The 51265-nt window shown below is 70.1% G+C and carries 47 protein-coding genes; 19 read left to right on the top strand and 28 right to left on the bottom strand.

Translation table 11 applies throughout. From position 1 onward, the window contains the following. Positions 1-59: 59 nt before the first annotated feature. Positions 60-848: a WecB/TagA/CpsF family glycosyltransferase gene (locus AB0F81_RS25205; RefSeq protein ID WP_360201013.1), complete on the bottom strand. Its 789-nt coding sequence runs from the start codon at positions 846-848 to the stop codon at positions 60-62. A 62-nt stretch (positions 849-910) separates the two neighbouring features. On the opposite strand from AB0F81_RS25205, the gene AB0F81_RS25200 reads away from it, so the two are divergent. From AB0F81_RS25200 to galT, 4 genes are all read left to right on the top strand, one after another. After that, positions 911-1840 (top strand): sulfotransferase, encoded by a 930-nt coding sequence (locus AB0F81_RS25200; RefSeq protein WP_360201011.1) that lies wholly within the window; start codon positions 911-913, stop codon positions 1838-1840. Beyond that, the gene (locus AB0F81_RS25195; RefSeq protein WP_360201009.1) at positions 1837-2751 is read left to right on the top strand and encodes a glycosyltransferase family A protein; all 915 of its coding nucleotides are present in this window, start codon (positions 1837-1839) and stop codon (positions 2749-2751) included. The genes AB0F81_RS25200 and AB0F81_RS25195 overlap by 4 nt, the downstream gene beginning before the upstream one ends. An 84-nt stretch (positions 2752-2835) precedes the next feature. Further along, the gene (locus AB0F81_RS25190; protein WP_360201007.1) at positions 2836-3612 is read left to right on the top strand and encodes a DeoR/GlpR family DNA-binding transcription regulator; all 777 of its coding nucleotides are present in this window, start codon (positions 2836-2838) and stop codon (positions 3610-3612) included. Continuing rightward, entirely contained in the window at positions 3609-4700 is a 1092-nt protein-coding gene (gene galT / locus AB0F81_RS25185; RefSeq protein ID WP_360201005.1) for a galactose-1-phosphate uridylyltransferase, read from the top strand. The genes AB0F81_RS25190 and galT overlap by 4 nt, the downstream gene beginning before the upstream one ends. A 202-nt stretch (positions 4701-4902) precedes the next feature. Here the strand turns inward: galT and AB0F81_RS25180 are convergent, their stop codons facing one another. Beyond that, complete coding sequence (locus AB0F81_RS25180) at positions 4903-6117, bottom strand: NADP-dependent isocitrate dehydrogenase (RefSeq protein ID WP_360201003.1); 1215 nt, start codon at positions 6115-6117, stop codon at positions 4903-4905. A 112-nt stretch (positions 6118-6229) separates the two neighbouring features. Between AB0F81_RS25180 and AB0F81_RS25175 the strand changes: the two genes are divergently transcribed. Then, on the top strand, positions 6230-6820 hold the full coding sequence (locus AB0F81_RS25175) for a hypothetical protein (RefSeq protein WP_360201002.1): 591 nt from the start codon (positions 6230-6232) through the stop codon (positions 6818-6820). A 3-nt stretch (positions 6821-6823) separates the two neighbouring features. On the opposite strand, the gene AB0F81_RS25170 is transcribed toward AB0F81_RS25175, so the two are convergent. After that, entirely contained in the window at positions 6824-6991 is a 168-nt protein-coding gene (locus AB0F81_RS25170; RefSeq protein WP_360201001.1) for a hypothetical protein, read from the bottom strand. Between the two features lie 110 nt (positions 6992-7101). On the opposite strand from AB0F81_RS25170, the gene AB0F81_RS25165 reads away from it, so the two are divergent. Next, positions 7102-7728: a hypothetical protein gene (locus tag AB0F81_RS25165; RefSeq protein WP_360200999.1), complete on the top strand. Its 627-nt coding sequence runs from the start codon at positions 7102-7104 to the stop codon at positions 7726-7728. 83 nt (positions 7729-7811) lie between these two features. On the opposite strand, the gene mdh is transcribed toward AB0F81_RS25165, so the two are convergent. Further along, positions 7812-8762 carry a malate dehydrogenase gene (gene mdh, locus AB0F81_RS25160; RefSeq protein ID WP_360200998.1) on the bottom strand — a complete coding sequence of 317 codons (951 nt, stop codon included), beginning with the start codon at positions 8760-8762 and terminating at the stop codon, positions 7812-7814. A 452-nt stretch (positions 8763-9214) separates the two neighbouring features. On the opposite strand from mdh, the gene AB0F81_RS25155 reads away from it, so the two are divergent. After that, positions 9215-9571, top strand: coding sequence for a DUF559 domain-containing protein (locus tag AB0F81_RS25155; RefSeq protein WP_360200997.1), 357 nt, complete (start codon positions 9215-9217; stop codon positions 9569-9571). A 73-nt stretch (positions 9572-9644) separates the two neighbouring features. Here AB0F81_RS25155 and purH read toward each other — a convergent pair whose 3' ends face one another. Continuing rightward, positions 9645-11207 (bottom strand): bifunctional phosphoribosylaminoimidazolecarboxamide formyltransferase/IMP cyclohydrolase, encoded by a 1563-nt coding sequence (gene purH / locus AB0F81_RS25150; RefSeq protein WP_360200995.1) that lies wholly within the window; start codon positions 11205-11207, stop codon positions 9645-9647. Next, a complete protein-coding gene (gene purN / locus AB0F81_RS25145) occupies positions 11204-11821 on the bottom strand; it encodes a phosphoribosylglycinamide formyltransferase (protein WP_360200993.1) in 618 nt (205 codons plus the stop codon). The genes purH and purN overlap by 4 nt, the downstream gene beginning before the upstream one ends. Positions 11822-11966: 145 nt before the next feature. Here purN and AB0F81_RS25140 point away from each other — a divergent pair, with 145 nt between their 5' ends. Then, positions 11967-12314, top strand: a complete 348-nt coding sequence (locus tag AB0F81_RS25140) for a DUF4190 domain-containing protein (RefSeq protein ID WP_360200992.1) — start codon at positions 11967-11969, stop codon at positions 12312-12314. A 98-nt stretch (positions 12315-12412) separates the two neighbouring features. Here the strand turns inward: AB0F81_RS25140 and AB0F81_RS25135 are convergent, their stop codons facing one another. The 4 genes from AB0F81_RS25135 to AB0F81_RS25120 all read right to left on the bottom strand — a co-directional run bounded on the left by AB0F81_RS25135 (position 12413) and on the right by AB0F81_RS25120 (position 17023). Beyond that, a complete protein-coding gene (locus tag AB0F81_RS25135; protein ID WP_360200990.1) occupies positions 12413-13837 on the bottom strand; it encodes a DUF6350 family protein in 1425 nt (474 codons plus the stop codon). 112 nt (positions 13838-13949) lie between these two features. Further along, entirely contained in the window at positions 13950-14831 is an 882-nt protein-coding gene (gene sucD, locus AB0F81_RS25130; RefSeq protein WP_360200988.1) for a succinate--CoA ligase subunit alpha, read from the bottom strand. A gap of 4 nt (positions 14832-14835) precedes the next feature. Further along, a complete protein-coding gene (gene sucC, locus AB0F81_RS25125; protein WP_360200987.1) occupies positions 14836-16014 on the bottom strand; it encodes an ADP-forming succinate--CoA ligase subunit beta in 1179 nt (392 codons plus the stop codon). Between the two features lie 604 nt (positions 16015-16618). Beyond that, the gene (locus AB0F81_RS25120; protein ID WP_360200985.1) at positions 16619-17023 is read right to left on the bottom strand and encodes a cobalamin B12-binding domain-containing protein; all 405 of its coding nucleotides are present in this window, start codon (positions 17021-17023) and stop codon (positions 16619-16621) included. A gap of 403 nt (positions 17024-17426) precedes the next feature. Here AB0F81_RS25120 and AB0F81_RS25115 point away from each other — a divergent pair, with 403 nt between their 5' ends. Together AB0F81_RS25115 and AB0F81_RS25110 are read left to right on the top strand one after the other, a co-directional pair. Further along, positions 17427-18179 (top strand): M23 family metallopeptidase, encoded by a 753-nt coding sequence (locus AB0F81_RS25115; RefSeq protein WP_360200983.1) that lies wholly within the window; start codon positions 17427-17429, stop codon positions 18177-18179. Between the two features lie 137 nt (positions 18180-18316). Continuing rightward, entirely contained in the window at positions 18317-19114 is a 798-nt protein-coding gene (locus AB0F81_RS25110) for a M23 family metallopeptidase (protein ID WP_360200982.1), read from the top strand. Here AB0F81_RS25110 and pcrA read toward each other — a convergent pair whose 3' ends face one another. Next, entirely contained in the window at positions 19115-21556 is a 2442-nt protein-coding gene (gene pcrA, locus AB0F81_RS25105) for a DNA helicase PcrA (RefSeq protein WP_360200980.1), read from the bottom strand. It abuts the gene before it with no gap. A 132-nt stretch (positions 21557-21688) separates the two neighbouring features. Between pcrA and AB0F81_RS25100 the strand changes: the two genes are divergently transcribed. Together AB0F81_RS25100 and AB0F81_RS25095 are read left to right on the top strand one after the other, a co-directional pair. Beyond that, entirely contained in the window at positions 21689-23530 is a 1842-nt protein-coding gene (locus AB0F81_RS25100) for a bifunctional metallophosphatase/5'-nucleotidase (protein WP_360200978.1), read from the top strand. Between the two features lie 242 nt (positions 23531-23772). Further along, positions 23773-24063 (top strand): chorismate mutase, encoded by a 291-nt coding sequence (locus tag AB0F81_RS25095; protein WP_360200976.1) that lies wholly within the window; start codon positions 23773-23775, stop codon positions 24061-24063. A 71-nt stretch (positions 24064-24134) separates the two neighbouring features. Here AB0F81_RS25095 and AB0F81_RS25090 read toward each other — a convergent pair whose 3' ends face one another. The 8 genes from AB0F81_RS25090 to AB0F81_RS25055 form a co-directional block, all read right to left on the bottom strand. Beyond that, on the bottom strand, positions 24135-24545 hold the full coding sequence (locus AB0F81_RS25090) for a hypothetical protein (protein ID WP_360200974.1): 411 nt from the start codon (positions 24543-24545) through the stop codon (positions 24135-24137). A gap of 257 nt (positions 24546-24802) precedes the next feature. Then, on the bottom strand, positions 24803-25810 hold the full coding sequence (locus tag AB0F81_RS25085) for a dipeptide ABC transporter ATP-binding protein (RefSeq protein ID WP_360200972.1): 1008 nt from the start codon (positions 25808-25810) through the stop codon (positions 24803-24805). Beyond that, entirely contained in the window at positions 25803-26813 is a 1011-nt protein-coding gene (locus AB0F81_RS25080) for an ABC transporter ATP-binding protein (protein WP_360200970.1), read from the bottom strand. The genes AB0F81_RS25085 and AB0F81_RS25080 overlap by 8 nt, the downstream gene beginning before the upstream one ends. A gap of 116 nt (positions 26814-26929) precedes the next feature. Beyond that, the gene (locus tag AB0F81_RS25075) at positions 26930-27871 is read right to left on the bottom strand and encodes an ABC transporter permease (RefSeq protein WP_360200968.1); all 942 of its coding nucleotides are present in this window, start codon (positions 27869-27871) and stop codon (positions 26930-26932) included. Beyond that, positions 27864-28790, bottom strand: a complete 927-nt coding sequence (locus AB0F81_RS25070; RefSeq protein ID WP_360200966.1) for an ABC transporter permease — start codon at positions 28788-28790, stop codon at positions 27864-27866. The genes AB0F81_RS25075 and AB0F81_RS25070 overlap by 8 nt, the downstream gene beginning before the upstream one ends. Before the next feature lie 130 nt (positions 28791-28920). Then, entirely contained in the window at positions 28921-30558 is a 1638-nt protein-coding gene (locus AB0F81_RS25065) for an ABC transporter substrate-binding protein (protein ID WP_360200965.1), read from the bottom strand. Positions 30559-30800: 242 nt separating this feature from the next. Next, positions 30801-31469: a response regulator transcription factor gene (locus tag AB0F81_RS25060; RefSeq protein ID WP_360200964.1), complete on the bottom strand. Its 669-nt coding sequence runs from the start codon at positions 31467-31469 to the stop codon at positions 30801-30803. Further along, on the bottom strand, positions 31466-32728 hold the full coding sequence (locus AB0F81_RS25055; protein ID WP_360200962.1) for a PspC domain-containing protein: 1263 nt from the start codon (positions 32726-32728) through the stop codon (positions 31466-31468). Before AB0F81_RS25055 ends, AB0F81_RS25060 begins: the two co-directional genes overlap by 4 nt. 132 nt (positions 32729-32860) lie before the next feature. Between AB0F81_RS25055 and AB0F81_RS25050 the strand changes: the two genes are divergently transcribed. The 3 genes from AB0F81_RS25050 to AB0F81_RS25040 all read left to right on the top strand — a co-directional run bounded on the left by AB0F81_RS25050 (position 32861) and on the right by AB0F81_RS25040 (position 35950). Continuing rightward, positions 32861-34297 carry a PspC domain-containing protein gene (locus AB0F81_RS25050; protein WP_360200960.1) on the top strand — a complete coding sequence of 479 codons (1437 nt, stop codon included), beginning with the start codon at positions 32861-32863 and terminating at the stop codon, positions 34295-34297. After that, positions 34294-34641 (top strand): hypothetical protein, encoded by a 348-nt coding sequence (locus AB0F81_RS25045; RefSeq protein WP_360200959.1) that lies wholly within the window; start codon positions 34294-34296, stop codon positions 34639-34641. The genes AB0F81_RS25050 and AB0F81_RS25045 overlap by 4 nt, the downstream gene beginning before the upstream one ends. Positions 34642-34702: 61 nt before the next feature. After that, on the top strand, positions 34703-35950 hold the full coding sequence (locus AB0F81_RS25040; RefSeq protein WP_360200957.1) for a phosphatidylserine decarboxylase: 1248 nt from the start codon (positions 34703-34705) through the stop codon (positions 35948-35950). Positions 35951-36246: 296 nt separating this feature from the next. Here AB0F81_RS25040 and AB0F81_RS25035 read toward each other — a convergent pair whose 3' ends face one another. The 5 genes from AB0F81_RS25035 to AB0F81_RS25015 all read right to left on the bottom strand — a co-directional run bounded on the left by AB0F81_RS25035 (position 36247) and on the right by AB0F81_RS25015 (position 42802). Continuing rightward, on the bottom strand, positions 36247-37131 hold the full coding sequence (locus AB0F81_RS25035) for a CDP-alcohol phosphatidyltransferase family protein (protein WP_360201015.1): 885 nt from the start codon (positions 37129-37131) through the stop codon (positions 36247-36249). Positions 37132-37398: 267 nt separating this feature from the next. After that, on the bottom strand, positions 37399-38301 hold the full coding sequence (locus tag AB0F81_RS25030) for an NUDIX domain-containing protein (protein ID WP_360200955.1): 903 nt from the start codon (positions 38299-38301) through the stop codon (positions 37399-37401). Positions 38302-38306: 5 nt separating this feature from the next. Then, positions 38307-39254, bottom strand: coding sequence for an NUDIX domain-containing protein (locus AB0F81_RS25025; protein WP_360200954.1), 948 nt, complete (start codon positions 39252-39254; stop codon positions 38307-38309). A 130-nt stretch (positions 39255-39384) separates the two neighbouring features. Continuing rightward, a complete protein-coding gene (gene guaA, locus AB0F81_RS25020; RefSeq protein ID WP_360200953.1) occupies positions 39385-40932 on the bottom strand; it encodes a glutamine-hydrolyzing GMP synthase in 1548 nt (515 codons plus the stop codon). Positions 40933-40993: 61 nt separating this feature from the next. Then, positions 40994-42802, bottom strand: coding sequence for a S8 family serine peptidase (locus tag AB0F81_RS25015; RefSeq protein WP_360200952.1), 1809 nt, complete (start codon positions 42800-42802; stop codon positions 40994-40996). 150 nt (positions 42803-42952) lie between these two features. Here AB0F81_RS25015 and AB0F81_RS25010 point away from each other — a divergent pair, with 150 nt between their 5' ends. Then, complete coding sequence (locus AB0F81_RS25010; RefSeq protein WP_360200951.1) at positions 42953-44065, top strand: LCP family protein; 1113 nt, start codon at positions 42953-42955, stop codon at positions 44063-44065. Positions 44066-44083: 18 nt separating this feature from the next. After that, a complete protein-coding gene (locus AB0F81_RS25005; protein WP_360200950.1) occupies positions 44084-45493 on the top strand; it encodes a M1 family metallopeptidase in 1410 nt (469 codons plus the stop codon). 9 nt (positions 45494-45502) lie between these two features. Here AB0F81_RS25005 and AB0F81_RS25000 read toward each other — a convergent pair whose 3' ends face one another. Both AB0F81_RS25000 and guaB read right to left on the bottom strand, forming a co-directional pair. After that, positions 45503-46624, bottom strand: coding sequence for a GuaB3 family IMP dehydrogenase-related protein (locus AB0F81_RS25000; RefSeq protein WP_360200948.1), 1122 nt, complete (start codon positions 46622-46624; stop codon positions 45503-45505). Positions 46625-46641: 17 nt separating this feature from the next. After that, entirely contained in the window at positions 46642-48129 is a 1488-nt protein-coding gene (guaB, locus tag AB0F81_RS24995) for an IMP dehydrogenase (protein WP_360200946.1), read from the bottom strand. 119 nt (positions 48130-48248) lie between these two features. On the opposite strand from guaB, the gene AB0F81_RS24990 reads away from it, so the two are divergent. Next, a complete protein-coding gene (locus AB0F81_RS24990; RefSeq protein WP_360200945.1) occupies positions 48249-48647 on the top strand; it encodes a DUF5319 domain-containing protein in 399 nt (132 codons plus the stop codon). Between the two features lie 46 nt (positions 48648-48693). Here the strand turns inward: AB0F81_RS24990 and AB0F81_RS24985 are convergent, their stop codons facing one another. Beyond that, entirely contained in the window at positions 48694-49545 is an 852-nt protein-coding gene (locus AB0F81_RS24985) for a helix-turn-helix transcriptional regulator (RefSeq protein ID WP_360200944.1), read from the bottom strand. A gap of 231 nt (positions 49546-49776) precedes the next feature. Between AB0F81_RS24985 and AB0F81_RS24980 the strand changes: the two genes are divergently transcribed. Then, positions 49777-50163: a WhiB family transcriptional regulator gene (locus AB0F81_RS24980; protein WP_360200942.1), complete on the top strand. Its 387-nt coding sequence runs from the start codon at positions 49777-49779 to the stop codon at positions 50161-50163. Positions 50164-50322: 159 nt separating this feature from the next. Here AB0F81_RS24980 and AB0F81_RS24975 read toward each other — a convergent pair. Beyond that, positions 50323-51265 (bottom strand): molybdopterin-dependent oxidoreductase (locus AB0F81_RS24975; protein WP_360200941.1); only part of this gene is annotated, 943 nt, incomplete at its 5' end.

Here is a 51265-nt window from a genome sequence, read left to right as displayed (position 1 = left end):
CTGATCGGTGACCGGAGCCGTGCACCCACCGGCCAGGTGCCGAAGGTAGGCCGGCAGGGTCAGGAACTCCGGGCAGGTCCGCTCGGTGAGCAGGATGCCGCCGCGCCGCCCGGCGCGGACTTCACCGCCACGGCGCCGCCGAACTCCGGCTGCCGCCCCCCGCCTCCGACCTTCGCAACGACCGCAACGCCTGACGCGGACTGAAGAGCTGCCCCACCGCCAACCTTCGCAACCACCGCACCGCCGGGAGCGGCCTTACTACCGGCCTTTGCCGCCAGCGCACCGCCGGACGCGCACTGAAGGGATGCCTCACCGTCAACGCTCGCAACCACCGCACCGCCGGGAGCCGCCTTTTTACCGGCCTTTGCCGCCACCGCACCGCCAAGAGCTGCCCCACTACCGGCCTTAGCAGCCGCCGCGCCGCTGGGCGCGGGGTGCGGCGCCGACGTGCTTTCGGGAGCGGGCTCTGCGCCCACCGCGCCGGGGGTGGGCTGGGGCGCCGGGGCGCCGCCGGCGATGTAGATGGAGCGGCCGTCGCGGCCCAGGCCGGCGGAGAGGGACCAGATCAGGCTGCTGCCGGCCACCCGCTCCGGCAGCGGGGCGCCGTTCAGGCGGCTCGCCCAGACCAGCGGCATGCCGTCGGCGACGATCAGGTCAGCGTCGTCCAGGTGGCGGCGGACCTCCGGGTCGGCGGACGCCCGGCGCAGGATGTCGACGTTCGGGGTGATGATGCGACCGCCCCGGCCGGCCGCCAGCGCGTCCCGCACCACGGCCACGACCTCGTCCTCGGTGATCCGGTCAATGCCGGTGCCGTCCAGGTGGACGCGGTCGAAAGCCTCGATAGTCACCTAACGCCTCCTTTTGCTTGCTTCACTCGTTACCAGAGCGAAACGAGCGAAGGTGAGCCAAAGTGGCACAGGTGCTTTTTCTGGGCGGATTGGGGCGAAGCGGGACCACGCTCGTCGAACGTCTGCTCGGCGAACTTCCCGGGATGTGCGCTCTGGGCGAGGTCGTTCACCTGTGGCAGCGCGACCTGCGCGACAACGAGCGCTGCGGCTGCGGTTCCCGCTTCTCCGGCTGCACGTTCTGGCGCCGCGTCGGCGATCTCGCCTTCAACGGCTGGGCGAACGTCGACGTGGACCGGGTGCACGCCCTGCGCGACGCGGTCGAGCGCACCCGGCACATCCCGCGCCTCGCCTCGGCCGGCGCCGCGAGCCCGGAGGTCCGGGAGTACGCGTCGTACTACGCCCGCGTCTACGCCGCCGCGGCCACCGTCTCCGGCTCGCCGGTCGTGATCGACTCCTCCAAGCACTCCGCCCTGGCCCACGTGCTGCGCTGGGCCGACGACGTCGACCTGCGCGTGGTGCACGTGGTCCGCGACGCACGCGGGGTGGCGTACTCCTGGACCAAGAAGGTCACCCGCCCGGAGACCGACGGCACGGACGAGATGACCCGCTACTCCCCCGGCCGTTCGGCGCTGCTCTGGAACGCGCACAACGCCGCGTTCGGCCTGCTCGCCCGCTGCGGGGTGCCGGTGCGCCGGATCCGGTACGAGGAGTTCCTCGCCGAGCCGCGCACCGCGCTGCTGCGCCTGGCCGATTTCGCCGGCATCAAGCTGCACCCCACCGACCTGGACTTTCTCCGGCCGACCCACGCGGATCTGAAGGTCGGGCACAGCGCGGCCGGCAATCCGATGCGTTTCACCGTCGGCCGTCTCCCGCTGCGCCGGGACGACGCCTGGAAGCGCGCCCTGCCCAGCTCCCAGCGCCGCCTCGTGGGTGCGGTGTGCGGGCCGATGCTGCGGGCATACGGCTATCCGATCAACGTGGAGGCACGATGAACTGGCCGTCCGTCGGGGTCGTCATCCCCACCCGCAACCGCCCGGAGCTGGTCCGGCGTTCGATCGCCGCGGTGCGGGAGCAGCGCTACCCCGGCGAGATCAAGATCGTCGTGGTGTACGACCAGACCGAACCCGACTATCTGCTCGCCTCCACCGAGGGCGTACCGGTCCTGGTGTTGACGAATTGGCGCTCGCCGGGCCTGGCCGGCGCGCGCAACACCGGTCTGCTGGCGCTCGACACCGAGCTGGTGGCGTTCTGTGACGACGACGACCGCTGGCTGCCGGACAAGCTGCGCCGCCAGGTGGCCGCGCTGCTCGCCGAGTCGGACGCCGAGTTCGCCACCTGCGCGATCGAGGTCGAGTACGAGGGCCGCGCCACCCCCCGACTGGCCCACCGCAGCCGGGTCACCGTCGACGACCTGGCCCGCTCGCGGATGGCCATGCTGCACTCGTCGTCGTTCCTGATCCGCCGGGAGGCGCTGGCCGAGGACGCCATCGGCCTGGTCGCCGAGGACGCCCCGGGCAGCCAGAACGAGGACTGGGACCTGCTGCTGCGGGCGGCCCGCCGGGCGCCGATCGTGCACCTGGACGAGCCGCTGGTGCAGGTGCTCTGGGGCCGCACCTCGCACTACGCCTACGAGTACGCCACCAAGATCTCGTCGCTGCGCTGGATGATGCAACGGCATCCGGAGATCAGCGGCTGCCGTCCCGGCGCGGCCCGCGTCTACGGCCAGCTGGCCTGCTGGTCGGCGGCGACCGGGAACCGCAGTCAGGCGTGGCGGTACAGCAAGGAGGCGGTCCGCGCGAACTGGAAGGAACCGCGGACCGCGATCGCTCTGGCGGCGATGACCGGGGCGGTCAAGGTGGAGAACGTGCTGTCGGCTCTGCACAAGCGCGGCCGAGGTATCTGAACTCACCCTTCCGCACAGAGTTCACACACGGTACTGTTCGAGTGTGTTCGAAATAGTGCGGTTGTGGAAGGTGCGGGTCCGCGGATGTTAGCCCAGCAGCGTCAGGCCGCGATCCTCGATCGCGTTCGCGCCACCGGCGGCGTGCGAGTCAGCGAGCTCGCCACGGAATATGGCGTCTCCGACATGACGATCCGCCGGGACCTCGAGGCGCTGGCCGATCGCGGCCTGCTGGCGAAGGTACATGGCGGGGCGACCACCGTCAGCCCTGGCTCGGCGCACGAGCCCGGCTTCGCCGCCAAATCCGACCGGCAGCGCGACGAGAAGACGGCGATCGCGGTCCGGGCCGCCACCCTGGTCTCCCCCGGCGACGCCATCGCGCTCTCCGCCGGCACCACCACCGCCGAGCTGGCCCAGCGTCTCGTCGACGTGCCGGCTCTGACCGTGGTGACCAACTCGATCCCGGTCGCCGACGTGTTCTACCGGGGCGGCCGGCCGGACCAGACCGTGGTGCTGACCGGCGGGACGCGGACCCCGTCCGACGCCCTGGTCGGGCCGGTGGCGGTGGCCGCGGTCGGCACCCTGCACCTGGACATGCTCTTCCTCGGCGTGCACGGGATGAGCGAGCGCGCCGGATACACCACGCCGAACCTGATGGAGGCGGATGTCAACCGCGCCCTGGTGGAGGCGGCCGAGCGCCTGGTGGTGCTCGCCGACCACACCAAGTGGGGCACCGTCGGCATCTCCTCGATCGTGCCCCTCAGCCGCGCGGACGTGCTGATCACCGACGGTGGTCTGGACGAGAGCGCCCGCACCGTCCTCGCGGAATCCGTTACTGAACTCGTGGTGGTGAACCCCCAGTGAGCCCGACCAAGTCGGTCGTCCACCTCTCGGACGGCCGCGAGCTTATCTATTTCGACGAGGCTCCGAACTCCGGTCGCGCCGGATACCCGGACACCCGCGAGCTGCCGCCGCCCCCGCCGGCCTCGCAGCTGCGCTACGACCCGCTGGTCGACGAGTGGGTCGCGATCGCCGCGCACCGTCAGACGCGGACGTTCCTGCCGCCGTCGGACGCCTGCCCGCTCTGCCCGACCACCGACCGGTTCGCCAGCGAGATCCCGGCGCCGAGCTACGACGTGGTGGTCTTCGAGAACCAGTTCCCCTCGTTCAGCGACCGGATCGTGCCCGAAGAGATCACTGAGCTGACCGAGATGGTGCCGGTCCGCCCGGGGCTCGGCCGCTGCGAGGTGGTCTGCTTCACCAGCGACCACAACAGCGCTTTCGGGTCGCTGCCGGCCTCGCGCGTGCGTACCGTCGTCGAAGCGCTTGCGGACCGCACCGCCGAGCTGTCCGGGCTGCCCGGCGTGGCGCAGGTCTTCCCGTTCGAGAACCGGGGCGTCGAGATCGGCGTGACGCTGCACCACCCGCACGGGCAGATCTATGCGTACCCCACGGTGCCGCCGCGGACGGCGGCGATGCTGCGCGCCGCCGCTCGGCACGCCGAGCGGACCGGCGGCCGCAACCTCTATGCCGATGTGCTCGCCGCCGAGCAGGCAGCGAAGGTACGGGTGGTGGCCGCCAACGAGCACTGGACGGCGTACGTGCCGGCCGCCGCCCGCTGGCCGTTCGAGGTGCAGCTCGCACCGCACCGCCAGGTGCCCGACCTGCCCGCGCTCACCGACGCCGAGCGGGACGCGTTCGGCCCGCTCTACCTGGACGTGCTGCGCCGTTTCGACGCGCTCTTCGGCAAGCCGATGCCCTACATCTCGGCGTGGCACCAGGCGGTCGTCGGCGAGGGCCGCGAGCTGGGCTATCTGCACCTGCAGCTGTTCAGCATCCGCCGGGCCGCGGACAAGCTGAAGTACCTGGCCGGTTCGGAGTCGGCGATGGGCGCCTTCGTGAACGACATCGTGCCCGAGAACGCGGCGCAGCTGCTGCGCGACGCCGCCTGACCGGCGGCGGGACAACCGGGGGGCCCGGGACAAGACCCCCCGGTCGCAAAGGGGACAGCGGGCGGAACCGTCCGCTCCACTGAGAAGAACGACGCGCGTACCCCATAGTTACGCGCCCAAACATGCAAGTTGTCGCATAGCTACAGCAAGCAAGAAGCCCGCCGGCGGCTGCCGGCGGGCTTCGATGCTTTTCGGTACGAGATCAGGCGAGCTTGCGCGCGAGGTTCTCGTCGAGCGCGTTCATGAACTCGTCGGTGGAGAGCCACGGGGCGTCGCGGCCGATGAGCAGCGCGAGGTCCTTGGTCATCTGGCCGCCCTCGACGGTCTCGATGCAGACCCGCTCCAGCTTCTCGGCGAACTCGGTCACCTCGGGGGTGCCGTCCAGCTTGCCGCGGTGCTTGAGGCCGCCGGTCCAGGCGAAGATCGAGGCGATCGGGTTGGTCGAGGTCTTCTCGCCCTTCTGCCACTGCCGGTAGTGCCGGGTGACCGTACCGTGCGCGGCCTCGGCCTCGACGGTCTGGCCGTCCGGGGTCATCAGCACCGAGGTCATCAGGCCCAGCGAGCCGAAGCCCTGCGCCACGGTGTCGGACTGCACGTCACCGTCGTAGTTCTTGCAGGCCCAGACGTAGCCGCCCTCCCACTTGAGCGCGGCGGCGACCATGTCGTCGATCAGCCGGTGCTCATAGGTGATGCCGGCTTCCTTGAACTGCTCGGCGAACTCGGTCTCGAAGATCTCGGCGAACAGGTCCTTGAACCGCCCGTCGTACGCCTTCATGATCGTGTTCTTGGTCGACAGGTAGACCGGGTAGTTACGGGCCAGGCCGTACCGGAACGAGGCGCGCGCGAAGTCGCGGATCGACTCGTCGAAGTTGTACATGGCCATGCCGACGCCACCGGCCGGGAAGTCCGCGACGTGGAACTCCAGCGGCTCGGAGCCGTCCTCCGGCGTGAAGGTGACGGTGAACTTGCCGGCCTTCGGCGCGACGAAGTCGGTCGCCTTGTACTGGTCGCCGTGGGCGTGACGGCCGATGATGATCGGCTTGGTCCAGCCCGGTACCAGCCGGGGAACGTTCTTCATGATGATCGGCTCGCGGAAGACGACGCCGCCGAGGATGTTGCGGATGGTGCCGTTCGGCGACCGCCACATCTTCTTCAGGCCGAACTCCTGCACCCGCGCCTCGTCCGGCGTGATCGTGGCGCACTTGACGCCCACGCCGTGCCGCTTGATGGCGTTGGCCGAGTCGATCGTGACCTGGTCGTCGGTCTCGTCCCGGTACTGGATCGACAGGTCGTAGTACTCGAGGTTCACGTCGAGGTACGGCAGGATCAGCTGCTCACGGATCTGCTTCCAGATGATCCGGGTCATCTCGTCGCCGTCGATCTCCACGACCGGGTTCTTGACCTTGATTTTCGCCATCGGCCGGCGCTCCTCTCCCGAAACACATGCTTAGCAGTACGAGCGTACTGCCCGCCCGTCGTAGATCGCCGGGCGGCCCCGATCTGGCGGTCCTCCTCTACCATCCCAGGCGATGAAGATCCGGCGCGCCGATAAGCGCTATCAGGCTCGCCATGGCGGTACGAGGGCCGACGACGTGCTGCACCAGGCGACCGAGATCGGCAAAGCCGTGGTGCTGCTCGCCGCGTTCGCTGTGGTAGGCGTCACCGGATACTTTCTCCACGATGACGTGACTGACACCGCTCGCGCCGTAACCGGTGGAAATCCGGCCGGGATGGCAGCCGCGGGCTGGCTCATCGTGCTCGCGTCCGCCGGAACCACCGCCGGCTGTTTTCTCGCCGCGAACCGGCACGGGCTACGCAGCCCGGTCATCCTGTGGGGCCTGGTGGTGTGCGGCGCGGCAGCCGCCTTCCCGGCGCTGTGGCTCTTCCCCCGCCGGCGCGACAAGGACCCCTTCGGCTGGGCCTCGGACGCCCTGGTCCACGGATCCCAGTGCGCCTACGTCCTGATCTTCTTCACCGTGGCCGCGGTCTTCGTATCCGGCGCGCTCCAGAGCTGGCTGCGGGTGGACCCGCTGTGGAACCGCAAGTGGCTGCTGGGCACCGCCGGCGTCGTCACCGCGGTCGCCGCCCTCACCCTGGCCGTCGCCGTCGCCTACGCGTGACCTTCAGATCTCGCCGGTGGGGCGCACCCGCACCGCGCCGAGCGCCCGCAGCCGGCCCGCAACCTGCGGTTCGCGATCACCAGCTGCCAGGACTACCAGGCCGGAACGCTGGCTGGTGCACGGGCTGCGCACCAGCGGGGTTCGCTGGAACCTACTGGCCGACCAGGTCATACGGACGTTCAGCCGGGCCGACGGGCCGGTCTTCGACGTCCACGACGATCAGGACAGCCACCCGCTCCGCCGGTGAACCAGCCCTGGCCGGGGAGATCTAACCTCAAAAGATGATCTCCGATACGCGGCGCCGCCGCCGGTCCCGGCGGCGTGCGCCGCTGCGCCCGGCGCGACCGCCCGAGCCGGTCGCGTGGCAGGAGCAGCGCGGGCGGGACCGGCTGCGGGCCGGAGCCGGGTACGCCTACCTGCTGTGCTGGTTCGGCCTCTTCGTGACCGGCCACCACGTCGCGGGCGCCTACGTCGACCTGGCCCGCCGGCTCACCGGCGGGCGGTCGTGGGGCATGGCGATCAGCGGCTGGCTGATCTTCGTGGTCCCGGTCGTCGCGCTCGGCGTGCTCGCCCTGATCAGCGACCGGGAATCCGGCAAGCGATGGCGGTTGCCGCTGATCGGGCTGGCCGTCGCGATGGTCCCGGTGCTGCTGAACCTGATCCCCACCGGCGCGGACTTCGACCTGGCCGACCTGGTCAGCGGCGCCGGCGGAGCGGACTTCATCCTCGGGCTGCGCAACGGCGCCCTGGCCGCCGTCGTCCCGCTCGTGGTCGTGCCGTTCGTCGCCTTCAACGAGCGGCTGCGCGACCGGCTCGACGGGACGACCCGGCGGCTGGTCATCGGGCCGCCGGCCGTGACCTTCCTGGTCGCCACGCTCGTCGCCGTAGTCGTGCTGGCGCAACGGTGAGGTGCTTTACCCGTACGCCGCAAAAGGGTGAAGGCCGGGGCGTGCTGCCCCGGCCTCTCCCGCAGTGATCTCGTGCGCTGAGGTCAGAGACCCGCGACGTCCGCCTGCTTGGCGCGGACCGCCTCGGCGGCCTCCTTGAGGCCGGCGACCTCGGCGTCGGTGAGCTTGTCCTCGACGACCTTCTTGATGCCCTGCGCGCCCAGCTCGGCCTCGACGCCCAGGTAGACGCCGGAGATGCCGTATTCGCCCTCGACCCAGGCGCAGACCGGCATGACCACACCGGAGTCCTCGGCGACGGCCTTCGCCATGCGGGCCGCGGCGGCCGACGGGGCGTAGTAGGCCGAACCGGTCTTCAGCAGCGCGACCACCTCGGCGCCACCGTTACGGGTCCGGACCACCAGCTCCTCGATCTTGTCGGCCGGGAGCAGCTCGGAGAGTGGCTTGCCGTCCACCGTGCAGCGCGACGGGACCGGGACCATGGTGTCGCCGTGCGAACCGAGGGTGAGCGCCTTGACGCTGCCCACCGGAACCTTCAGCTCCTCGGCGATGAAGTTCGTGAAGCGGGCGGTGTCGAGCACGCCGGCCTGGCCGAAGACGCGGTTCTTCGGGAACTGGGTGGCGATCTGGGCGAGCGCGGTCATCTCGTCGACCGGGTTCGAGACCACGATGACGACGGCGTTCGGGGCGTACTTCGCGATGTTCTCCGCGACCTGACGCACGATCTTCGCGTTGACCTCGAGCAGGTCCATCCGGCTCATGCCCGGCTTGCGCGGCAGGCCGGCGGTCACGACGACCACGTCGGAGCCCTCGATCGCCTCGTAGCCCTCACCGTTCGGGCCGGTGCTGACGCCGATGACCTTGGTCTCGAAGCCCTCGATCGCGCGGGACTGGTTGATGTCGAGCGCCAGGCCGGCGGGCTTGCCCTCGATGATGTCGGTGAGAACCACCGTCTCGAAGATGTCGTACTCGGCGAGACGCTGCGCGGTCGTGGACCCGTAGAAACCGGCGCCTACGACGGTTACCTTCTTGCCCATAGCTCTGCTCTCCCAGTGTCCGGGCGATATTTTCGCGACCGTATCAGCCGGTAAACGGCGCATTACGAGCCGGTCGGGTTAACGCGAGGTAAGCCACTCGGCACCCTCCGATCCTGCCATTGATCGGCGTTGTCCACAGGCGGACGAGGGTTGTCCACAGGCTCTCGGCACGATTTCCGGGCTGCCACCATGCTGAGCCCCGTGCCCCGCACCCCCCCCACATCCCTCCGCAACTGGCCGCCGCCCCGTTCCTCGGCTCCCGAGCCGTCGCCGCCGGGCACATCACCTGGGGCATGTGGGCCGGCCGAGGATGGCGGCGGCCCCTTCCCGACGTCTGCGCCCACCGGGCGTGGTGCGCGGCGGTCCTGCTGGCAGCTCCCTCGGGAGTCGCGATCGGCGGACCGAGTGCCGCCTGCCGGTGGGGCGTCGCCAGCCTCCGGACGGACGCCGCGGTGTCGGTGGTGGCACCGCGCAACCGCAGGCTGCGCCGTGACGAGCGGATCGCCGTGCACTACGACGCGGGTATTCGGCCGGCTGCCGTCCAGTTCGAGGTGCGCGACGGTGCCGGCGCGCTGATCGGACGAGTTGATCTGGCCTGGCCGGAGGTTCGGCTGGCGGTGGAATACGACGGTGATCACCATCGGGAGCGGGAGCAGTTCCGGCGGGATGTCGAACGGCTGAATGCGCTGCGGTTGGCGGGGTGGACGGTGCTGCGGTTCACGGCTGACGATGTGCTTCGGCGGCCGGAGAGGACTGCTGGGATGGTGATCGCGGCGTTTGCTCGGCTCGGCCGTCGCTCACGCGGGTAATGGGGCCTTCGAAAGCGGCATGGGCTACGGCCGCCGCGAAGCGGCCGTAGCCCATGCAGGCAAACCCGAGCGATCAGTGATAGAAGTGCCGCGTACCAGTCAGATAGACCGTCAGGCCAGCCTTCTCCGCCGCCTCGATCACCAGGTTGTCCCGGATCGACCCGCCCGGCTGCACCACCGCCTTGACCCCAGCCCGGATCAGCACCTCAAGCCCATCCGGGAACGGGAAGAACGCATCCGAAGCCGCCACACTCCCCGCGGCCCGTTCCGCCCCCGCCCGCTCGACCGCCAGCCGCGCCGAGTCGACCCGGTTGACCTGCCCCATGCCCACGCCGACGGTCGCGCCGTCGCGCGCCAGCAGGATCGCGTTGCTCTTCACGCTGCGAATGGCCCGCCACGCGAACGCCAGGTCCGCGAGCACCTCCGCCGACGCCGCCGAGCCGCACGCCAGTTCCCACCCCGCCGGGTCGTCGCCGGGGGCGTCGATCCGGTCCGCCATCTGCACCAGAACACCACCGCCCACCTGCTTGATCTCCGCGGGCGGCGGGTTCCAGGCCGGCGCCACGAGCACGCGCAGGTTCTTCTTCTCCCGGAACAGTTCGAGCGCTTCCGGAGCGAACCCGGGCGCCACGATCACCTCGGTGAAGATCTCCGAGAGCTGCCGGGCGAGTTCCACCGTGACCTCACGGTTCACCGCGACGACCCCGCCGAACGCCGACACCGGGTCGCACTCGTGCGCCTTCCGGTGCGCTTCAGCCACGTCCGCGCCGACCGCGATCCCGCACGGGTTGGCGTGCTTGATGATCGCCACGCAGGGCTGGTCGAAGTCGTTCGCGCTCCGCCAGGCCGCGTCCGCGTCCACGTAGTTGTTGTAGGACATCTCCTTGCCGTGCAACTGCTCAGCCTGCGCGAGCCCGACGGGCATGTTCGCGTCGACGTAGAGCGCCGCCTGCTGGTGCGGGTTCTCCCCGTAGCGCAGCACCGACGACCGCTTCAGCGCGATCCCGGCGAACTCCGGCCATTCCGACGGCGCGAGCACGGTGGCACACCAGTTGGCGACGGCCACGTCGTACTCCGCGATGTCGGCGAAGGCGCGAGCAGCGAGCAGCTTGCGCTGCGTCAGCGTGAAGCCGCCGGCGGAGAGGGCCTCCAGGACCAGGGGGTACGCCGCAACCGCCGTGACCACCGCGACAGACGCGTGGTTCTTGGCCGCCGCCCGCACCATGGCCGGCCCACCAATGTCGATCTTGGCGATGCACTCCTCCTCGTCCGCGCCCGAGGAGACCGTCTCTGTGAACGGGTAGAGGTTGCTGACCAGCAGGTCGAACGGCTCGATACCGTGTTCGGCGAGCTCGGCGACGTGGCTCTCCAGCCGCATGTCGGCGAGCAGCCCGCCGTGCACCCGCGGGTGCAGGGTCTTGACCCGGTCGCTGAGGATTTCCGGGAAGCCGGTGAGCGACTCGACCCGGGTCACCGGCACGCCGGCCTTCTCCACGGTCGACGCGGTCGAACCGGTCGAGACGATCTCCACACCGGCGGCGTGCAGCGCTTGGGCGAGCTCGACGATGCCGTCCTTGTACCAGACGCTCAGCAGCGCCCGCTTGATCGGACGACGCCCCTCGTCAATGACGCTCACGGAATCCGTACCTTTCTGTCCTCGATGGTCCAGCCCTCTCGGACCAGGCGGCCGACGTACTCGACCAGCTGGGCCCGCTCGGCCACCTTGATCCGCTCGGTGAGCGTCTCCTCCGTGTCGCCGTCGAGCACGGGCACGGCGACCTGGGCGATGATCGGGCCGGTGTCGACTCCGGCGTCGACGAAGAACAGCGTCGCGCCGGCGATCTTGACGCCGTACGCGAGCGCGTCACGCGGCCCGTGAATGCCGGGGAAGGCCGGCAGAAGCGCGTTGTGTGTGTTGATGTACCGGTCGCCGAAGGCGTCCAGGAACTGCTTGCCGACCAGTTTGAGGAAACCGGCCGAGATGACCAGGTCCGGCGCGTGTTCGGCGACGTGGGCGGTCAGCGCCGCGTCCCAGTCGTCGCGGGTCGGGTACGCCTTCACCGAGTCCACGAACGTGGGAATGCCGGCTTCGGTGGCCCGGTCCAGCCCGGCGATGCCGTCCCGGTCGGCGCCGACGGCGACCACCTGTGCGCCGTACGCCGGATCCGCGGTTGCGTTGAGGAGAGCTTGCAGGTTGCTGCCCGAACCGGAGATGAGGACGACCAGGCGGGCGGGCGCGGGGTCAATCACCTGTGCACCCTATCGTCGCAGGGTGGGACCGCTGACAACGGGGCATTCCGGGACACCGCAAATCGGCTGACATCCATTACGCTGCGCCAGCAGACTGAAAGTTGTCATTGATCGCCGTTCCGCGGCGAACTCGGAGGAGAGAAACGTGGCATATCCGCCTCCTGCATACGGACCGCCGCCCGGCCAGCAGCCCTACGGTGGCCAACCGCAGAACGGCCTGGGCCTGACCAGCATGATCCTGGGCATCGTGTCGATCCCGACCGCCTGCTGCCCCTACATCGGTGGGGTCCTCGGCATCATCGGTCTGGTCTTCGGCTTCCTGGGCAAGAAGAAGGTCGACTCCGGTCTCGCCAACAACCGCGGCATCGCCATCGCGGGCATCGTCACCAGCGCGGTCGGCATCGCGATCGCGATCCTGTTCATCATCCTGTCGGTGGCCCTGCAGGACTTCGACGTCCAGCGCTGGGTCGAGGAGCAGCAGCAGAACGCTTGATCTCCGTTTCCGGTGGTCCGGTGCCGAGCACCGGACCACCGGATCACGGATTCCGGCACGCAGAGGGCCGGCTCGAAGAAGCCGTCCCGAAACCCGGATCACCGGTTCCGGCCGGCTCCGAACAACCGGGCCGAGGCGGCGCCGATGGCGACCGCGACCCCGGCGACGATGGCGCCCACCAGGCACACCTGCAGCGGGTCGGGCCCGATCCGCGACAGCCGGCCGTCGCCCAGCGCGCCACCGGAGAGCCAGCAGAGCACCGCCAGCACCACCCCCGCGGACGGTCCGGCGATCAGACTGGATCCGACCAGCAGCAGCCACGCCGGTTCCTCGGCGACCGCGCCGCTGCGGCGACCGGGCCGCCGGGTTCCGCTGCGCCCGTGCCGCAACCGCTGGGTGAGCAGCCAGCCCGCGGCGGCGCCGGCGAGCACCGGCAGCGCCAGCAGCGCGGTCCCGGCCGCGCCCATCGGCCCGTCCGGCAGGCCGGCGAGCAGCGGCAACGTCGGCAGCGGGCCGACGGTGACCTCGGTCAGGCTGATCGCCGAGTCGGTGCCGAGCGCGAACCCCGGCCCGAGCAGGTAGGCCGCGGCCCAGATCGTGGCGTTCACCGCGTAGCCCATGCTGATCAGCGTGATCCCGGCCTGCCCGGCCACCCCGGTGCGATAGGCGGCGATCATCTCGGCCGCCTGCCCGCCGCCGAGCGCCAGCGAGAGCCCGCCGGCGACCGCGCCCGCGGCCAGAATCAGGAAGGCCGCCACCAGCCCGGCCCGCAGCCCGTGCCGCAGCACGGGCGGGACACGCCGGGCGAGCACGGAGAGAGCGTCGGTGCCGCGCAGCGAGCCGATCAGCGCCCCGGCGATGCCGAGGGCGAGAAAGTGCCACGCGGCCCGGTCGGTGGAGACCTCGGTTCCGCGACCGTCGACCAGGTGCGCACTCAGGGCGCCGAGCATCGCGTACGTCAACCCGACCGTGACCGCCACCAGCAGTGCCCTGCCGGTGGAACCCGTTCGCCGGGCGCCCACCGCACGGGTGACGTGCAGTCCCGCCCGGTTGAGCCGCCACACCACGAGCAGGGTGAGCAGCAGCGGCGCGATGGCGAGCGGACCGATCGAGGTGCCGATCGGCACACCGTGCCCCAGCATCCAGGCCGCCAGCCCGGCGTGTGCGGCCCCGCCGATGCCACCGGATCCCTCCAGCGTGCGGGCCAGCCCGATCACCGCGGCGACCGGGAGGTAGGTCAGCAGCGCCGCCCACACGGTCGCGAAGGCCGCCGCCACGAGCAGCGGCGCGCCGCGACCGGTCTGCTCGGCCGGCCGGCGCGGTGCGGGCAGCCGCACCGTGTCGCGGCGCCCGAGCGCCTCGTCGTCGATGACGACGGTGTCGCGCCGGTCGTCCTGCGGATCCGCGCCGTCGTCGTCGCGCTCGATCTCCAGCGGCTCGGTGTCGCGCACCACAGACTGGAGCGCCTCGGCGACCGCGAACGGGTCCTCCGAGCCGTCTGGCCGGTCGGTTGTGCTGGGCATCGCCGCCTACTTTTTCACGCCGGGGCGCTCACGGCGATGCAGAAACAGCGGCGCGCCGCCGATCGGGCCCGGGAAGGCCCGTCCGACGGCGCGCAGAAAACGCTGTGGAGATTCAGCTCATGACCTCACGCATGAGCCGGGCGGTCTCACTCGGCGTCTTGCCGACCTTGACGCCGGCGGCCTCCAGGGCCTCCTTCTTGGCGTCGGCCGTGCCCGCCGAGCCGGAGATGATGGCGCCGGCGTGGCCCATCGTCTTCCCGGGCGGGGCGGTGAAGCCGGCGATGTAGCCGACGACCGGCTTGGTGACGTTGGCCTTGATGAACTCGGCCGCCCGCTCCTCGGCGTCGCCACCGATCTCACCGATCATGACGATCGCGTCGGTCTCCGGGTCCTCCTGGAACGCCTTGAGCGCGTCGATGTGGGTGGTCCCGATGACCGGGTCACCGCCGATGCCCACGCAGGTGGAGAAACCGAAGTCGCGCAGCTCGTACATCAGCTGGTAGGTCAGCGTGCCGCTCTTGCTGACCAGGCCGATGCGGCCCTGCGGGGTGATGTCGGCCGGGATGATGCCGGCGTTCGACGCGCCCGGCGAGGCGATGCCCGGGCAGTTCGGGCCGATGATCCGGGTCTTCTCACCCTTGGCCACGTTGTACGCCCAGAACGCGGCCGAGTCCTGCACCGGCACGCCCTCGGTGATCACCACGGCGAGCCCGATCTCGGCGTCGATCGCCTCGACCACGGCGGCCTTGGTGAACGCCGGCGGCACGAAGATGACCGACACGTCGGCGCCGGTCTCCTTCATCGCCTCGGCGACGGTGGCGAAGACGGGCAGCTCGGTGCCGTCGAAGTCCACCTTGGTGCCGGCCTTGCGCGGGTTCACGCCGCCGACCACCTGGGTGCCCGCGGCGAGCATCCGCTTGGTGTGCTTGGAGCCCTCCGAGCCGGTGATGCCCTGGACGATGACCTTGGAGTCCTTGGTGAGCCAGATAGCCATTAGTTCACTTCCCCGCAGCCGCGAGCTCGGCGGCGCGCTCGGCCGCTCCGTCCATCGTGTCCACCCGCTGGACCAGCGGGTTGTTCGCTCCGTCGAGGATGGCACGGCCGGCCTCGGCGTTGTTGCCGTCGAGACGTACGACGAGGGGCTTGGTCACCTGCTCGCCGCGCTCCGCCAGCAGCGCGAGGGCCTGGATGATGCCGTTGGCCACCGCGTCGCAGGCGGTGATGCCGCCGAAGACGTTGACGAACACGGACTTCACGGCCGGGTCGCCGAGGACGATCTCCAGGCCGTTCGCCATCACCTGGGCGCTGGCGCCACCGCCGATGTCGAGGAAGTTGGCCGGCTTCACGCCGCCGTGCTTCTCACCCGCGTACGCCACCACGTCCAGCGTCGACATGACCAAGCCGGCGCCGTTGCCGATGATGCCGACCTCGCCGTCGAGCTTGACGTAGTTGAGGTTCTTCGCCTTGGCGGCCTGCTCCAGCGGGTCGACCGCGGACTTGTCCTCGAGCCCCTCGTGGTCGGGGTGCCGGAAGCCGGCGTTCTCGTCCAGGGTGACCTTGGCGTCCAGCGCCAGCACCCGGCCGTCGCCGACCTTGGCGAGCGGGTTGACCTCGACCAGCGTGGCGTCCTCGGCGACGAACGCCTGCCACAGCTTCACCGCGATGTCGACGACCTGGTCGGCGACGTCGGCCGGGAACTTGGCGGCGGTGACGATCTCCCGCGCCTTGGCCTCGTCCACGCCCTTGCTCGCGTCGATCGCGATCTTGGCGACCCGGTCCGGGTCCTCCTCGGCGACCGTCTCGATCTCCATACCACCGGCGACGCTGGCGATGCAGAGGAACGTGCGGTTGGCCCGGTCCAGCAGGTAGGAGAAGTAGTACTCCTCCTTGATGTCGGCCGTCTCGGCCAGCATCACCTTGCCGACCGTGTGGCCCTTGATGTCCATGCCCAGAATGTCGGTGGCGCGAGCCTCCGCCTCGTCCGGACCGTCGGCCAGCTTGACGCCGCCCGCCTTACCGCGGCCACCGACCTTCACCTGCGCCTTGACGACGACCTTGCCGCCCAGCCGCTCGGCGATCGCCCGGGCCTCCTGCGGGGTCTCGGCGACGCCGCCGCCCAGCACGGGCAGGCCGTGCCGTTCGAACAGGTCGCGCCCCTGATACTCGAACAGGTCCACGTGTCTCCTTTCGCTCGCGACGCCAAGCGCCGGCAAGCCGCACCATTGCGTCCCGACCTGTGTGCGCGGCGCGTCGCAGCAGCAGCGCCGCCAGCGTGAGGATCGTCCGGCCCTCCGCACGTCGCGAATAGGCCGTCACCCGCAGACTAGCGACCGTTTCGACCTCGGTGACCGCGCGGGTGCACGGTGTGCAAGACCACACACCAAAGTGGTGAAAACGCAGGTCCGAGGCAGTTGTGACGACTGTGCACGGTGTGCGCACAGAGGCGACGCGCAACGACTGCCGTCCACATCCTTCTCCCCGTCACGACAGTGCCCGAACCCTCGGCGGGCCGGGCGGGTTTCGCAGATCGCGCCCGTCCGCCGGCCCGTCGCGCCGGCTCGGCGGAAAAGAGTCATGCCGCCGCGCGTAACCCGCCTGAGAGGGGGTCGTTGAGTGTGGTGTCGGAGCGCTACGGCGCACCGCAAGGAAGCGGCCGATGCCCTGTCGGTCGAGGGGTGGCGGCGGGGCATCGCGCATAGAGAGGCCGGACGTGTGAGGGGTGCGTCCGGCCTCTCCCCTTGCGGATCGACCAACCCGCGGCGATGTGTCCCGCGGCGTGAATCAGGCCACCGGCGCTCCGACATTGGCGCGTACCCATTCGACGATGGACGCGGTGGTCGCACCCGGAGTGAATATCTCGGCTACGCCCAGTGATTTCAATTCCGCGATGTCGTCGTCCGGAATGATGCCGCCGCCGAATACCACGATGTCGTCCGCGTCACGTTCCGCCAACAACTCGTGCACTCTCCGAAAGAGCGTCATGTGCGCCCCGGAGAGGACCGAGAGGCCGATCGCGCCGGCGTCCTCCTGGATGGCGGTCTCCACGATCTGCTCGGGCGTCTGGTGCAACCCGGTGTAGATGACTTCCATACCGGCGTCGCGCAACGCCCGCGCCACCACCTTGGCACCGCGGTCGTGCCCGTCCAGCCCGGGCTTGGCGACGACGACCCTGATCCGTGCTTGCATGCTGACCCCTTCGGGCTCTCCGACTGCGGTGCCGGGCACCTCTCACGCGGTCACCTGAACGAACGGTAACCCGCGAGGCCGGGCCGGGGTAGCACCAGGCGGGAGACGCCGGACCGGATGAACAGTTCTCTCGGTCACATTACTTTCCGTTTTATGGGTGATCACGCTGGGTCGCCATATCAGCCTTCGGAAAAGGTCACCAATTCGGACAATCGCTGATCAATGCTGACCAGGAACTGTCACGAAATTGGCGCTGCGACTTGTGACCCAGCGGCCGTTTCGTTACCGTGGCCCACGGCTGTCGCACAGGTTCCCCCACAGCGACGGCCCGGCCAACCACCGTTTACCGCTTGTTAGCGGGAGCTGGCGGTGCCGCCGCAATGCCATCGACGGAGGGTTGTTCGTGCGCCAGCGCTTGTCGTCTGAGCCCGATCGCTATCGCGGCCGCCGCCGCGTTCCCACCCCTCCGCGCAGCCGTTACGCAGTCGTCGTCACCTCGGCCTTCGTCGGTGCCGGTGTCGTCGCTCTCGGCGCAGCCTCCAACCTGCCGGACGCCAAGGCCGTCAGCCCGGACGTTCTGAAGAGCCTCGAGACCTCGCAGGTCGCCGCCGACGCTCTGGACCAGCGCGAGCAGGAGGGCACCCGCGCCTCCCGTGGCAACGACCGCGCCGCCGGCGCCGAGGTCGACGCCGAGACCGCCGCCAAGGACATCTACGTCCTGCCGCTCGACGACTACCAGTTCACCTCGCCCTACGGTGTGCGGTTCGGCAAACTGCACGCCGGCATCGACCTGGCCGCGCCGGAGGGCACGCCCTACAAGGCGGTCCACGGCGGCAAGGTCACCAGCGCCGGTTACAACGGCGGCTACGGCTACTCGATCACGGTCCAGCAGGACGACGGGGTCGAGATCATCTACGCCCACTCCCGGCGCCTGCTGGTCGAGAAGGGCGACGTCGTCAAGGCCGGTCAGGTGATCGGCGAGGTCGGCAACACCGGGTACTCCTACGGGACTCACCTGCACCTCGAGATCCACGAGAACGGCACACCGGTCGACCCGATCGTTTTCCTTCAGGCCCCCGGCCGCGGTGTCGACATCAAGCTGCAGATCGAGTCGGTGTATGCCGGGATGGCCGCCGCCGAGGCCGCCGCTTCTTGATCTTGCCCGATCAGCGCCGGGCGAAACCGTCCCGGTTGCATGTTGGTAGAACCGCACCGCGCTAGGTCAGTCACCCACGCCCACCCGCCGACAGGTACGTGACAGCAAAACGTCACGGAAGCCGGGGGTCGCGTCGCGTGGGGCAGCATTCATCGTCAGGCCGGGTCGGCCGGCACCGTCAGGAGCTGCTGCACCGTCACCGCGCCCCCGCCTTCCCCGCGCTCTTCGCGACCCGTAGCCGCTCGGCCCTCTCGGTCACCGCGCTGAGCGCCACCCTGGCCGCCGGCATCGGCGCCGCGAGCGTCTCCGCGACCGCCGCGCCGCTCGGCGGCGGCAGCGGCGAGAGCGGGCCCGGCGGGCACATCACCGCCGCGCACCCCACGGCCGCGCTGCCGATCGTCGCGCCGGTCGGCGACGAGGCCCCCGGCAAGCAGTTCCCCGAGGGTACGGGCGCCGAGCACGACACCGCCCCGTCAGCGGCCACCGTCCAGCGCAAGGAGCGCCCGCTCCCGGTCGCCGAGTGGGTGCACCCGCTCTCCGCCGCCGACGTCACGTCCTGTTTCGGGCCGCGCTGGGGCCGCCTGCACGCCGGCGTGGACCTCGCCGCACCGCACGGCGCGCCGATCGTCGCCGCCGGAGCGGGTGTGGTGGTCGCCGCCGGCCCCAACGGCGGTTACGGCAACGCGATCCTGATCGACCACGGCAACGGCTACCTCACCCATTACGGGCACCTCTCCGCGATCCACGTCGCGGCCGGCCGCACCGTCAAAGCCGGCGAGCTGATCGGCGACGAGGGCTCGACCGGGCACTCGACCGGGCCGCACCTGCACTTCGAGGTGCACCGGGGCCACTTCCAGAACCCGCTCGAGCCGACCGCGTGGATGCGCGAGCAGGGCGTCGAGATCCCCGGCTGCTCGGCCGCGCCGGAGCAGTAGTCAGATCTTCTCGATCGGCGCGTGCCGCAGCACCAGCCACATCACCTGGTCGCCGAAGTCGATCTGGGCCCGGGTGCCCGGACCGTGGCCCTCCACGGCGAGCACCCGGCCCAGTCCGTACCTCTGGTGGTTGACCCGGTCTCCGGGGTCGACCTTGGGTGCCTGCTTCAGCTCGCTCGCGGTAGCGAGCTTGCTGCCGTCGATGCCCAGGCGCTCGGCGATGCGCTGCGCTTTCGGCGTGCCGCCGGAGAAGCCCCCGCCGCGCTGGCGGTCGCCACCGCCGCGGCCGCCCACGCCACCGCCGGTCCCGGACCACGACGTGTACGACCCGCCGGTGCGCTCCCAGCGCACCAGCTCGGCCGGCAGCTCGTCGGTGAACCGTGACGGCGGGTTGTACTGCGGCTGGCCCCACGCCGAGCGGGTGACCGCGCGGGAGAGATAGAGCCGCTGCCGGGCGCGGGTGATCCCCACATAGGCCAGGCGGCGCTCCTCCTCCAGCTCGGTGTTGTCGCCGAGCGCCCGCATGTGCGGGAAGACCCCGTCCTCCAGGCCGGTCAGGAAGACCACCGGGAACTCCAGGCCTTTCGCGGTGTGCAGGGTCATCAGCGTGACCACACCCTGGTGGTCGGGGTCGTCGCTGGGGATCTGGTCGGCGTCCGCCACCAGGGCCACCTGCTCCAGGAAACCGGCCAGCGTGGCGGCCGTTTCCCCGCCAACCGCCCCGCCCGCCGCCCCTGACCGGACTGAGGACTCGTCTTGATCGGCCTGGGCCTCGACCCGCTCGGTGTACTCGCGGGCGACGCTCACCAGCTCCTGCAGGTTCTCCACCCGGCCCTGGTCCTGCGGGTCGAGGCTCTCCTCCAGCTCGCTGAGCAGGCCGGAGCGCTGCAGCACCGCCTCCAGCACCTCTTCCGGTGGCGCGGTACGCGCCATCTCCCGCAGGTCGTCGAGGAGCTGCACGAAGTCACCGATGCTGTTGACCGCCCGGGTGGAGATGCCCGGCGCGTCCTTGGCGTGCCGCAGGGCTTGGCCGAACGAGATCCGGTCGCGGCTCGACAGCGCCTCGACGCAGGCCTCGGCCCGGTCGCCGATGCCCCGTTTCGGCGTGTTGAGCACGCGGCGGATGCTCACCGTGTCGTCGTCGTTCACGATCGACCGCAGGTAGGCCAGGGCGTCACGGACCTCCTTGCGCTCGTAGAAGCGCACCCCGCCGACCACCTTGTAGGGCAGGCCGACGCGGATGAACACCTCCTCGAACACCCGGGACTGCGCGTTGGTGCGGTAGAACACCGCCACGTCGCCGGGCCGCACCTCGTGGTTGTCGCAGAGCCGGTCGATCTCGCGGGCCACCCAGTCGGCCTCGGCGTGCTCGGTGTCGGCCACGTAACCGACGATCTGCTCACCGGCGCCCTGGTCGCTCCAGAGCCGCTTGGGCTTGCGCGAGGTGTTGCGGTCGATCACCGCGTTCGCCGCGGTGAGGATGGTCTGGGTGGACCGGTAGTTCTGCTCCAGCAGGATGGTCCGCGCGTCCGGGTAGTCGCGCTCGAACTCCAGGATGTTGCGGATGGTCGCGCCCCGGAACGCGTAGATCGACTGGTCGGCGTCACCGACCACGCAGAGCTCGCCCGGGTCCTCGGTGCCGATCAGCTCCCGGATCAGCATGTACTGAGCGTGGTTGGTGTCCTGGTACTCGTCGACCAGGACGTGCCGGAAACGCTTGCGGTAGACCTCCGCCACCTGCGGGTGCGACTGGAAGAGGTGCACCGTGGCCATGATGATGTCGTCGAAGTCGAGCGCGTGCGCCTCGCGCAGCCGGCGCTGATACAACTCGTACGCCTCGGCGACGGCCCGCTCGTTCGGCCCCTTGGCGCTCTGCTTGAACTCCTCCGGCCCGACCAGCTCGTTCTTCAGGTTCGACACCTGGGCGGCGAGACCCCGTGCGGTGTACCGCTTCGGGTCGAGGTCGAGCTCGCGGGCGACCAGCTGCATCAGCCGGCGTGAGTCGTCCGCGTCGTAGATGGAGAAGGTGCTCTTCAGCCCGGCGTGCTCGTGCTCGGCCCGCAGGATCCGCACGCACGCGGAGTGGAAGGTCGACACCCACATCAGCCGGGCCCGCGGACCGACCAGGTGGGCGACCCGCTCCTTCATCTCGCCGGCGGCCTTGTTGGTGAAGGTGATCGCGATGATCTGGCCGGGATGCACGTCCCGCTCGGCCAGCAGATAGGCGATCCGATGCGTCAGCACCCGGGTCTTGCCGGAACCGGCGCCGGCCACGATCAGCAGCGGTGCCCCGGAGTGGGTCACCGCGTCCCGCTGAGGGCCGTTCAGCCCGACGAGCAGGGACTCGGGGTCCAACCGCCGGGGCGCCGGCCGGGGTGCCTCCGGAGCCCGCACCGCAGGCAGGGAGAACAGGGCTTCGGAAGGTTCTGAGGTAGGTCGCATCGCGGGAGCCAGTGTATGCCGACCCCCCGACAGAAATTCCGCAGCGATGTCACCTCGAAGTGGTAGCGCTCGATGAACTGATCCATGAGGCTGTGCAGGTCGGCTGAAAACACTCCGATCGGGGAATCGATGATGCCTCTCTACCAGCGCCGGGGACGGGCCGTGCTTACCGCCGCCCTCCTGGCCGCCGCCGGCGCCGTGGCGGCGATCCCGACCGCGCAGACCGCCGCGGCCGCGCCGCCGCCGGAGTTCGCCCCGGTGTCGGCCGCCTACGACGTGCCGAAGGGCTCGACCGTCAAGGGTCAGTTCCTCAGCTACAACGACTTCCACGGGGCGATCGACCCACCGACCGGCAGCGGCGCGGTGGTCAACGCGGGCGGGACGAGCACCCCGGCCGGCGGGGTGGAATACCTGGCGACGTACCTGAAGAAGCTGCGCGCCGAGGCGAAGGCCGAGGGCCGGCAGACGATCACCGCCGGGGCCGGCGACCTGATCGGCGGCACGCCGCTGGTCAGCGCGGCCTTCCATGACGAGCCGACGATCGAGTTGATGAACGAGATCGGGCTGCAGGTCAGCTCGGTCGGCAACCACGAGTTCGACGAGGGCGTGGCCGAGCTGATCCGCATCCAGCGCGGCGGCTGCCACCCGGTCGACGGCTGCCAGGACGGCGACGGCTACCAGGGCGCCCGGTTCACCTATCTCGCGGCGAACACCATCGACAAGAAGACCGGCCTGCCGATCCTGCCGCCGATCGACATCAAGTACGTCAGCGGCGTCCCGGTCGGCTTCATCGGCATGACGCTGGAGGGCACCCCCAGCATCGTCAACCCGGCCGGCATCGCGAACGTCCGCTTCACCGACGAGGTCGAGACCGCCAACAAGTGGAGCAACCTACTCAGCCTCTTCGGGGTCAAGGCGCAGGTGCTGCTGCTGCACGAGGGCGGCTCGCAGGGCTCGGCCACCCCGACGCCCGGCGTGTCGGACTGCACCAACTTCACCGGCCCGGTGGTGCCGATCGTGGCCGGCCTCAACCCGGCGATCAGCATCGTGATCTCCGGCCACACGCACCGCTTCTACTCGTGCAAGCTGCCGAACAGCAAGGGCGCCGACACGATCGTCACCAGCGCCGGCAGCAACGGCCAGCTGATCACCGACATCGACTACACGCTCGATCGGCGGACCGGTAAGTTCTCGGCGATCACCGCGAAGAACGTCATCGTGGAGAACGGCGTGCCGGACGGCAACGGCGGCTGGCTGCGCGACGCCGGAGGCGCCTATGTGCGCAACCCCGACACCGTCGACGCGGCGGCGAAGGCGGTGGCGGACAAGTACCGTGCCGCCGTCGCCCCGATCGCCAACGAGATCGTCGGCAGCATCAGCGCCGACATCCTGCGCGCGCCCAACGCGGCCGGGGAGAGCCCGCTCGGCGACGTGATCGCCGACGCGCAGCTCGCCTACACCCGCGGCGCCGGCGCACAGATCGCCCTGATGAACCCGGGCGGCATCCGCGCCGACCTGGACGCCGACCAGTCCTCCGGTGGGGAGGCCTTCGGCCAGGTCACGTACGGCGAGGCGTTCACCGTCCAGCCGTTCAACAACCTGGTGGTGACCCAGAGCTTCACCGGGGCGCAGCTGAAGAACGTGCTGGAGCAGCAGTTCGTCGGCTTCGCCGGGCAGACCACCCAGCGCATCCTGCAGGTGTCGGCGGGCCTGACCTACACCTGGTCCGCGTCGGCGGCGCCCGGCTCGAAGGTCAGCAACCTGGCGCTGAACGGCACCCCGATCGACCCGGCTGCCGGCTATCTGGTCACCACCAACGACTTCCTGGCCAACGGGGGCGACGGCTTCAGCAACCTGACCGTGGGCACCGGGCGGGTCACCGCTCCGGGCTTCGACGTGGACGCGCTGGTCGCGTACCTCGCCACCGGCCCGATCGCGCCCGGTCCGGCCAACCGCATCTCGACCGCACCGTAAGAGACCAGCAGAAACCTTGTCCCAACACTCGGGCGGTTTCCTTGCGGGACCGTCCGGGGCAGGGGCATACTCGGCAACGTGATCCCGCAGGCGCGATTTTTTTACTACGGCACCCGAGGCTCGGCTGCCGTAGGTCGCTCCTGAACGACAGACCTACATCAAGCCCCGGGCCTCCCCGCCCGGGGCTTGATGCTGCCCGGGCCGGGTCGTCGACCGGGGCGCCAGCACCCGAGGAGCAGGACATGACCGCCGACGTGATGGACCAGGCAACCGGCGCGGGCCAGGAGCCGGCCGCCGAGAGAATCCGCGAGATGCGCGAGCGGATCAACGAGATCGATCAGGCCATCATCGACCTCTGGCTGGAGCGTGCCAGCCTGTCCCAGGAGGTCGGCAAGACTCGCATGGCCAGCGGCGGCACGCGGCTGGTGCTGGCCCGGGAGCGGGAGATCGTCGAGCGCTTCCGGACCGCGCTGGGCCCGGACGGCACGCAGGTCGCCCTGCTGCTGCTGCGCTCCGGCCGCGGTCCGCTCTGACCGGCTGAGAAGTCCCCGGAAACGCCGCTGCCGGGCCCGAAACGGGCCCGGCCAGGCGGTTGCTCGTTTGATCAGCGGTGGCCGCGGAAGCCGTCGTGGCCGTGCCCGCGGAAACCGTCCCGGTCGTGGCCGCGGAAGCCGTCGCGGAAGTCGTGGCGGTCGTGCCCGCGGAAGTGGCGGAACCGGTCACGCTCGACCTTGAGGACGACCATCCCCCGGCGGAAGCCGAAGCGCACCGGGTCGCAGTCGTAGCTGTCCCACTTGCCGGCCCAGTCGCCGATCCGGCCGGCCTGGTGGCAGGCCCGGTAGGACCGGAAGAAGCCGGCGATCCGCTCGCGCCCGAAGTCCTGCTGCACCTGGCTCTTCCGCGGCTTCTCCGCCGCCGTCGCGCCGCTGTCCGTCGCGAGCGCCGGCGCCCCGATCGACGCTCCGGCCAGCAGGCCCAGGCCGGCCATGGTCAGTGTCCGCATCACCTTGTTCATCGTCTTTCCCCTTCGTCGGTGGTTGTTCCCTCCGTGGTTAAGACGATGACAGATCGGACAAATAACTCTAAGTTCTCGAAGACGTACTTTCGGTCAGATCCGGGTGATCTAGTGGCCGAATCAGGCGCCGAATGATCCAATTCCCGCCCCTCGGCGACACCGGCTCGATCCGCCTCCTCGTTGGGCAGGATGCGGCACCTCCTGCCCACACGAAAAGGCCGGGAGATCAACGATCTCCCGGCCTTCTTCGCGGTACGTCAGTGCCCGTGCACCACGTCGCGGATCTCGGCGAAGTGACACGCGCTCGGGTGCGGCGAACGCTCCCGGGTCTGCAGCATCGGGTCCTTCTCCGCGCACACGCTCTGCGCCTTCCAGCACCGGGTCCGGAACCGGCACCCCGACGGCGGGTTGGCCGGCGACGGCACATCGCCCTCCAGGACGATCTGGTCCCGGTGACCGCGCAGGCGCGGGTCCGGAACCGGCACGGCTGACAGGAGCGCCTGCGTGTACGGGTGCGTCGGCTGGTCGTAGATCTCCGTGTCGTAGCCCTGCTCGACGATCCGGCCGAGGTACATCACGGCGACCCGGTCGGAGATGTGCCTGACCACCGACAGGTCGTGCGCGATGAAGATGTACGACAGCCCGAACTCGTCCTGCAGCCGCTCCAGCAGGTTGATGACCTGCGCCTGGATCGACACGTCGAGCGCGGAGACCGGCTCGTCGCAGACGATGATCTCGGGCTTGAGCGCCAGCGCCCGGGCGATGCCGATGCGCTGACGCTGACCGCCGGAGAACTGGTGCGGGTAGCGGTTGATGTGGTCCGGGTTCAGACCGACCGTGTCGAGCAGGTCCTGCACGGCACGCTCACGGCCCTTGCGCGGGACGACCTCCGGGTGGATCTCGAACGGCTCGCCGATGATGTCGCCGACCGTCATCCGGGGGTTGAGCGAGGTGTACGGGTCCTGCAGCACCATCTGGATGTTGCGGCGGGCCCGGCGCAGTTCGTTGCCCTTGAGCCGGACCATGTCCTGGCCCCGGACCATGATCGAGCCCGAGGTGGGCTTCTCCAGACCGACCAGCAGCTTCGCCAGCGTCGACTTGCCGCAGCCGGACTCGCCGACGACGCCGAGCGTCTCACCGCGGCGCAGCTGGAGGTCGACCCCGTCGACCGCCTGGACCGCGCCGACCTTGGTCTTGAAGACGATGCCCTGGGTGATCGGGAAGTGCTTGACGAGACCCTTGGTCTCCAGGACGACGTCACTCACCGAGGACCTCCCGGAAGAAGTGGCAACGGGCGGTACGGTGCGGCGCCACGGCGTACGCCGGCGGCGCGGGATCCTGGCGGCACGGGTCCTTCGCGTAACGGCACCGGGGGTTGAAGGCGCAGCCCTTCGGGATGTCGGTCAGCGCCGGCGGCAGACCGCGGATGACGTTGAGCTGCTGACCCTTCATGTCCAGCCGCGGGATCGACTCGAGCAGCGCCCGCGTGTACGGGTGCGCCGGCCGCGAGTAGATGTCGTAGACGGCGGCCTCCTCGACGACCTTGCCCGCGTACATCACGGAGATCCGGTCGGCGACGTCCGCGACCACGCCCATGTCGTGCGTGATCAGGATGAGGCCCATGTTCCGCTGCTGCTGGAGCTCCGCGAGCAGGCCCATGATCTGCGCCTGCACGGTGACGTCGAGCGCCGTGGTGGGCTCGTCGGCGATCAGCACCTCCGGGTCCAGCGCGAGCGCCATGGCGATCATGACGCGCTGACGCATACCACCGGAGAACTGGTGCGGGTAGTCGCTGACCCGGGCCTTGGCGGCCGGGATCTTGACCTGGTCGAGCAGCTCGATCGCCCGCTTCTTCGCGTCGCCGCGGGACATGCCGCGGTGGATCCGGAACACCTCGGCCAGCTGGAAGCCGACCGTGTAGACCGGGTTCAGCGCGGAGAGCGCGTCCTGGAAGATCATCGCGATCCGGTTGGCCCGCACCCTACGGCGCTGTTCCTCCGGAAGCTTCAGCAGGTCGACGCCGCGGTAGCGGACCTCGCCCTTGGTGATGAATCCGGGCGGGCTGTCCAGGATGCCCATGATCGCCTGAGCGGTCACCGACTTGCCGCAGCCCGACTCGCCCAGGATGGCGAGGGTCTCGCCGGGGGATAGCCAGAAGTTCGCACCGTTGACGGCCTTGGCCACGCCGTACTGGGTGCGGAACTCGACGTGCAGGTCGTTGACCTCGAGCAGAGGTGCGCGCGGGTCGACGCCGGGTATGACGTCCATTTGCGCCTTGATATCAGTCACAGTGTCTCCTCGGGCATGCCCTCCTGGCCCTCGCCCGCGAGGTCGAAGGGGCAGCTGCGGCTTGGTGCCGCTCGGTGCAGTCGGTCATGCCGCTGTCACCGCAACTTCGGGTCGAAGGCGTCGCGGATGGCGTCGCCCAGCATGATGAAGGCCAGCACCGTGAGGCCGAGGAAGGTCGCCGGCCAGACCAGCGGGGCGGCCGCCACACGGGCGGTGCCGGTGGCCTCGGAGATCGCGATGCCCCAGCTGATGGCGTCGCCCTTGAGCCCGACACCGAGGAACGACAGGGTCGCCTCGACGCCGATGTTGACGCCCAGCAGGATGGTCAGCACGACGATGAAGGCCGCGATCGAGTTGGGCAGGATGTGCCGCAGCATCAACCGGCCGGGTCCGGCGCCGAGCATGCGTCCCGCGGCGACGTAGTCCTGGTTCTTCGCCGAGATCACCGCGGAGCGCATGACGCGAGCTCCGGTGGTCCAGGTCAGCAGGCCGAGCGTCAGGATCACGGCGATGAGGCCGTCGTCGTTCGGGTCCGAGGAGAGCCGCGAGGAGAGCACGATGCCGGCGAGCAGGAACGGGATGGCCAGCATGATGTCGATGAAGCGGGACAGCACCGCGTCGACCGCGCCGCCGAAGAAGCCCGAGGACAGGCCGACGACGATGCCGATCACGCCGGCGATCGCGGTCGACACGATGCCGACGATGATCGAGTTCCGCGCGCCGTAGACGGTCCGGGCGTAGACGTCACAGCCCTGGAAGTCGTAGCCGAAGATCGCGCCGCCGGTCGGCCCGCCGAACTTCCGGCTGAGGGCGCAGTCACGCGGATCCGCCGAGGTGAACAGCGACGGCCAGGCGGCCATCAGGAGAACCACCACCACCAGGACGATCGCGACCCAGAAGATCTTGCTCTTGCGCAGATCGTTCCAGGCGTCACCGGCCAGGCTGCGGGGCTTGTCCTGCTTGCCGCGGCGGGGCCGCGGCTGCGTCGACATCTGATCGGGCGCCTCGGCGGCGGTCACCGAGTTCAAGTCACTCATAGCGGATCCTGGGGTCGAGAGCGGCGTACAGAAGGTCGACGAGCAGGTTCGCGACCAAGAAGACGATCACGAGGGCGCTCACGAAGCCGACCACCAGCGGACCGTCCTCGGTCCGGATGCCACGCGCGAGGTTGAAGCCCACGCCGGGAATGTTGAAGACGCCTTCGGTCACGATGGCGCCGGCCATCAGGTTGCCGAGGTCGACACCGATCAGCGTGATCACCGGGATCAGCGAGTTACGCAGCACGTGCACCGAGATGACCCGCTTGAAGGCCAAACCCTTGGCCTTGGCGGTCCGCACGTAGTCGGCACGCAGGTTCTCCGCGACCGAGGTCCGGGTGACCCGCAACTGCGTCGCGAAGACCGAGCTCGCCAGCACGAGTGCCGGCAGCAGCAACGCCCAGAGGCTCGGGTCGGCGCCCGAGGTCGGGGGGAACCAGCCGAGCTGGATGCCGAAGAGCAGCTGCGCCAGCGGCGCGATCACGACGATCGGCATGGACAGCAGGATCAGAGTGAAGATCAGCGTGACGTTGTCGAAGGCACCGCCGCGCCGGATGGCGGAAATGACACCGGCCAGGATCGCGATGACAGCCGCGATCACGGCCGCGAGGATCGCCAGCCGGAAGGTGACCGGCCAGGCCGCTTCCAGCATGTCGCCGATCTGCCGGCCGGTGAGCGACTGACCGAAATCGCCAGTCAGCAGGCCTTTCATGTAATGCCAGTACTGGGCGATAAAGGGCTCGTCCAGGTGGTAACGCTCGGTCAGCGCCTGCCGCTGACTCTCAGTGATGGGCCGTTCGCCCGCCAACGCCTGGAGGGGGTCGTCCTGGTTGGCGAACATCAGCGCGAAGACTACGAAGGTGGCACCGAAGAAGGTGAGCACCATCTGCAGTAAGCGCCGCACGATGTAGCGGAACATTCGGGTTTAGCCTCTTCCGCGGAAGAGCGCCGGCCTCGTGAGCACGGCGACGAGGAGAGTGGGATGAAACAGAGCGGTGGCGCCACGGTCGCACAATCTCCGTGACGCCACCACCGTCCGACCGGTTAGATCAACCGACTACTTCGATCTTGTAGAGGTTGACCTTCTGGAACAGGTCCACCTCGACGTTGTTGACCTTCTCCGAGTAGCCGAAGACGTTCTGGCCGTTACGCAGCGGGATGACCGGCATGTCCTTGACAAGGATGTCCTCGGCCTCCTGCCACTTCTTGATGGCCTCCTCCGGCGTCGCGGCCGCGGAACCGGCGGCAACCAGGTTGTCGAAGGCGGGGTTGCTGTACCCGTAGTAGTTGGAGCCACCGGTCGTGCTGAACAGCGGACCGAGGTAGTTCTCCATCAGCGGGTAGTCCATCAGCCAGCCGAGGCGGATGAGGCCGACCGGCTCCTTCTTCTCGACCTTGGTCAGCAGGTCGGCGAACTTCGGCTCGCCCTGGCCGGTGCAGTTGACGCCCAGCGAAGCCTTGATCTGGTTGCACGTGGCGTCGACCCAGGCCTTGTGGCCACCGTCGACGTTGTACGTGATCTTGATCTCGGACGGGCCCTTGGCCGCGTCGTACATCTTCTTGGCTTCGGTCGGGTTGTACTCACACGCAGCGCCACAGGTGTTCGGGCGGTAGCCCGCGACAACCGGGGACACGAACGAGGTCGCCGGGGTCTGCGAACCCAGGAAGACCTGGTCGGTGATCTCCTGGCGGTTGATCGCCATCGAGATCGCCTTACGGACGTTCACGTCCGCGAACTCCTTCTGGAACGTCGGGAAACCGACGAACTGGAACGAGGAGTTCGGGCTCTTCTTGAAGCGGTCACCCAGGTCGGCGGAGGCCTTCGCCAGGCTCTCGATCGGGATCTGGGTCATCACGTCGACGTTGCCCGCCACGAGGTCCGCGTACTCGGCGGTGTCCTCCTGGTAGATCTTCCAGGTGATGCCGTCGATCTTCGGGACCTGGCCCTTGAAGTCGGCGACCTTCTCCACGACGATCTGCGAGTCGTGCTCCCACTTGCCCTTCATCTTGAAGGGGCCGTTGCCGATCGGAGCGTCCTCGAAGCCCTCGGCGACGACGCCGTCAGCCGAGAAAGCGGCCTTGGGCAGCGGGTAGAACACGGTGTAGCCGAGGACCGACTTGAAGCCGGCGAACGGCTGCGAGAGCTTGATCGTGAAGGTCGTCTCGTCGACGACGGTCAACCCGCTCAGCTTCTTGGCCTTGGGCTCGGGCGCCTTCTGCGGGCCCTCCTCGCCGTCCGGGTCCTTCGACTGAAGGTCGGCGTAGCCGTCGATCTTCTCGAAGAAGTAGGAACCGCCATGGCCGTTCGGGCCGTAGGCACCGAGGTTCCAGGCGTCGACGTAGTTCTGCGCGGTGACCGGCTCACCGTTGTGGAAGGTGAAGCCCGGCTTCAGCTTCACGGTCCAGGTGGTGTTGGTCTTGTCCGGCGTGATCGACTCCGCGGCGACCTCAACCGGCTGGTTCTGCGCGTCGAAGTCGACCAGCGGGTAGTAGAGCGACGCGAGAACCTCGGCACCGTTCGACTCCGTCGTGTTCGACGGAATCAGGTGCTGGGGCTCGCCGATACCGATCGAGACAATATTCGACGCGGCGGACGAGTCATCGGACCCGCCGCCGCCGCAACCGGCGGCCAACAAGGCGATGGCGGTCGCACCGACCGCCATCTTCCATGGGCTTTTCCCAGGCATGGGAGTGCCTCCTTCAGGGGCGCTCACGAGGGGTTGTGTGAGTAGCTGCCACTGTGACACAGGGGCACGGAAACCAATGAGCGCCGTTATCAAGCCGATATTAGCCGTTTACGTCCCGGCGCCGACGCAAAGATCGTTCTTTCGGCAGATCTGACCGTCCTGACCTGCACGTACGTCGGCTCGTGTCCGTTCGGCCACGAAACGCAGCCGTACAGACTGATGCGAAACTCGCTTGACGGACCCTAGACCAGGCGTCGGTCAGCCGCCCATCGTGACAGCTCGTAGCGGTTGCTCATCTGTAGTTTGCGCAGCACGTTCGAGACATGCGTCTCGACGGTCTTGATGGAGATGAACAGCTCTTTCGCGATCTCCTTGTACGCGTACCCCCGGGCCAGCAGCCGCAGCACCTCGCGCTCGCGGTTGGTGAGCTGGTCCAGCTCGGGGTCGGCGACCGGCACGTCCGGGCGGGAGGCGAACGCGTCCAGCACGAAGCCGGCCAGGCGCGGGCTGAACACCGCGTCGCCGTCGGCCACCCGCCGCACCGCAGCGGCCAGCTCGTCCGGCGAGATCGTCTTGGTGACGTAACCCCGGGCACCGGCCCGGATCAGGCCGATCACGTCCTCCGCCGCGTCCGACACGGAGAGCGCGAGGAAGCGGACCTGCGGATGGGAGCGCCGCACCGACTCCAGCACGGCACGGCCGCCACCGTCCGGCATGTGCACGTCGAGCAGGACCACGTCCGGCTGGACGGCCGCGATGCGATTGATCGCCTCGGCGACCGTGCTGGCCTCCCCCACCACCTCGACGTGCTGGCCCAGCTCGGCCCGCACCCCGGCGCGGAACATCGCGTGGTCGTCGACGAGGAAGACGGTCAGCCGGTGGTTCTCCGGCTGCGCCACGGGCTCGGTCATCGTGCCTGCTCCTTACCGGCGGTCACGCTCTCCCGGGAGACGGGAAGCATGAGACGCACCTCTGTACCGTCACCGGGCGCGCTGCGGATCTCGGCGCGCCCGCCATGTCGCTGCATGCGCCCGATGATCGATCCTCGTACGCCGTGGCGGGTCTCCGCCACGCCGCCGAGCTCGAAGCCCGCACCGCGGTCGCGGACGAAGACGCTGAGCTCATCCTCCTCCACCTCGGCGTAGAGCGAAACCGTCTGTACGCCGGCATGCCGCGCGGCGTTGACGAGCGCCTCCCGGGCGGCCGCGACGAGTGCCATCACCCGCTCGTCGGACTGGGTGTCGCCGACCACCACGGTCTCCACGGTGATCGCGAAGGTGTCCTCGACCTCGGCGGCGGCCTGCTCCAGGGCGGCGGCGAAGCGCTCGTTCGGCGAGCCGGTCGGCCGGTAGAGCCAGTTGCGCAGGCTGCGCTCCTGCCCGCGGGCGAGCCGCTGCACCTCTTTGATGTCGGCGGAGTTGCGCTGGATCAGCGCCAGGGTGTGCAGCACCTGATCGTGGATCATGGCGGCCAGCTCGGCCCGCTCCTGCTCCCGGATCCGGCCCTCGCGCTCGGCCCGCAGCTGCCCGAAGGTCCGCCAGACCAGCGGCGCCACCACGACACCGACGCCGAGCAGGCCGACGAACGCGAAGATCACGCCGTTGAAGACCGCGGAGAGCGACTCGGTCGGTGCGTACACCGCTATGACGCCGATGATGCCGACCGCCACCAGGATCCCGCCGCCGATGAAGCGGAAGACGAACGACCGCCGATCGTTCTCGGACACGAACGCGGCGAACCACGGCGCCGAGGCGATGTTGTTGTCGGCGCCCTGGTCACGCCGGCTGGGATCGGACTGATGCCAGATCACGCCGGCGCCGACCGCGATCACCGCGATCATCCAGCCGGCCGTGGTGGCCACCTGGTCGTCGAAGACCAGCGCCTGGAGCAGGACCACGCCGAGGCCGATCGCGGCGAACGGCATGAGCGCCCCGAAGTCGCGGCGGACCGGTTCCTCGTCGCCGCGGGCCTCCTGCGGCACGACCGCCCAGTAGGCCGCGTAGAGAAGCAGGCCGAGGGCGTTGAAACCGAGCAGGACGACCAGCGCGATGCGCACCGCCAGCACCGGCAGGCCGAGGTGGCGGGCCAGGCCGACGGCGACGCCCGCGACGATCCGGTGGTCGCGCGGCCGGTAGAGCCGGCGTGGTTGCGGCGGGGCAGCGGTAGTCACGCTTCGATCGTCACACGGGGGACAAGCCCGGGCCACGGGGAAGTACCCCGGAAACCGGGGGCCCGGATCTCAGGGTGGCCTCAGGGTCGGTTCCGGAAGCGGCTGGGGTGGTGGGACCAGCACGATCGAACCATGAACGACGAAGCTGCCGAACCCCGCGGACCTTCCACGCCGGGTGCCGGTCCCCAGGGCGAGCCGGCATCGTCCGAGAATCCGCCCGCCGGTGAGACCGCCGCGCCACCGCCGCCCGGCCCGGGCGCCGGCTTCCCGCCGAACGCCAACGTGCCCCCGTGGCTCTCCTCGGCCGGCGCCGCCTTCGCCCGCCAGCAGCTCGTCCGGCCGCGCAACGGCCGGTACGTCGCGGGTGTCTGCGGCGCGCTGGCCCGGGCCACCAACACCGATCCGGTGCTCTGGCGGGTGCTGCTCGCCGTGCTCGGCATCCTCGGCGGCACCGGGGTGCTGCTCTACCTGATCGGCTGGCTGATCATCCCGTCCGAGGGCGACACCGCCTCGCCGATCGAGTCGCTGCTCGGCAAGGGGCAGTCCGGGATGGCCCCGCTCTCCGTGGTGCTGCTCGGCGGCGCCGCGCTGCTGACCTTCGCCTTCATCGTCAACTCGGGAGCGCGGGCGAGCATGCTCGCGGCCGCCGTGATCATCGGGGCGTTCCTGCTCATCAAGCGGGGTGGGGTGCCGGCCCGGGACGCCACATTTCCCGCTCCTGCACCGCCGCCGACGGCGCCGCCGCCCCCGCCTGCCCCGCCGGCCGCTGAGGAACCGACGATGGCGTTCACCGCGCCGGCCGCACCCGCACCGCCCGCAGAACCGGTGACCGCGCCGCCGGCTCCGCCCCGCTTCGAGCCGCCGGCCGGGGGCTATCGGCCGCCGTTCGCGCCGCACGGTCCGTACGCCGGCTCCGCGAACCTGCCGCCGCAACCTCCGGCGCCGGCCAAGCCGGTCAAGGCGGCGAAGCCGCCGAAGGAGCGGTCGATCCTCGGCCGGCTGACCTTCTTCGCCGTCGTGGTTGCGATGGGCGTGCTGGCCGTGCTCGACATGGCCGGCGTGGACGTCGCGGTCTCCGCCTACTTCGCCCTGGCGCTGGCGACCACCGCGCTCGGCCTGATCGTCGGCACCTGGTTCGGCCGGGCCCGCGGGCTGATCGCGCTGGCCCTGATCATCACCTTCGGGCTGGTGGTCTCGACCGGGGTGGAACGCTTCGGCCAGGACTTCACGCCCAGCGTCTACCGCCCGGCGAACCTCGCCGAGGTGGCCGACCGCTACGACTTCACCTTCGGCAATGTCACCCTGGACCTGCGCCAGGTGGACTTCTCCGGCGCCGAGCAGGCCACCACGGTCACCATGAAGCTCGGCCAGCTGCGGGTGCTGCTGCCGCCGGAGGTGGACACCACCGCGGACGTGCAGCTCGACGGCGGGCGCACCTTGCTCTTCGGCAACGAGTTCAACGACGCCGGCAGCCAGTCGGTCAGCGACCTGGGTACAGACGGCGCCGGCGGCGGCACGCTGCTGCTGGACCTCCAGATGGAGGCCGGGAACCTGGAGGTGGCCCGATGAAGCCGCACCGCATGGACGCCGTCTCGTTCAGCTTCGGCCTGCTCTTCCTGGCGGTCGCCTTCTGGTGGGCGATCTCCCAGGTGGTCACGCTGCACCTGCCCGCGGTCGGCTGGATCGTCGCCGGTGGCCTGATCTTCTTCGGGGTGGTCGGCCTGCTCGGGGCGCTGCGTTCGGGCCGCCGCGATCTGCCCGCCCCGGTGGTCGCCGAGGCCGCCGTCGAGACGCCGGGCAACCTCCCGCCGGAGATGCACGCCTCGATCGTGCAGGAGCTGCTCGACGACCCGGGGGCCCGGTTCGCCCGGGAGCACCCGGAGGACACCAAGGAGCATCCCCGGCAGGACTGATCGTCCTGCTCTGCCCCGCCCACCGGGAGGTAACCGGTGGGCGGGGCAATATGCTCGCTGAATGACCCCGTATCCCGCCGTGTCCACCACGCCCGTACCCGGCGTGGGTGCCCGGGCCGCCCGTGCCCTGACCGCTGAGTTCGCCCGCCAGAACGCGGCCACCTCCGCGCTGCTGGTCGGCGCCGATCACGCCTCGGCCGTGGTGGCCGCCGCCGTCGAGGCCCTGCTGCCGGGTGACAGCCTCACGCTGGTCCCCGGCGAGCACAGCAGCACCGACCTGCTGCGCGGCCACATCACCGGTCTGGGCAGCTGGATCGCCGACCGGGTGAAGGTCGTCGAGTCGCTCGACGAGGCCCAGCCCGCCGACGTGGTGATCGTCGCGGAGCCGCTCACCGGCACCGCCGACGAGACCCGGGCCATGCTCGACCGCCTCGGTAAGTACCTGGCCGACGGCGCGGTCCTCTCGGTCGCCACGCCGGCCGCACCCGGCCGCACCGCCGGCGCCGCCGCGGAACTGTTCCGCCAGGGCGCCCTCTTCGGCGTCGGCTCCGACCTGATCGTGCGCAACCAGCCGCCGCTGCGGGTGCACAAGCTGCGCTTCAGCCCGGCCGAGGTGGCGACCGCCGCGACCCTCGCCCCGGCGTACCGGTCGTCCAGCGTCCCGCTGACCCGCACCATGCACATCGACTCCAACGGCGTCGCGGCCGCCGGCATCGCGCTCGGCCTGGCCGCGATCGCCCGCCGGGCGCGGCCGAAGTCGAAGCTGTGGCTGCTGCCCGCGGTGGCCGCCGCCCCGGTCGCCGCGTTCTTCCGGGACCCGGAGCGGGACGTGCCGGCCGACCCGTCGGCCGTGGTCGCCTCCGCGGACGGCAAGGTGCTGTCGGTCGAGCGGATGCACGACGAGCGCTTCGGTCCCGGTGAGTTCCTGCGGATCGCGGTCTTCCTCTCCGTCTTCGACGTGCACGTCAACCGCTCGCCGGTGGCCGGGCGGGTGGCCGACTACTTCGTCGAGGAGGGCGGCTACGCGAACGCGATGACCGCCGCCGCCGAGCACAACGTCGCGGCCTACACCGTGCTCGACACCGAGCAGGGCACCGTCGTGGTGGCCCAGCGCACCGGTCTGATCGCGCGCCGCATCGTGCAGCGCGCCCCGGTCGGGACGCTGCTCGCCAAGGGCGAGCGCTACGGCCTGATCCGCTTCGGCTCACGCACCGACGTCTACCTGCCCGCCGACAGGGCCGAGGCCACGGTCAGCGTCAGCGAGCGCGTGGTCGGCGGATCCACCGTCATCGCCCGCTGGAAGAGCTGAAAACCCTTCGGCGTACGCGTTCGGCAGGGCTCTGTGCTACCCGCGCGACCTGACTGCCCGCTTGCGGCCGATCCGCGACCGCCGGGCTGATGCGGTGGCCGAACCCGCCTGTGAAGAAGGGCCGCCTCCTAGGGGAGGCGGCCCTTCTCGAGTGTTTCGACCCGGAGCACAACGCAATGCGCCCCTCGATGACGGGAGGGCCGAGAACGGCTAGGCGAAGCCGTGGTCGTTTTCGGTCCTCTCGTCATCGACGTCCAGGGGCGCATTGCCCGCCGAGCGGAGCGAGGCCATCAGGCTCAGCGCTTGGCCCTCATCCAGAGGACCGGGCCGCTGACCAGGTAGGTCGCGACGATCAGCACGAAGGTCATCTGCGGCTGGAGCAGGGCGCCCACGATGGGGAGCAGCCACAGCCACGGCGGCAGCTTGACGATCCGGGCAAGCTTCGCATAGGGGAAGCTGGACACCATCGCGAACGCCAGCAGGGTCACGCCGGCGAGCAGCGCCATCCCGGGCAGCGGCAGGCCGATCAGCACGGCCAGCGCCAGCACCGCGGCGGCCATCGTGGTGGGCACGCCGCAGAAGAAGCGGCCGTCCTTGGGCGAGACGTTGAAGCGGGCCAGCCGGATCGCGGCGCAGCCGGCGACCAGGGCACATGCCACCGCTGCGGCGGCCGCGGGAACCGAGTCGGCCAGCGAGGCGTAAACCACCACCGGGGCGGCGAGGCCGAACGAGCACATGTCGGCCAGCGAGTCCATCTGGGCGCCGAACGGGCTGGAAACGCCCAGCTTGCGGGCGAGCGCACCGTCCAGGCCGTCGAACACCACGCAGGCCACCAGGCAGGCGGCGGCGATCCGCGGCTCACCGTCCATGGCCAGGAAGATCGCCAGCAGGCCGAGCCCCAGGCTGGCCAGCGTGCAGGCGTTGACCAGGGCAAAGCTCGCACGCCGGGTCATGGTGTGCTCACCGGGTAGCAGAGGGATGGGAGCCGGCACCGTCTCGGCGACGGCGGCGGGCACGTCCACAGGAACTCCAGGCGCGGGGATCAACACAGTCCGCACCGGTTCCGGCCCGGTGTAGAGAACCTCGGCCCGGGTGGCGGTGGCGGCCCGCCCGGTCTCGGCGGAGCGGCGGCCCACCCGAACCATCAGGGCTTGCCGGGCGATGGTGCCGCCGCGGCGCAGCCGGCCAGCCCAACGACGTCCGGCGGGACGGGGACTATCCGTCGATCGACGCCGGCGCCAAGGGGTACTCGGCACGTGCTTCCTCCATGGAGTTCGGGTGTTCCGCCGGGCACTTGCGGGAGACCGGCGAAATTGCGGGTTACACCATCGCACAGCGGGACGGCCTTGGCGAGAGGGCGAACAGTCCTGAAGTGCAACGACGAGAGCCGACGGTTTCATCCCTCCCGCGGACCGTCGGACACTCCCTCAACCTTCCGTGTCACGATTTTAGCCCGTCCGGACCAACGCTTCCCGGCTCAGCTCGGTGAGCGACAGGTTGTCGAGCTCGTCGCGGGTGAACCAGGCGGCTTCCGCGGTCGATCCGCCGGCCGCCTCGGTGACCGCCGCGGGGGTCGGTTCGTCGACCTGAATCCGGTAGATCACCCGGATCACGTGCCAGTCGAGCGGCACCCCCTCCGGGCCCATCGCGGCCGGGTCGTAACGGTGCCCGACGCCGAGCAGGCCGACGATCCGGCCCCGCTGCGAGGTCTCTTCCACCAGCTCACGGGCCAGGGCACGCTCCGGGGTCTCGCCGAAGTCGGTGCCGCCGCCGGGCAGGTGCCACAGGCCGCCGCCCGGGTAACCCTCGGCGATGCGGGTCAGCAGGACCCGCCCGTCCGGGTCGGTGGCCAGGCCGTACGCCCCGAAGCGCTGAACCCGGCCCGGCGTGCGCTCGATCTCGCCGGCCGCGAAGCCGGCCGGAAGCTCGGCGATCTCGTCGAACCGGACACCGAGGACGCGCGCCGCGAAGGGCAGCAGCGGACGGGCGGCCACCTCGGCCGGGGTGGCCCACTCGACCAGGTCACTGGTGCCGGACGCCTCGGGGCGCAGCTGCCCGCCGGCCACCTCGACGTCGTAGACGATCCGGTCGGTGTGCTCGATCGAGTCGTCGGGCAGGCGGGCCAGGTCGGCGAGCACCGTGCGGACGCCGGTGACGCGCACCTCCAGACCGCTCTCCTCAGCGAATTCCCGGACGATCGTGTCGTCCGGGTGCTCGCCGTGGTCGATGCCGCCGCCGGGCAGCGACCAGACACCGGGAAACGCGCAGGCGTCCGAACCACGGGTCAGCAGCACCCGGCCGTCGGCGGCCCGGCACACACCGTACGCCGCGGCCCTTCTTCTGATCTTCACCGCGCCTAGATTAGTCGCGCCGCCCGCAGCGCCTCGGCGGTGACTTCGGTGAGCTGGTCGGCGGCGAGGGCGGCGACCTCCTTGAGCGGCATCCACCGGGCCTCGTCGGTCGAACCGCCCACGTCGTGGATGGTGACCGGGGTGGGCTTGTCGACGATCACCCGGTAGAAGGCGCGGACGCCGTGCCAGTCGATCGGGTAACCCTCCGGGCCGAGCGAGGCGGCGTCGCGGTGGCTGGCCACGCCGAGCAGCTCGACCAGCCGGCCCTGCTGGCCGGTCTCCTCGACGAGTTCCCGGATCAGCGCGGTGCCGGGCTGCTCGCCGTAGTCGGTGCCACCGCCGGGCAGGTGCCAGCAGCCGGCGCCCGGGTATCCCGGCGAGATCTTGGTGAGCAGCAGGTTGTCGTGCGGGTCGGTGGCGATCGCGTACGCCGCGAAGCGCTGCGCCCGGTGCAGTCCGTCCGGCCCGCGGTAGGCGTAGAAGGAGGGGAAGTCCGGCACCTCCTCCGGCCGCAGGTCGGCGGAGGCGGCGGACAGCCCGAGGGCGGCCGCGGTGAACGGGCGCAGCCGCAGCCGCTCCGCCTCCTCCAGGGTGTGCCAGCGCGCCAGGTCGGTGGGGTGGCCGACCCGGTCGATCAGGTTGCCGCCGCGTATCGACACCGAGTAGATGAGCCGATCGGTGTGGATGGTGACGCCTCGGTGCGGCAGCGAGCGCATGTCCGCCAGGACGTCACGCAGCCCGGACACGGCGACGGAGAGTCCGGTCTCCGCCGCGGTCTCGCGGACGACCGTGTGGTTGGGATCTTCGCCGTGATCGACGGCGCCGCCGGGCAGCGACCAGACTCCGGGAGTGCCGGACTTGGACGAGGCACGGACCAGGAGGACGCGGCCCTCGTCGTCGCGGGCGACGGCGTAGGCGGCGATCCTGCGGAGCGGTTCAAGTGCGGGGGTCACGGGGGGCATTCTGACCGGATTATGTTACCTCTCAAGAACTTCTGTCGGATTCCTGACAGTGGGATAGCGGTGCGTAATCGCAGCTCAGGACGGTTTCACCCGCCCTGAGCCACTGATTAGTCACGCAGCGTCACTCCCACTCGATGGTGCCCGGGGGCTTACTGGTGACGTCCAGAACCACGCGATTGATCTCCCGGACCTCGTTGGTGATCCGGTTCGAGATCTTCGCGATCAGGTCGTACGGCAGCCGCGACCAGTCCGCGGTCATGGCGTCCTCACTGGACACCGGGCGCAGAACCACCGGGTGCCCGTAGGTCCGCCCGTCGCCCTGCACGCCCACGCTGCGTACGTCAGCGAGCAGGACCACCGGGAACTGCCAGACGTCACGGTCCAGCCCGGCGGCGGTGAGCTCCTCGCGGGCGATCAGATCGGCCTGGCGCAGGATGTCGAGCCGCTCCCGGTCCACCGCACCGATGATCCGGATGGCCAGGCCCGGACCCGGGAACGGGTGCCGCTGCACCATCGCCTCGGGCAGGCCGAGCTCGGCGCCGAGCGCCCGCACCTCGTCCTTGAACAGCGTGCGCAGCGGCTCGATCAGCGCGAACTGCAGGTCGTCGGGGAGACCGCCGACGTTGTGGTGCGACTTGATGTTGGCCGTGCCGGTGCCGCCGCCGGACTCCACCACGTCCGGGTAGAGAGTGCCCTGCACCAGGAACTCGATGTGCCGCTCGGCGTCCAGCTCGCGCGCGGCGGCCTCGAACGTGCGGATGAACTCGCGCCCGATGATCTTGCGCTTCTCCTCGGGGTCGGTGACCCCCGCCAGGTGCCCGAGGAACTGGTCGGAAGCGTCGACCACCTTGAGGCGGATGCCGGTGGCCGCGACATAGTCCTTCTCGACCTGCTCGGCCTCGCCGGCACGCAGCAGACCGTGGTCGACGAAGATGCAGGTGAGCTGGTCACCGATCGCCTTGTGCACGAGAGCCGCCGCGACGGCCGAGTCGACGCCACCGGAAAGACCGCAGATGACCTGCTTGTCGCCCACCTGCGAGCGGATGAGAGCGACCTGGTCCTCGATGATGTTGCCGGGGGTCCAGGTGGGCTCGATGCCGGCGATGTCGTACAGGAAGCGCTTGAGCATCTCCTGGCCCTGCTCGGTGTGCGCCACCTCGGGGTGGAACTGCACGCCGGCCCGCTTGGCGGTCAGGTCCTCGAAGGCGGCGACCGGTGCGCCGGGGGTCGAGGCGGTGACCGCGAAGCCTTCCGGGGCGACCGCGACGCTGTCGCCGTGGCTCATCCACACCGGCAGGTCAGCGGGGAGGTCGCGGAGCAGGGTGCCGCCCTGGGCGGCGAGCAGGGTCCGCCCGTACTCCCGGGAGCCGGTGTGTGCCACCGTGCCGCCGAGCGCCTGGGCCATCACCTGGAAGCCGTAACAGATGCCGAAGACCGGCACGTCGCTGCCGAAGAGACCCGCGTCGAGCGAGGGCGCACCCGGCTCGTAGACGCTGGAGGGGCCTCCGGACAGGATGATCGCGGCGGGGTTCTTCGCCAGCATCTCGGCGACCGGCATCGAGTGCGGGACGATTTCCGAGTAGACGCGGGCCTCACGGACCCGGCGGGCGATCAGCTGGGCGTACTGTGCGCCGAAGTCGACGACGAGGACGGGACGCGGGGTACTCACCCGGCGAGTTTACCGGCGAGGGGCGGCCCCTTCCGGAGCCGCCCCTCAGCGCTGTGGTGTATCAGGCGCGGTAGTACGTACGAGTCGTCACGTACCTGACGTTGCCCGCCTTGTCGTAGGCCCGGACCCGGACCTTCATCTTTTTCTTCTGCTTCGACACCTTGAACTTGAGGCTGTAGCCCGCCGTGGTGTCGGTGGCGACCACCTTGCCGTTCACCAGCAGCTGCACCTTGCTGATCCCGGACCGGTCGGAGGCCTTGACCTTGATCGTGACCGTGCCCTTGACCTTGGCCTTGTTCTTCGGGCCCTTGGTGATGCTCACCGACGGCAGCACGTTGTCGGCGATCACCACGCGGGACGGGCTCCAGGTGCGGTTGCCGGCCTTGTCGGTGACCCGCAGCTGCAGCTTGATCGCGCCGTTGCGCCCGGTGGTCTTCAGGGTGGGTGCCCACGGTGAGGCGTAGTCCACGCTGTGGTGCTTGCCGTCCACGTAGAGCTCGACGGCGCGGATGCCGGACTTGGCGTCGGTCATCCCGGTCGGGACGACCGCCACGGTGCCACGCACCGCCGCGTTCTGCCGGGGGGTCATCCCGGTCACCGTCGGCGGCACGGTGTCGGTGGACTTGAAGAGCGCCGCGTTGGCGTCCACCAGGCCGTACTTCACCCGGTTGGTGATCTTGCGGGTGCTGGCCAGGATCGAGTTCTGCAGGCTCCAGCCCTGGTAGTTCGGCTTGCGGGAGGCGATCAGGGCGGCGACCCCGGAGACCAGCGGCGCGGCGAACGAGGTGCCCTGCAGCGTGTGACCGCCGCAGGCGGCGGTGTTGCCGTCCCAGCAGTACTTGCCGTTGCTCCACATGCCGGCGGTGATGCCCGGCGCGGCGACGTCCACCCAGCCGGCGCCGTAACTGGACCAGCTGGTCAGGGCGGTGCCACCGGTGCGCGTGTTGGTGGCGGCCACCGACAGCACGTCCGAGTAGGCCGCCGGGTAGTTCACCGGGTTCCCGTCTTCGCCCTCGTTGCCGGCCGCGGCGACGACCAGGACACCCCGGCCGTTCGCGTACGCCACCGCGTTCTGGATGGCCGTCGAGCGGGACGGGCCACCGAGAGACATGTTGATGATCTTCGCGCCCTGCTGGACCGCGTAGATGATGCCCTGGGCGATGTCGTAGTTGTAGCCGATGCCGTTCTTGCCGCCGAGCACCTTCACCGGAAGGATCTGGCAGCCGCCGCAGACCCCGGCCATGCCGGCCCCGTTGTTGGGGGTGGCCGCGATCAGCGAGGCGACAACCGTGCCGTGCCGGAACGCGCCCGCGTCGTTGTCGTTGGCGTCGTTGTCGTAGTGGTAGAAGTCGTAGCCGGGCAGCACCTTGCCGGCCAGGTCACCGACCGGGGAGACGCCGGTGTCGAGCACCGCGACCTTCACCCCGGCGCCGGTCGTGGTGTCCCACGCCTTCGGCACGTTGAGCTGGCGCAGCTCGGGCTGGTACCCGCCGGAGAAAACCGGGTCGTTCGGCGCCACGTCGAATGCCTTGGACTGCCCGTCGACCTCGACGTAGGCGACGTTCGGGTCGCTGCGGAGCGCGGCGATGGCCGACGCCACCCGCGTGCCGGCGACCTCCATCGACTTCGCGCCGAGCGCGTTGCCCAGATCGCGGGACATCTGGCTCCGACGGGCCATCAGGTCCCGTACGCCGAACCGGTCGGCGCCGGAGAGACCGGCGTTGGCGTCGACGCCGGCTTTGAGCCCGACGATCAGCCGCACCGGAAGGGACGTCGTGTCCGCGGCGTCCGCGACGCCGAAGGCGCCGAGGCTCGCGGCCAGACCGGCGGTGACCAGCCCGACCGTGATACGCCGGTGAGATGATTTCATTCGCTACCAGCCCTCCCCCGTAGCGACGGTCGCGTACCGACGCGCCGCCGAGCCAGCGTAGCGGCGATCTTGAATTCCGCAACACCGGTTCCATTGAGCGAGATATGCATCGTTGTTGAGCACTCCACCGATGTCATCTACTGTTCCGCTATGCGGAACAGCAAGATCACCTGGGCGATGCTTGCCGGAGTCGTCCTGGCGCTGATCGCCGGCATCGGCGTCGCGGTAGCGATCAATCGAGAGCCCTCCGAGCCGGCCGCCGCACCCGCCGTTTCCGCACCGGCGTCGACGCTCCCGGTCACCCCCTCGGCGACGGTTTCCGCATCTCCGGCCCCGTCGCCCGGCGCCGACATCAAGGGTCCGCTCGACCTGGTGCTGGTCGGCGTCGACACCCGGGTCTCGATCCCCGGCTGGGAACCGCACGCCGACACGATCATGCTGTTGCACGTCGACGCCGGGCTGAAGTCCGGATACCTCTACTCCCTCCCCCGTGACCTGCGGGTCGACATCCCGGCCTACAAGAAAGCCGGCTTCGGCGGCGGCCGCTACAAGATCACCGAGGCGATGAGCCGGGGATCGCGGATCCCGGGCTCGAAGAAGAAGAGCGTCCAGCAGGGGTACGAGCTGCTCACCAGGACGCTGAGCGGGTACACCGGGATCAAGACCTTCCAGGGCGGGGCGATCCTCAACTTCCGCGGCATGGAGAAGCTCGTCGACGCGCTCGGCGGCATCGACATGGTCATCGACCAGCGGGTCGAGTCCCGGCACCGCAAACCGGACGGCTCACTGCGCCCGCTCGCCCGCGGCGGCGGCGACTTCACCGGCCCGCAGGCGGTCTACCAGCCCGGCAAGCGGCGGCTGGTCGGCTGGCAGGCGATCGACTACGCCCGCCAGCGCTACGGTCTGCCGAACGGCGACTACGACCGGCAGCGGCACCACCGGCAACTGGTCGAGGCGATCCTCGCCACCGCCATGAAGCAGGGCCTGCAGGATGCGGCCAAGCTGGGGAGGGTGATCGACGCGCTCGGCAAGTCACTGGTGTACGTGGGCGGCCGTAGCCCGTTCGAGTACGCGTACGCCCTGCGCAACCTGACCCCGGCGACCATCACCACGGTGAGCCTGCCCGGCGGCGGTGTCGGCAGGGGCGGTGGCTACCTGGGTGAGCAGCTGAAACCCGAGGGCACGGGCTTCCTCAAGGCCCTGGTGAGAAACCGGGCCGCCGCCTATCTGGCGGACCATCCCAAGCTGGTCGACAAGGGATAGAGCCGTACCCTCGATCACATGAAGCGACGCGGCTGGCTGGCCCTGGTGTTGGTGCTCACGGGCTGCTCGGCGGACCGGACCGAGCCCACCCCGCCGCCCAGCCCGTCGGCCGCACCCAGCTTCGCCCCGGGCAGCGAGGGCGCCGGCGACCCGTACTTCCCGAAGTACGGCAACGGGGGCTACGACGTCGCCGGCTACGACCTGGACCTGCGCTACGAGCCCGGCACCGGCCGGCTCAGCGGCACCGCGACCATCACCGCGACCGCCACCCAGGACCTGTCCCGGTTCAACCTCGACCTGGCGAAGCTGAAGGCCGAGCAGGTCACTGTGGACGGCGCGGCCGCCACCGGCACGGCCGAGGGCAACGAACTGGTCGTCACTCCGGCCACCGGGATCACCACCGGGCAGCGGTTCACCGTCGTGGTCCGCTACGCCGGTGTGCCGGGCCTGCTGGAGAACAAGACGCTGGGCAACGGCGGCTGGATGCGCACCCCGGACGGGGCCATCGCGCTCGGCCAGCCGGAGTCGGCCAGCACCTGGTACCCGGTCAACGACCACCCGTCGGACAAGGCCACCTTCGCGCTGGCGATGACCGTCCCGGACGGCGTCGAGGTGCTCAGCAACGGCGTGCCCGGTGAGCGGGAGACCGTGGACGACTGGACCACGTGGCGATGGAGCGAGAGCTCACCGATGGCCAGCTACCTGTCCACAGTGGTGATCGGGCAATATCGGATCACCACCGGCACCCACAACGGCAAGCCGATGGTCACGGCGGTCCCGGAGTCGATGCCGGCCGACGGCCCGGCGGCCCGTTCTCTCGCCCGGACCGGAGAGATCACCGACTTCCTGGCCGGGCACTTCGGGCCGTACCCGTTCGACGCGAACGGCGGCGTGGTGGTCGACGCGGAGCAGATCCGCTACGCGCTGGAGACGCAGGCGCGGCCGGTCTACGGCAACACGTTCTTCGCCGGTGGCGTCAACCCGAGCGTGGTCGCGCACGAGCTGGCGCATCAGTGGTTCGGCGACAGCGTGGCACTGACCCGGTGGCAGGACATCTGGCTCAACGAGGGCTTCGCGACCTACGCGGAGTGGCTCTTCTCCGAGCACGAGGGCGAGGCGAGCGCGCAGAAACTCTTCGACCGGGCGTACGCGGGCTTCGACTGGACCGAGATTCCCGGCGATCCGACGCCGAGCCGGTTGTTCGGTGCGGCCGTCTACACGCGCGGGGCGATGACCGTGCACGCGCTGCGCCGCACCATCGGCGACGAGGCGTTCGCCAAGCTGGTCAAGTCGTGGACCAGCGAGCACCGCAACGGCAACGTCACCACCGCCGAGTTCATCGCCGCCGCCGAGGAGACGTCCGGAAAGGACCTCGACGGGTTCTTCCAGGACTGGCTCTACGGGACCGAGAAGCCCCCGGTCCCGTAAAGCAGATGATCAGGGCCGGTCCAGGACCAGGCCGACCTTCTGGAACTCCTTGACGTCGCGGTAGCCGCACTTGGCCATCGCCCGGCGCAGACCGCCGAAGAGGTTGAGCTGGCCGTCCGGGCGGTCGGCCGGACCGTAGAGCACCTCTTCGAGGGTGCCGTCGGGCTCGCCGGCGATGCAGAACCCGCCGCGCGGCAGGGCCGGGTGGCTGGCCGCCGAGTGCCACCAGGCGCCACCGGCCGGCGCGCCCTCGGCGAGCGAGAGCGGCTCACCCAGCATCACCGCGTCGGCGCCGCAGCCGATCGCCTTGGCGATGTCGCCGGAGGTGGCGATGCCGCCGTCGGCGATCAGGTGCACGTAACGGCCGCCGGTCTCGTCCAGGTAGTCACGGCGGGCCGCCGCGGCGTCGGCGATCGCGGTGGCCATCGGCACCCGGATGCCGAGCACGGTGTCCGTCGTGGACCACTCGTCGGCGCCGACACCGACGATGACGCCGGCCGCCCCCGTACGCATCAGGTGCAGTGCCGTCTTGTAGTCAGTGCACCCGCCGACGATGACCGGAAGGTCGAGGTCGGCGATGAACTCCTTGAGGTTCAGCGGCTCGTCGGTGGTGGAGACGTGCTCGGCCGAGACCAGCGTGCCCTGGATCACCAGCAGGTCGACGCCGGCGTCGAGGACGACCGGGGCCAGCGCGAGGGTGTGCTGCGGCGACACCCGGACGGCCACGGTGACGCCACCGGCCCGGATCTGCCGGACCCGCTCGGCGATCAGCTCCGGCTTGATCGGCTCCGCGTACACCTCCTGCAGCCGCTTGGTGGCGTCGGCGTCCTCGTCCAGCGAGGCCAGCTCTTCGAGGATCTTGCTGGGGTCCTCGTAGCGGGTCCAGAGGCCCTCGGCGTTGAGCACGCCCAGGCCGCCGAGGCGGCCCAGGGCGATCGCCGAGTCCGGGCTCATGGTGGCGTCCGACGGGTGCGCGACGCAGGGGATCTTGAAGGGGTACGCGTCGAGCTTCCACTCGGTCGACACGTCGTCGACGTCGCGGGTCCGACGGCTCGGAACGACCGCGATGTCGTCCAGGTGGTATCCGCGCTGAGCGGTCTTGCCGAGGCCGATCTCCACGACGTCGCGCATGGCCTGAGTCCTCTTTGTTAGCGGGAGTGGTAGTTCGGAGCCTCGACCGTCATCTGGATGTCGTGCGGGTGGCTCTCCTTGAGGCCCGCCGCGGTGATCCGGATGAGTTGTCCCCGCTCCTGCAGGTCCGAGATGGTCTCGGCACCGACATATCCCATGGCCGCGCGCAGGCCGCCGATCAGCTGGTGCGAGACCCGGGACAGCGGTCCACGGTACGGCACCTGGCCCTCGACGCCCTCGGGGACCAGCTTGTCCTCGTTGACGTCCTGCTGGAAGTAGCGGTCCTTGGAGTAGGACTTGGCCTGACCGCGGGACTGCATGGCGCCGAGCGAACCCATGCCCCGGTACGACTTGAACTGCTTCCCGTTCACGAAGATCAGCTCGCCCGGGCTCTCCTCGGAACCGGCCAGCAGGCTGCCGAGCATCACCGTGTTCGCCCCGGCCACGATCGCCTTGGCGATGTCACCGCTGTACTGGATACCGCCGTCGCCGATCACCGGCACACCGGCCGGCTTGCAGGCCCGGGAGGCTTCCATGATCGCGGTGATCTGCGGGACGCCGACGCCCGCGACGATCCGGGTGGTGCAGATCGCGCCCGGCCCGACGCCGACCTTCACCGCGTCGGCACCGGCCTCGACCAGGGCCTTGGCCCCCGCATACGTCGCGACGTTGCCGCCCACGATGTCGATCGTGACGTCTTTCTTCAGCCGGGCCACCATCTCCAGCACGGCCCGCTGGTGGCCGTGCGCGGTGTCGACGATGACCACGTCGACGCCCGCGTCGACCAGCTCGCGCGCCCGCTTGTAGGAGTCGTCGCCGACACCGACCGCGGCGGCCACGCGCAGGCGACCCTGCGGGTCCTTGGCCGCGTTCGGGTACTGCTCGCTCTTGGTGAAGTCCTTGACCGTGATCAGACCCCGCAGGTGACCGCTCTCGTCGACCAGCGGCAGCTTCTCCACCTTGTGCCGGCTCAGCAGTGCCAGCGCCTCGTCCTTGGTCACCCCGACCGGCGCGGTGATCAGCGGCGCTTTCGTCATCACGTCGCGCACCTTGGCGTCGAGGTCGCTGACGAAGCGCATGTCGCGGTTGGTCACGATGCCGACCAGCACACCCTCGGCGTCGACGACCGGGGCGCCGGAGATGCGGTAACGCCCGCAGAGCGCGTCCACCTGGCGCAGCGTGTCGTCCGGCCCGCAGGTGATCGGGTTGGTGATCATGCCGGACTCGGAGCGCTTCACCAGGTCGACCTGGGCCGCCTGGTCCTCGACCGAGAGGTTGCGGTGCAGCACCCCGATGCCACCCTGGCGGGCCATGGCGATCGCCATCCGCGCCTCGGTGACGGTGTCCATGCCCGCCGACAGCAGCGGGATGGAGAGTTCCACGTTGCGGGTCAGGCGGGTGACCGTGTTGACCCGGCTGGGCACCACGTCCGACTCACCGGGCTGCAGCAACACGTCGTCGAACGTGAGACCGAGGGGAACAGTGCGGGCGCTGTCAGTTTCCACAAATCATCCCTAGAGAAGAGGCGGAGTCCATCATCCTACCCATCCCACACGGGGCACCCGGGCGGCGGACAGAACGTGCGGGCCAGCACACTCGCCCGGTAGGTGAGTACGGTATGAGGGTGCAAGATGAGCCGATCGACCCGTTCAACGGCGACCCGACCGACCCGGCCGCCGGTCTCGACGACCTCAACGAGGACGCCGAGGCCGAACCGCTGACCGAGGACGAGCGGCAGGACGTCCTGGAGGACCTCTCCGACCTGGAGATCTACCAGGCGCTGCTGAGTCCGACGGGCATCCGTGGGCTGGTCATCGAGTGCGAGGACTGCCACGAGCCGCACTACTTCGACTGGGACCTGTTGCGCGGCAACCTGCGGCATCTGCTGAGCAGCGGGCGGCCACGGGTGCACGAGCCCGCCTACGACCCGGACCCGGACCACTACGTCACGTGGGAGTACGCCCGCGGTTATGCCGACGGTGTGCACGACACACTGACAGAGGGCACCGACGACGAGAACTGACGTCGTGGTGCCCCCTGTCCGGACCTACCGCTGACCGGACCTACCGCTAAGCGACCAGGCCGGCCCGGAAACCGGCGGCCACCGCGTGGGCACGGTCGCGCGCGCCGAGCTTGCGGAACAGCCGCCGGGCGTGGGTCTTGACCGTGTCCTCCGAGACGAACAGTTCCCGGCCGATCTCGGCGTTGCTCTTGCCGTCGGCCATCCCCCGCAGCACCTGAAGCTCCCGCTCGGTGAGCGTGAGCCGCCGGCCGGCGGGCTGCGCGTCGGCCATGCCGACTCCCGCGTCGTTGCCGGGCCACGCCACCATCGGCCGCCCGGTCGCCGGGTCGATGGGTGCGTCGCCACGCTGCGCCGGAACCATCGGGGCGTTCGGCCCGAGCATGGCCGGCACCGCGGCCGCGTTCGGCACGCCCATGCCGGGACCGTTGTGGTACTGACCCCGGGCCGCCGGGGAGTTGTTGTTGCGCACGCCACCGGCCACGGTGGCCGGCTGCGCGTTGGCGCCGTTGATCGGCATGCCCTGCGGGCGCACCGGCAACAGCAGCAGAAGCAGCGCCTTGGCGACGACGCTGACCAGGTCGTGCTCCACTCCGCGGATGACGCCGCGGGCGCCGGCGGCCACGGCCGCCGCGGCGACCCGGGGGTCTTCCGCACCGAAGAGCACCACCTGCGCCTGCGGCGCGCGGGCCAGGACGCGCCGGGTGAACCCGACGCTGTCGGGACGGGTCACGGCGGTGTCGGCGAGAACCACTTCAGCCGGCCGTTCAGCCAGGCGGATCATGGCCTCGGTCTCGCTGACCGCGGTCCTTACGACGCCGGTCATGCCGAGCCGGGCCGCGGTGGACGCGACGGTCTGGGCCGCCAGCGGGGTTCGGACGCACACGAGGACGGTACGCACAGTGATCCTCCTTCTCTCTCAGAGGAGATCACGCGAGGGCCGCAGCATTACGCGCTTTAGATGGAAAAAACGGGAAAGAAAGGTATGACTTGCCACCCCTTTGCCATACCGCTCACGAAGACATCGACATGTTGCGTGTGAGGCGGGGACAGCCGGGGTACACCGGCGAAAGGCCTGAGCCAGGCCCCTCACGACGAACGCTCCGCGGTGCCGCGCGGGAGGAGGGTGTTGATGTCGAACGTTCGCAGACTGCCCGGGCCCATCGCCGATCTCTGGGATTGGCAACGACTGGGACTCTGCCGGGGCCGGGACAGCGCACAGTTCTTTCACCCCGACGGCGAGCGCGGTTCGTCCCGCAATCGCCGCGAGGCCAAGGCGAAGTCGATGTGTGGCGCCTGCCCGGTCCGGGCGGAGTGCGCCGCGCACGCCCTCGCGGTTCGCGAGCCGTACGGCGTCTGGGGAGGTTTCAGCGAATCGGAGCGGCTGCGGCTGCTCGCGGTCGGCTGGGAGGATCTGGCCGATCGTCACGGACGGGTCGACCTTGTCCGGCTCGAGGCACGCCTTGGCCGGCCCCACAAGACGGCAGTACCCGCACAACGGCAGGCACCGGCGGCCTGACGACGTCCGGCGCGCGGCAACACCACACGGCTGGCGACACGGTCCTCCGCGGAGGGCCGTGTCGAGTGATTCAGCGGTTCTTCAACCGCATCGGTGGACATGCAACCCACCGTATGAGCGACTTGCGTTTTCGAGTCGGACCGAAAGTGCGGCTTTCAACTACTCGATGTTGATGGTCACCTCGTGCCACCCGGTGGCCCCGTCCGGGGCCGGTTCGGCCCGGTCACCGGTCTGTGTCAGGCCGTCGAGATCGGTCGCCCGCACCCGCAGGGTGTGTTCGCCGGGCTCCGCCGCCCACTTCAGGCTCCACTGCGACCAAGTGTCCGTGGAGACCGTGGGGGCGAGGGTCGCGGCCGTCCAGGGACCGTCGTCGACCTGCACCTCGACCTTGGCGATGCCCCGGTGCTGGGCCCAGGCGACGCCGGCCACCGTGACCGCACCGGCCCGCCTGTTCGCGCCGTTGCGCGGGGTGTCGATTCGTGACTGGGTTTTCACCGGCGCCTGCGCCGACCAGCCACGCGGCACCCAGTAGGCATCGAAGTCGGAGAATCGGGTCAGTTCGATCTCGGTGATCCACTTGCAGGCGGAAACGTAGCCGTACAGTCCGGGAACGACCATCCGGACCGGGAATCCGTGCTCGACCGGCAGCGGTTCGCCGTTCATCCCGATCGCGAGCAGCGCGTCCCGGCCGTCACGCAGCACCGCGGTGGGGGTGCCGCAGGTCCAGCCGTCCACCGAGCGCTGCACCACCTGATCCGCCTCGGGCAGCGGGTCCGCCTCGTCGAGCAGGTCCCTGATCGGCGTACCGAGCCAGAGCGCGTTCCCGATCAGGTCGCCGCCGACCTCGTTGGAGACGCAGGCCAGCGTGACGTAACGGGCCACCATCGGGCGGCGCAACAGGTCGGCCCAGGTCAGGGTGATCGGGTTGCGCACCATCCCGTGGATGCGCAGCTGCCAGGAGGCCGGGTCCACCTGCGGCGAGACCAGCGCGGTGTCGATCCGGTAGAAGTCCCGGTTCGGCGTCACATAGGGCACCGCGCCCGGCGCCTGCACGCCGGCCGGCAGCGCCGGCACCGGCTCGGCGGCCGGCGGCAGCGCGACC

Origin of the sequence: Actinoplanes sp. NPDC024001 (assembly GCF_040638955.1) — a bacterium.
Lineage (GTDB): Bacteria > Actinomycetota > Actinomycetes > Mycobacteriales > Micromonosporaceae > Actinoplanes.
Note: the sequence above shows the minus strand (reverse complement) of the source record. Positions and strands in the feature narration are given on the sequence as shown.

What these genes read in the sequence shown, in the direction of transcription:
- AB0F81_RS25195 (WP_360201009.1), top strand. Translation starts at nt 1,837, where the DNA reads ATGAACTGGCCGTCCGTCGGGGTCGTCATCCCCACCCGCAACCGCCCG.
- AB0F81_RS25190 (WP_360201007.1), top strand. Translation starts at nt 2,836, where the DNA reads ATGTTAGCCCAGCAGCGTCAGGCCGCGATCCTCGATCGCGTTCGCGCC.
- AB0F81_RS25180 (WP_360201003.1), bottom strand. Translation starts at nt 6,117, where the DNA reads ATGGCGAAAATCAAGGTCAAGAACCCGGTCGTGGAGATCGACGGCGAC.
- AB0F81_RS25175 (WP_360201002.1), top strand. Translation starts at nt 6,230, where the DNA reads ATGAAGATCCGGCGCGCCGATAAGCGCTATCAGGCTCGCCATGGCGGT.
- AB0F81_RS25170 (WP_360201001.1), bottom strand. Translation starts at nt 6,991, where the DNA reads ATGACCTGGTCGGCCAGTAGGTTCCAGCGAACCCCGCTGGTGCGCAGC.
- AB0F81_RS25165 (WP_360200999.1), top strand. Translation starts at nt 7,102, where the DNA reads ATGATCTCCGATACGCGGCGCCGCCGCCGGTCCCGGCGGCGTGCGCCG.
- mdh (WP_360200998.1), bottom strand. Translation starts at nt 8,762, where the DNA reads ATGGGCAAGAAGGTAACCGTCGTAGGCGCCGGTTTCTACGGGTCCACG.
- AB0F81_RS25135 (WP_360200990.1), bottom strand. Translation starts at nt 13,837, where the DNA reads ATGCCCAGCACAACCGACCGGCCAGACGGCTCGGAGGACCCGTTCGCG.
- sucD (WP_360200988.1), bottom strand. Translation starts at nt 14,831, where the DNA reads ATGGCTATCTGGCTCACCAAGGACTCCAAGGTCATCGTCCAGGGCATC.
- AB0F81_RS25120 (WP_360200985.1), bottom strand. Translation starts at nt 17,023, where the DNA reads ATGCAAGCACGGATCAGGGTCGTCGTCGCCAAGCCCGGGCTGGACGGG.
- pcrA (WP_360200980.1), bottom strand. Translation starts at nt 21,556, where the DNA reads ATGCGACCTACCTCAGAACCTTCCGAAGCCCTGTTCTCCCTGCCTGCG.
- AB0F81_RS25100 (WP_360200978.1), top strand. Translation starts at nt 21,689, where the DNA reads ATGCCTCTCTACCAGCGCCGGGGACGGGCCGTGCTTACCGCCGCCCTC.
- AB0F81_RS25095 (WP_360200976.1), top strand. Translation starts at nt 23,773, where the DNA reads ATGACCGCCGACGTGATGGACCAGGCAACCGGCGCGGGCCAGGAGCCG.
- AB0F81_RS25090 (WP_360200974.1), bottom strand. Translation starts at nt 24,545, where the DNA reads ATGAACAAGGTGATGCGGACACTGACCATGGCCGGCCTGGGCCTGCTG.
- AB0F81_RS25080 (WP_360200970.1), bottom strand. Translation starts at nt 26,813, where the DNA reads ATGGACGTCATACCCGGCGTCGACCCGCGCGCACCTCTGCTCGAGGTC.
- AB0F81_RS25075 (WP_360200968.1), bottom strand. Translation starts at nt 27,871, where the DNA reads ATGAGTGACTTGAACTCGGTGACCGCCGCCGAGGCGCCCGATCAGATG.
- AB0F81_RS25070 (WP_360200966.1), bottom strand. Translation starts at nt 28,790, where the DNA reads ATGTTCCGCTACATCGTGCGGCGCTTACTGCAGATGGTGCTCACCTTC.
- AB0F81_RS25065 (WP_360200965.1), bottom strand. Translation starts at nt 30,558, where the DNA reads ATGCCTGGGAAAAGCCCATGGAAGATGGCGGTCGGTGCGACCGCCATC.
- AB0F81_RS25060 (WP_360200964.1), bottom strand. Translation starts at nt 31,469, where the DNA reads ATGACCGAGCCCGTGGCGCAGCCGGAGAACCACCGGCTGACCGTCTTC.
- AB0F81_RS25050 (WP_360200960.1), top strand. Translation starts at nt 32,861, where the DNA reads ATGAACGACGAAGCTGCCGAACCCCGCGGACCTTCCACGCCGGGTGCC.
- AB0F81_RS25045 (WP_360200959.1), top strand. Translation starts at nt 34,294, where the DNA reads ATGAAGCCGCACCGCATGGACGCCGTCTCGTTCAGCTTCGGCCTGCTC.
- AB0F81_RS25040 (WP_360200957.1), top strand. Translation starts at nt 34,703, where the DNA reads ATGACCCCGTATCCCGCCGTGTCCACCACGCCCGTACCCGGCGTGGGT.
- AB0F81_RS25015 (WP_360200952.1), bottom strand. Translation starts at nt 42,802, where the DNA reads ATGAAATCATCTCACCGGCGTATCACGGTCGGGCTGGTCACCGCCGGT.
- AB0F81_RS25010 (WP_360200951.1), top strand. Translation starts at nt 42,953, where the DNA reads ATGCGGAACAGCAAGATCACCTGGGCGATGCTTGCCGGAGTCGTCCTG.
- AB0F81_RS25005 (WP_360200950.1), top strand. Translation starts at nt 44,084, where the DNA reads ATGAAGCGACGCGGCTGGCTGGCCCTGGTGTTGGTGCTCACGGGCTGC.
- AB0F81_RS25000 (WP_360200948.1), bottom strand. Translation starts at nt 46,624, where the DNA reads ATGCGCGACGTCGTGGAGATCGGCCTCGGCAAGACCGCTCAGCGCGGA.
- AB0F81_RS24980 (WP_360200942.1), top strand. Translation starts at nt 49,777, where the DNA reads ATGTCGAACGTTCGCAGACTGCCCGGGCCCATCGCCGATCTCTGGGAT.